The sequence below is a fragment of the Candidatus Dormiibacterota bacterium genome, assembly GCA_035532035.1.
In the GTDB taxonomy this organism is placed as follows: domain Bacteria; phylum Vulcanimicrobiota; class Vulcanimicrobiia; order Vulcanimicrobiales; family Vulcanimicrobiaceae; genus Tyrphobacter.
Genome location: DATKRS010000004.1, coordinates 307501 through 364123 on the forward strand (window position 1 = coordinate 307501; position 56623 = coordinate 364123).

The following is a 56623-nucleotide window of genomic DNA, read 5'->3' on the forward strand; positions in this document are numbered from 1 at the left end:
GGAGATAGCTGGTTCTCCCCGAAATAGTTTGAGGACTAGCGTCGCGTGTTAACCCTCGGGGGTAGAGCACTGACAGGGCTAGGGGTCTTACCAGATTACCGAACCCCATCAAACTCCGAATACCGAGGCGAACTGCGCGGCAGTCAGACCGTGGGGGATAAGCTCCATGGTCAAAAGGGAAACAGCCCAGATCAACAGCTAAGGTCCCGAATCGATGCTCAGTGGTAAAGGAAGTTTCGTCGCATAGACAACTAGGAGGTTGGCTCAGAAGCAGCCACCCTTGAAAGAGTGCGTAATAGCTCACTAGTCGAGTGATGGGGCGCCGAAAATATAACGGGGCTCAAGCATCGAACCGAAGCTTTGGGATCGGCCAATATACCGATGCCTCTGATTTAGGACAGATCGAGGAAGCGAGGGTCGAAGTGCACTTTGGTGCATGAGGTCCGAGCTGACGGCGATCTGGGCTAAACCAGGGGTATCGGAGGCTGATCGGTAGGGGAGCGTTGTGGTGTAGGCTGAAGCACGACCGCGAGGACGTGTGGACGAACCACAAGTGCGAATGCAGGTATAAGTAGCGAGAAATGCGAGTGAGAACCTCGCACGCCGGAAGTCTAAGGTTTCCTGAGCAACGTCAATCGTCTCAGGGTGAGTCGGGAGCTAAGCCGAGGCTGAGAAGCGTAGGCGATGCACAAGCAGTTCATATTCTGCTACCACCGACGACCGTTTAGACTTTGACGGACAGTGTTGAACGACCGTCGTTCCTAAAGCGCTGACTCGTTCAGCGCGAAGGATTTTCGTTCGGAACAAGGAGCGAGGAGCGAAGCGATCTCTACGATCGTGAGCGCCGAGTGACGATGTATCGGACGAAAAGACGAGCGCCTTCAGCATCGTCTGTCAAGGTCTATGAATTGATGGGGTGACGCAGGAGGATAGGTCAGCGCGCCGATGGATGTGCGCGTCTAAGCTGGTAGGCGGTATCGTAGGAAAATCCGCGATGCTAACGCCGAGAAGTGAATGCGAGGCTCTTCGGAGCCGAAGTGACTGACTCCACGCTGCCAAGAAAAGCCTCTAAATAGGATCGTAGGTGCCCGTACCGTACACCGACACAGGTAGACTGGCAGAGCATGCTAAGGCGACGGGAGAATCCCTGTTAAGGAACTCGGCAAATTGACCCCGTAACTTTGGGAGAAGGGGTGCCTCCTTCGGTCTAGGATTTACTCCGAAAGCTGAGGGGGGTGGCACAAAATAGGCCCAAGCGACTGTTTAACAAAAACACAGGTCTCTGCGAATGCGAAAGCAGACGTATAGGGGCTGACTCCTGCCCGGTGCTGGAAGGTTAAAGGGACGGGTTAGCGCAAGCGAAGCTCGGAACTGAAGCCCCAGTAAACGGCGGCGGTAACTATAACCGTCCTAAGGTAGCGAAATTCCTTGTCGGGTAAGTTCCGACCTGCACGAATGGAGTAACGACTTGGGCACTGTCTCAATGGGGATCCCGGCGAAATTGCAGTACCAGTGAAGATGCTGGTTACCCGCAGCAGGACGGAAAGACCCCGTGAAGCTTTACTGTATCCTGATCTTGGGTTTTGAGATTGTCTGTACAGGATAGGTGGGAGCCTATGAACCGAGGGCGTTAGCTCTCGGGGAGGCAACGTTGGGATACCACCCTGATGATCTTGGGATTCTAACTATCCGCCGTTATCCGGCGGGAGGACATGGTCAGGTGGGCAGTTTGACTGGGGCGGTCGCCTCCTAAAGAGTAACGGAGGCGCCCAAAGGTTCCCTCAGACTGGTTGGCAATCAGTCGTCGAGTGCAATGGCAAAAGGGAGCTTGACTGCGAGACCTACAAGTCGAGCAGGTGCGAAAGCAGGGCATAGTGATCCGGCGGTTGCGTGTGGAAGCGCCGTCGCTCAACGGATAAAAGGTACGCCGGGGATAACAGGCTCATCTTCCCCAAGAGTCCATATCGACGGGAAGGTTTGGCACCTCAATTTTGGGGTGTGGCGGCAGAAATGTCGTCAAAGCATCGGCTTATAACGGTGAAACCCAAAGCTGTCACAGGTCATCTGTACAGTGGGCAATACCGTGGGAAGTCTTTCGGAGGAGCAGCACTCCATCGTGATCGGCACCTTGCTAGGTGACGGCGCGATGCGCTGCAAGGCAAACGCTCTTCTCGAGGTTAATCACTCCGTCCATCAACGGACATATGTCGACTGGAAGTATCGCCATCTGGCGGATTTCGTATCGACAGCGCCAAGGCAGCGGCAGAGCAATGGGAGTAGGTTCGCGTATCGGTTTGTGACGCGGAGCCTCCCAGAGTTCACTCCCTACTACCGGTTGTTTTACCCCGACCGGCAGAAGGTGGCTCCAGTTGTGGAGCTAACGCCGTTGGCCTTGGCTGTCTGGTTTATGGACGACGGTTCCAGATCTCGAAGAGCCGTGTATCTGAATACCCAGCAGTTCGATGTGACGTGTCAGGAATTGCTGCTGTACCTCCTAGAGGATCAGTGGGGAATCCAGGGCACTCTAAATCGGGACAAGTGCTATCACCGAATTAGATTGTCGGTGATTGGAACGACCCGTTTTGTGGAGCTGATTGCTCCTCATGTCTTACCTGACTTCAGATACAAGCTTCCGTAATGACCCCGTAACGACTGAGGCCTTGTGCCGAGGTAGCGGTCACTTGGCGCCAAAGCGCCAAAATCTACGGCCGCTACAACACGCCGACCCCTCGCCCAGTTTGCCGGGCAGGGTGGAGATATAGTCTGCGCCACTGGAAACGGTGGATTACGCGCGATGTCGGCTCGTCGCATCCTGGGGCTGAAGCCGGTCCCAAGGGTTGGGCTGTTCGCCCATTAAAGCGGTACGCGAGCTGGGTTTAGAACGTCGTGAGACAGTTCGGTCCCTATCCGATGCAGCCGTAGGAGATCTGAGAAAGGCTGTCCCTAGTACGAGAGGACCGGGACGGACGTAGCTCTCGTGTGCCAGTTGTCCTGCCAAGGGCACGGCTGGTTTGCGACCTACGGGTGGGATAAGCGCTGAAGGCATCTAAGTGCGAAGCCCGTTTCGAGATGAGATCTCCCACAGGGTTAACCTGGTAAGGCCCGTGGCCAGACGACCACGTTGATAGGCCGGAGGTGTAAGCACAGCAATGTGTTCAGCCGACCGGTACTAATCGGCCGAGGGCTTGGAGACTTGCTCGTGCTCGCTCTGGAACGCTCGAGGGTTGCGGAAGGCCGCGCCCGACGTTCCGTTGTCAGGCGACCCTCCTGGGTCGCGGGACGGCGGACGAGCGCCAAGGTTTCCGGTGGCCATGGCGGCGGGGAAACACCCGTTCCCATTCCGAACACGGCAGTTAAGCCCGCCAGCGCCGATGGTACTTGGGGGGAGGCCCCCTGGGAGAGTAGGACGCCGCCGGGATTTCTCATGACGAAGGCCACCGCCTTGCGCGGTGGCCTTCGTCGCGTTCGGGGTCCGGGTGGCCGGGGAGCCAATGGCCTGGTCAGCGGGGTAGGTCGGTACTGCGTCGGTGCAACGTAGACTCTGCCGTGGACCAGAACCAGAGAGACCCCGATCAGCCCCCGCGGGAGAAGGTTGGCGATTCTCGGGGCGGTGGAGGGGTTCGCTCCGGGTCGGGGCGGCCTACCGGATCTCGGAGTGGTCGCCCTGGTGCTGGGTCCAACGGATCGCGGAGCGGTGGGCCTCGGGGAGGGTCAACGGGGAGCGGCGCCGGGCGCCGGAGTGCCGGAGCGGGGGCGGGCGACAGCAGCCGCGGCGGCTCGTGGCGGGAGGGATCGAGGGCTACGACGGGCGGGAGCCGCGGAGCGCCCGGCGAGTGGAAGAGGGACGACGGCCGCGGCGGCGGTGCCCCTCGGGGGCCAGCTCGACGTCCTGGGGACCCCGGCAGGCGGTCCGAGCCGAGCGAGAGGCGTTGGGAGCGGGACGGTGAGCGGCGGCCGGCTCAGGGAAGAGGCGAGCAGGGCGAGGGGGGTCGGTCGTTCGGGCGCCCGGGTTCGCCAGGTCGGCTGGACAGCCCTGCTCGGAGGGCCGGCAGAGCGGCAGAGCGCCCGTCGCCGGCATCACGCCAGGGTGGTCCGAGGAGCTCGGACCGCCCGAGGCGTGACGAGCGCGGTGGCGACCGGGCGTGGTCGTCGGACCGCCCGAGGACTTCGGACCGCCCCAGGACTTCGGACAGGCCCAGGACTTCGGACAGGCCCAGGACGTCGGACCGCCCGAGGACGTCGGACAGGCCCAGGACTTCGGACAGGCCCAGGACTTCGGACAGGACGTCGGACCGCCCGAGGCGTGACGACCGCGTTGGCCGGGGAGATCGTTCGGAGGGACCGGCCGGCCCGCGTCGGGGGCAGGGGGCACCCTCGGCCACCCGCCGGCCGCCGGCCGGCAAATGGCCGAGCCGGAGCGGGTCGGGTACAGATGATCCTCGCGCCGGTGCTCGCACCGGCGGGCGGGCACCGGCGCGTGGGCAACGCTCATCGGGCGCGTCCGGGGGCCGGTGGGAGGCGGGGGGCGACCGCGGGCCGTCGCGGGCCGACAGGGAGCACGGCGGTGGCTTCGGGGCCACCCGGGCTCCGGGCGGCCCTCGACGATCGGTGGGGGACCGCCCTCGCTTCGTGGAGCGGCCCTTGCCCGAGGCGGCCCAGCACTGGGGCGGTGTAGCCCGTCGGGGAGCACGACTGGTCCAAGCCGACGACCGGGACCAGAGCCGCGAGCGACCGGGTCCGTCGGCGCCGCCGCCGGCCCCCGACCGTTGGGTCAGGGCAGACGGTCACACCTCCGAATGGGCCGACCCGGTCCGTCGGCAGAAGGTGTCGGCCCGCCCCTCGCCGGGTGGCCGGGCGTCGCGGACGCAGCCGCTCCCCGCCGACGTGGCAGCCCAGGTTCGCAACGCGGCCGACGTGGCCACGGCACGCCATCGTGAGGTGTTGGTCGGCAAGATGGAGGACGCCGTCGCCGCCTACGACCGGGGGCGCTATCCCGAAGCGGCCCGGCTGGCCAAGCAGGTCGCGGACGAGGTGCCGACAGTGGCGGCGGTCCGCGAGCTGGCCGGGCTCTCGGCGTACCGGTCGGGCAGGTGGCGAGAGGCGATCCGTCACCTGACCGCCTTCGGGGCGATGAGCGACTCGGTGACCCATGTCCCGGCGCTGATGGACTGCCACCGAGCCGTTGGGCAACCCAGGCGCGTGGCGGACCTTTGGGCCGCCCTGCGCCACCAGTCGCCGGAGCCCGAGGTGCTGGCCGAGGCCCGGATCGTCGCCGCCGGAGCGCAGGCCGACCGGGGTGACCTTCTCGGAGCGATTGCCGTGCTGGCCACCGCCGGCGCCGCCAAATCACTTCGCAACCCTGCGGATCGGCACGTTCGGCAGTGGTACGCGCTCGGTGATCTGTACGAGCGCGCCGGCGATCTTCCCCGGGCCCGTGAGCTGTTCACCAGGGTGTTGCGGGTCGAGCCCGACGCCTACGACGTGGCCGATCGGCTCGAGGGCCTCGGACCCGACAGGCCCCGACGGAAGCGACGCGGAGGCCCTCCCGTGCCCAGATCGCTGAAGGACGCCGCTCCCGGGTCGACCGGTCCGACGGCGTCCCATCCGGCGTCCTCGCCCCCCGTCCCGGAGCCGCCCCCCGTCCCGGAGCCGCCCCACGCCACGGGTACCTCGCGTAACCCGGACGAGGCGTCCGGCCTGGCGTCACCGCCCTGTGAGGCGGTATCGGCGCCCAAGATCGCCGACCCGCTTGCAGCGTCCTAGGCTTGCGAGGATGGACCTTCAGCAACTTCTCGGGGACGAGGCGGACTCCCTGCTCGGTCACCAGAGCAAGGCGTTCCCGGCCGAGGGCCTCGTGCTCCCCGGGCCCGATCACATCGACCGCGTGCTCCGCGACTCAGATCGGACGCCGACGGTCCTCAGGAACTTCGGGTCGGTGTTCGCATCCGGGCGGCTGGGCGGAACGGGCTACCTGTCGATCCTCCCCGTGGACCAGGGGATCGAGCATTCGGCCGCGGCCAGCTTCTCCAAGAACCCGGCCTACTTCGATCCCGCGAATCTGGTCGAACTGGCGCTGGCGGGGGAGTGCAGCGCCATCGCCACCACCCTCGGGACCCTGGGAGCGGTTTCCCGCCGCTACGCCCACCGGATCCCGTTCATCGTGAAGCTCAACCACAACGACTTCCTGCACTATCCGAGCACCTACGACCAGATCCTCTTCGCATCGGCGCAACAGGCGGCCGATCTCGGGGCGGTGGGGGTCGGGGCGACCGTCTACTTCGGTTCCGAGCACTCCGACCGGCAGCTCCAGGAGGTGTCGCGGGCCTTCCGCGAAGCCCATCGGCTGGGCATGTTCACGGTGCTGTGGTGCTACCTGCGGAACCCGGCTTTCGTTGTTGACGGCACCGACTACCACGTCTCCGCGGATCTGACCGGGCAGGCGAACCACCTGGGGGTCACCATCGAGGCCGACCTGATCAAGCAGAAGCAGCCCGAGAACAACGGTGGGTACCCGGCGCTCCGGTTCGGGAAGACCGACCCCCTCGTGTACGACGAGCTCACCACCGACCACCCGATCGACCTCGCCAGGTGGCAGGTGGTCAACTGCTACGCGGGCCGGATCGGTCTCATCAACTCCGGGGGGGAGTCGAGGGGCGACAGCGACCTGGCCCAGGCCGTCCGGACCGCGGTGATCAACAAGCGGGCCGGGGGAACCGGCCTGATCGTCGGCCGCAAGGCCTTCCAGCGGCCGATGGACGAGGGTGCCGCCCTGATCCGTGCCGTCCAGGACGTCTTCCTCGACCCGACCGTCACCATCGCCTGACCCCGACACGGCCGCGGCACCTTGTGGGCCCCCCTTTTCCGGGGGGGAGCCGGTGGCAACTATGCTCGACGTCGAGCCGGAACAACCGGGCTCGGCGAACGGCCGAACGCGACGGTCCCGCTCGCCAGGGCAAGGCCTCGGGGGCGAACGACGTGGTATCGGTGTCCGTGTCCCCGGATGGCCGCGAGCACGAGATGAGGAAGCCCGTGACGACCGGGACGGAACCGAAGTCCGAGCAGCTCGATCGGGTGGTGATCCGGTTTGCCGGTGACTCCGGCGACGGGATGCAGCTGACCGGAGACCGGTTCACGGCGTCGAGCGCGCTGTTCGGCAACGACCTGTCGACCTTTCCCGACTTTCCCGCCGAGATCCGGGCGCCGGCCGGGACGCTCGCCGGCGTGTCGGCGTTTCAGGTGCACATCTCGGACCACGACATCCTGACTCCCGGCGACGCACCGAACGTGCTCGTCGCCATGAACCCGGCCGCTCTCCGTGCCAACGTCGATTCGTTGCCCACCGGGGCCATCCTCATCGTGAACAGCGACGCCTTCGAGGAACGGAACCTGGCCAAGGCCGGCTACGAGAAGGACCCTCTGAGCGACGGGTCGCTGAGCGCCTACAGCGTGTACGAGGTACCGATGACCACCATCACGCAACAGGTGTGCAAGGAGGCCGGGGTCAAGCCCCGGGACGCGGAGCGCTCCAAGAACTTCTTCGCTCTGGGTCTGGTCAGCTGGCTCTACACCCGCCCGGTGGAGCTGACGATCGAGTGGATCGCCAAACGGTTCGCCGATCGGCCCCAGGTGTCGGAGGCCAACACCCGGGCCTTTCGCGCCGGCTACGACTTCGGCGAGACGGCGGAGCTCTTCGAGTCGAGCTACGAGGTGCGACCCGCGACGTTCGAGAAGGGCGAGTATGTACAGGTCACGGGCAATTCGGCCCTGGCCTGGGGGCTGATCGCCGGGGCCCAGCAGGCCAGTCTCCCGCTGTTCCTCGGGAGCTACCCGATCACGCCGGCGTCCGACATCCTTCACGAGCTCTCGCGCCGCAAGGAGTTCGGCATACGAACCTTTCAGGCCGAGGACGAGATCGCCGGTGTCGGCGCGGCGCTCGGGGCCTCCTTCGGGGGGTCGCTCGGCGTGACGACGACCAGCGGGCCCGGGCTCGACCTCAAGTCCGAGACCATCGGCCTGGCCCTCAATCTCGAGTTGCCGTTGGTCATCGTCGACGTCCAACGGGGCGGGCCTTCGACGGGGCTTCCGACCAAGACCGAGCAGGCAGACCTGCTCTCCGCCATGTACGGTCGGCACGGCGAGGCGCCCGTGCCCATCATCGCTCCCAGGACGCCGTCGCAGTGCTTCGAAGCGGCGATCGAGGCGGTGCGCATCGCGGTGAAGTACCGGACGCCGGTGATCGTCCTCTCGGACGGGTACCTCGCCAACGGGGCGGAGCCTTGGCGGCTCCCGGACCTCGATTCGCTGCCGGTGATCGAGCCCGACTTCGCTTCCGAGCCGAACCACACCGACGACGACGGCTCGCCGGTCTTCTGGCCCTATGTCCGTGATCCCGAGACCCTGGCCCGTCCATGGGCCCCCCCGGGGGTCCCCGGGCTCGAGCACCGCATCGGCGGTCTGGAGAAGGCCGACGGTTCGGGCAACGTGTCCTACGACCCGGTCAATCACGAGCGGATGGTCCACCTGAGGGCGGCCAAGGTCGCCGGCATCGCCCGCGACATCCCTCCGATCGAGGTCGACGACCCCGACGGGAACGCCGAGGTGCTCGTGCTCGGGTGGGGGTCGACCTACGGGGCGATCGCCGCGGGCGCCCGACGGGTCCGGGCGCGTGGGCTCGACGTGGCCCACGCACACCTCTTCCATCTCAACCCGTTTCCCGCCGACCTGGGCGAGGTCCTGCGCCGGTACCCCAAGGTCCTGGTGCCGGAGGTGAACCTCGGCCAGCTCAGCCGGCTGGTTCGTGCGGAGTTCCTCGTCGACGCCCGGTCCCTGAACAAGATGCAGGGAGTGCCGTTCAGGGCGGCCGAGATCGAGACGGCGATCGTGACCCTGCTGCAAGGAGCCTGATGACCACCACCGCCATACCCGTGACCTCCCGCAAGGACTGGACCAGCGACCAAGAGGTCCGCTGGTGCCCAGGCTGCGGCGACTACTCGATCCTCGCCGCCGTGCAGATGCTCCTGCCCGATCTGGGCATCCGGCGGGAGAACACCGTGTTCCTCTCGGGGATCGGGTGTGCCGCCCGCTTCCCGTACTACATGAACACCTACGGGATGCACTCGATCCACGGGAGGGCACCGGCCATCGCCACCGGTCTGGCCGCCTCCCGCCCCGATCTCGACATCTGGGTGGTCACGGGCGACGGGGACGCGCTGTCGATCGGCGGCAACCACCTCATCCACGCCTTGCGCCGGAACATCCGCCTCAACATCCTGATGTTCAACAACCAGATCTACGGGCTGACGAAGGGCCAGTACTCGCCGACCTCCGAGGTGGCCAAGGTCACGAAGTCCACACCGTTCGGGTCCCTCGACGCCCCCTTCAACCCGGTGAGCCTGGCCCTGGGGGCCGAGGCGAGCTTCGTGGCGAGGACCCACGACATGGACCGCAAGCACATGCAGGAGGTCTTCCGCCGTGCCCACGAGCATGACGGCGCCGCCTTTGTGGAGGTGTACCAGAACTGCAACGTGTTCAATGACGGCGCGTTCGAGAAGATCACCGCCAGGGACGCGCGGGCCTCCATGTTGATCCCCCTCGCCCACGGGCAGCCGATCAGGTTCGGGGCCGAGGGCGAGCGCGGCGTCGTGCAGCGCTCGGACGGCCGGCTGGAGATCGTGGACGTTGCCGAGGTCGGCGAGGACGTGCTGCTGGTTCACGACGAGGCCCGGGACGATCCCGGGCTGGCCTTTGCGCTCTCGAGGCTGTCCCGGGGCCCCTACGAGCCGACGCCCGTCGGCGTGTTCCGGGCGGTGCCGCGGCTCGAGTACGGCTCGGAGATGTCGAGGCAGATCACGAGGGCCCAGGAGGCCCGGGGGGACGGGGACCTGGCCGCCCTGTTGCGGTCCGGGTCGAGCTGGATCGTCGACTGACGCGGCGCCGGACCGGCGCCCTGTTGAACCGGCGCCGCGGGTCGGTCAATCGTCGAGCGGGCGGAACACCATTCCCGTCCTGGGCTTCGGACTGAAGTAGGTCGTCTTCGGCGGCATCCGGCGCCGGGCGGCCGCCCACTCGGCAATCTGGGCCACGGTCACGGGGCGGAGGAAGACGGCAGCCTGGGCCTGCCCCTCGGTGACGGCGGCCACGGCCTCGTCCCAGGTGTGGCGGTGGGTGACCTCGGGCCCGGGCAGCTCGGGGAGCACGAGCTGCACCAGGCTCGAGTCGAGGTCACTGCCGGCGGCCTCGAAGGCCTCGGCCCTGGGCAGGAGCAGGTAGGCGTCGGTCGCGGTGACGAGGGCCATCGACTCGGCCAGGGTCAGGGCGCCCAGCGTCCGTTCGGTGGTCGGGCCGGCCCGGATGACGTCGAACCACTTCCCGAAGGCCGCCGGGATGTCGACCCCCTCACCCATGCCGCCGATCGTCCGGTGGATCGGGCCCACGGTCAACTGGTCCTCGGCGAGCTCGATCACCAGGGCCATCACCGCGTCGGAGCCGGCAGCTGCAGCATCGCCGGCCTCCTTCAGCTGGCGGCGGTACGCGAGGGCCGTCTCGTAGCGGTGATGGCCGTCGGCGATCACGACCGGGGCGCCCGAGAACGAAGAGCGCACCGCTTCGATCCGGTCCGGGTCGTCCATGACCCACAGCTGGTGGCGCACCCCGTCGTCGTCGAAGGCATCGCCCTGGGGCGCGCCCTCGGGTTGCAGGGTCGCCGAGAGCCCGGTGGCCATCGACAGGCCCCAGATCGGCGACAGGTTGGTCCGGGTGGCGCGGAGGAGATCGAGGCGATCGCTCCTCGGCTTGCTCATCGTCTCCTCGTGGGGGAGCACGTCGCCCGTTCCCGGCTCGGCCAGTCCGAGCGCACCGATCACGCCGATGGAGCTTCGGCCGTCCGGCGAGGTCATCCGGTACGGGTACAACGACGGTCTCCGGTCGGCCACCAGAAGCCCTGATCCTCGCCAGCGGCTCAGGAGGGTGCGCGCCACCTCGTAGCGGTCGAGGCGGGCGGCCAGGTCCGGCTCCGGGAGCTCCACCAGCACCGAGTTGGCCGGGTTGCGGCTGGCCAACCTCGTCCGCTCGGCCGACCCGATGACGTCGTAAGGGGGAGCGATGACCTCATTGAGACGGACCAACCGCGGGTCGTACCGCAGGCCCCTGAACGGATCGAGCACGGGCATGGGCCCACACTGGCACAACGCCGCCCCCACCGGACGGGAACCGTGAGACCAGCAGGTGCTCCGGCCCGCCCGTATGCTTGCCTCGTGCCCGACGGACGCCGGATCGACTCGGAGATGGTCGAACAGGACGGGCTCGACCGGTGGCTAACCGTGCCCAACGCGGTGACGGCGGTTCGATTGTTGTGTATCCCGCTGTTCCTCTGGCTGCTCTTCGGGGCCGGCCGCCAAACCATCGCAGCCATCGTGTTGGCGGTACTCGGGGTCACGGACTGGGTGGACGGCTTCATCGCCCGCCGCTTCCATCAGGTGTCGACGGTCGGCAAGGTGTTCGATCCCGCAGCCGACCGCATCCTGGTCGCCACCGGGGTCATCGCCGTGATGGTCCATGGCGCGGTTCCGGTGTGGTTCGGAGTCGCGACCCTGGCCCGGGAGGTGTTGGTGGGCGGGGCCGTCCTGCTGCTGGCGACGTTGGGGGCTTCGCGGATCGACGTGCTCTGGGTGGGCAAGGCCGGCACGTTCGGACTGATGTTCGCCTACCCGGCGTTCCTGTTGGCGGATGGGACGGCGGGCTGGCAGGCCCCGATCCACGTCGTCGCCTGGGTGACCGGGGGGATCGGTCTGGTGCTCGCCTGGGTGGCTCTGATCTCCTACATGGGACCGGCCCGGCGGGCTCTGGCAACCGGTCGAACCGGTCGAACCGGCTCCCGGGTCCCCGACAAGGCCGCTCCCCGGGTCCCCGACAACGCCGACAAGGCCGACAACGTGGCCGAGGTCGGCGCGTGAAGGCGGTCATCATGGCCGGAGGTGAGGGGACCCGGCTCCGGCCGCTCACGTCCAATCAGCCCAAGCCCATGCTGGCGATGGCCAATCGCCCGATGATGGAGCACGTCGTCCTGCTGCTCCGAGAGCACGGAATGACCGAGATCGTGGTGACGGTCGCCTTCATGGCGAACGCCATCCGCACCTACTTCGGGGATGGGTCCGAGCTGGGGGTCCGGATGGTCTACGCGACCGAGGAGACGCCACTCGGCACGGCCGGATCGGTCTTGAACGCCCGCGAGCAGCTCGACGAGAGGTTCATGGTGATCTCGGGCGATGTGCTGACCGACATCGACCTGAGCGCCGTCGTGGACTTCCACCAACGGAAGGGGGCGCTCGCCACCCTGGCCCTGTGCTCGGTGGAGAACCCGCTCGAGTTCGGGATCGTGATCACCCGGGAGGACGGGTCGATCGAGCGGTTCCTGGAGAAGCCGACTTGGGGCCAGGTGTTCAGCGACACGATCAACACCGGGATATATGTGCTGGAGCCGGAGATCTTCGACTACATCCCCGAGGGCCGGCCTGTCGACTTCTCGAGCGAGGTCTTCCCGGCCGTGCTCGAGGCCGGGCAGCCGATTTACGGCTACGTCGCCGACGGGTACTGGGAGGACGTCGGCACCACCGAGGCGTACCGAAAGGCTCACCAGGACATCCTCGATCAACGGGTGCGGGTGACGATCGAGGGCTTCGCCCTCCGGCCCGGCGTATGGCTCGGCAAGGGATCGACGGTCGAGCCGACCGCGGTCATCGACGGGCCGGCGGTCATCGGCGCCAACTGCTCCATCGGTCCCGGAGTGGTCCTCGGTGAGTACACGACCTTGGGTTCGAACGTGCGCGTCGGAGAGCGGGCGGAGGTGCGTCGCTCGGTGATCAGCGACAACGGCCATCTGGGACCCGGGGTTCGGGTGGAGGGTTCGGTGGTCGGGCGGTCCTGCGATCTCCGGTCCGGGGCCCGGTGCGAGCCCGGCGCGGTGCTGGGCGAAGGGTGCCTGATCGGCGCGCACGCCGAGATCAGGGCGGGCGTGAAGGTCTATCCGTTCAAGACGGTCGAGACCGGAGCGACGGTCAACTCCTCCATCGTGTGGGAGTCGATGGGATCGAGGCTGCTGTTCGGGCGCGAAGGGGTCCGAGGGATCGCCAACGTCGACATCAGCCCCGAGCTCGCCGTCCGCCTGTCGATGGCGTGGGCTTCGACGCTCGAGAAGAACGCGACGGTCACCGTGTCGCGAGACAGCAGCCGGACTGCCCGGATGCTCAAGAGGGCGATCATGGTCGGGTGCAATGCCGCCGGCGTCAACGTGGACGACCTCGAGATGGCGACGGTGCCGGTCACCCGCCACCAGGTGAGGAGCTCGCAGGCACCGGGGGGCGTGACGGTCCGGTTGGCTCCCGACGACCCCCAGTCGGTGATGATCCGGTTCTTCGACAGCGGTGGCCTCGACCTCCCCGAGACGGCCCAGCGCAAGATCGAACGCCTCTACCACCGCGAGGAGTTCCGGCGGGTCCTGGCCCGCGAGATCGGGGACATCTACTTCCCCGCGCGTGCGGTGGAGCACTACACGGCGGACCTGATCGCGGCGGTCGATCTCTCGAGGGCGCGGACCGCGGGCCTCAAGCTGGTCCTCGATCTCTCCTACGGCTCGGCCAGCTTCGTCATGCCGCAACTGCTGTCCAAGCTCGAGGCGGACGTGCTCGTGGTCAACCCCTACGCCCACACGCCGGGCATGATGGCCGTCGACCGGGCGGTGAACGCCGCCCGCGTGGCCGACATCGTGCGCGCCTCGGGCGCCCACCTGGGAGCGGTGGTCGACGCGGACTCCGAGTACCTCACGATCATCGACGACGAGGGGACGATCCTGTCGGACGACCAGTCGCTGCTGGTGCTCCTCCGCCTCGTCGTCGAGACGCAGAAGGATCCCAGGGTGGCCCTGCCGGTCGCCGTCTCACGAAGGGCCGAGCAGATCTGCGCCGAGGCGGGGGTGCCGGTCACCTTCACCAAGCTGTCCTCCTCCCACCTGATGGAGGTCGCAGCGAAGGGCGGGATCACGTTCGCCGCCAGCCAGTCGGGTGGCTTCCTCTTCCCGGAGTTCCTCCCGGCCTACGACGCGGCAGCGACGCTGGTGGAGCTGGTGGCGATGCTGTCGGCAACCGGGCAGACGCTCTCCGATCTGGTCAGGGCCCTCCCGCCGATGTACTTCGCCCACGAGTCCGTGCTCACCCCTTGGGAGCAGAAGGGGATGATCATGCGCACCCTGGTGGAGCAGCTCGGCGACCGCGACCTGGTGCTGGTCGACGGCGTGAAGGTGCCCGAGGAGGAGGGCTGGGCGCTCGTCGTCCCCGATCCCGAGGAACCCCTCACTCACATCTGGGCCGAGGGTCCGAGCGAAGCCGGGGCCCGGTCCCTGGCGCAGCAGTACGCGGTCCGCTTGCGCCAGCTCCTGCGCTGAGGCACCCGACGGCATGGAGCCGGGCATCCCGGCACCCGACGGCATGGAGCCGGGCGTCCCGGCACCCGACGGCATGGAGCCGGGCGTCCCGGTCGGATATCGTCCCAGGGCATGAACGTTCCCGACGGCCTGCGCTATTCGACGGATCACGAATGGGCCCGGCTCGACGGCGGCCGGGTCCGGGTCGGCATCACCGACTACGCACAGGACGCGCTGGGCGACGTCGTGTTCGTCGACCTGCCCTCGGTGGGGACCCAGGTCGCCCCCGGTGAGCCCCTCGGTGAGGTCGAGTCCACCAAGTCGGTGTCGGAGATCTACGCACCGGTCGCCGGCCGGGTGGTCAGCGTGAACTCGGACCTGTCGGGTTCCCCCGAGCACATGAACAGCGATCCCTACGGGGAGGGCTGGATCTGCGAGATCGAGCTCGACGACCCTGACGGCCTGCGCTCGCTCCTCGGCCCCGAGGCATACCGGGCGCTGACCGAGACCTGAGCACGGGCGGATCCGAGCTGCGGGCGGAAGGAAGGTGAGCGCCCGGAGCGGTATGTCGAAAGACCCGGCACGGCGGCAAAGGGCCCGGTCGGGCCCGTTCCCGGTCGCCGGACGCCCCCTTCGGGCGCGATCAGGGGAGACGGGCCAGACGGACGGACTACCGTGAAGGGAGTGTTCTGCCATAACTGCGGGCATCGGAATCCTGCCGGGGTCAACTTCTGCTCCTCCTGTGGCGCCGCCCTCGCGGTGGGGGGCCCCGACTCGACCATCACGTTGCAGGCGGTCGACGACCACGGCGAGACGGCCGACGAGGAGGCGTCCGTCCCTCTGGCCGGGCTGCCCCTCGGTACCGGGGTCCTGCTGGTGAAGCGAGGCCCGAACGTCGGCGCCCGATACGTGCTCGACGGTGATGTCACCCAGGCCGGCCGCCACCCGGAGAGCGATATCTTCCTCGACGACGTGACCGTGTCGCGCCGGCATGCAGAGCTTCACCGGCGCATGGACGGGAAGGTGGAGATCCGGGACGTGGGCTCGCTCAATGGCACCTATGTGAACCGCGAGCGCACAGAGGTGGCCGTGCTCGCCGCCGGCGACGAGGTGCAGATCGGCAAGTTCAAGTTGGTCTTCCTCGTCGCGGAAGACCGGTGAGGGCCGGACCTGGCAGACTGGGCGTTCACAACCGGCGGCATGCGGTGGCGATCGGTTCGGGTGAGGGTCGGGGCGAGGGAGATCGATGGTGAGCAGCCGCACACATCTGTCGATCGGTGACGTGCTCACGCTGTTGCGTGAGGAGTTCCCCGACGTCACCATCTCGAAGATCCGCTTCCTCGAGAGCCAGGGCCTGGTCAACCCCGAGCGGTCCCCTTCGGGGTACCGGAAGTTCTTCGAGCGCGATGTCGAGCGCCTCCGCTGGGTTCTTCGCCAGCAACGAGAGCACTTCCTTCCGCTGAAGGTCATCCGGGACCGGCTGATCGAGAGCGGCGGCGGCGTGCCGGCGGACGAGGACAGTGCAGAAGCCCTTCCGGCAGCGGAGCCGGCGGTGCCCGAGGAGGGCCGGAGCATCACGGCGGGGGTCTTGGCCAACGGGGCGACCGAGCACCTGGCGACGGGCCTCAGGGTGCCCGAGCCGGCGCTGCTCCTCTCGCAGGGAGTCGGGCACCACCCCGGCGGGGCAGGAGCGGGCGAGCGATCGGCGACCGGGCGACCGGGCAGCCGGGCGGCAGGGGGGCAGGAACCGATCTCGGCCAGGGGGGAGGACGGTCGCCAGGAGGCGGCGTTGATCCGGGAGGCGGTCCGCGACGCGCTCCCGGGGCTTTCGCCGCCGAGCTCGCCGCCGGGGCCGGGGGGTGAACCGCGCGCACCGCAAACGCCGGTGGCGAAGCGGGCTCCCGTTTCGGCCGCCGCCCCGGTGGAGGTCGTCGGTGGGGAGACCTCCGGTTCCGGGAAACGATCGCAAGCGGTCGCCGCCTCCCGCCCGGGAGCGGGTAGGGCGGTCGATGCGGGGCCGCGGGGTGGTCAGCCGGTGGCCCACGGCACCGGCCCGGACGCCGGGGGAACCGCCACGGGTGCGGGCGGCCCGGCGGCGGGGGAGCCCGACCTGCCTTCGGCTCCCGATCCCCGTACCGCACCATCCTCCCGGCAGGGTCGTCCCGCCGCCGGTCAGGGATGGTCGGTCGAGGCCGGGTCGTCCTCGGAGGATCCCTCAGGGGAGGAGCCCGGTGTCCCCTTCGACCTGTCGTCGGGAGTGAGCGGGGCGAGCCTCACGATGGAGGAGCTCTGCGCCGCCACCGATCTGACCGCCTCCGACATCGCCTCCTTGGAGGCCTTCGGCCTGATCGAGACGATGACCGTCGCCGGCACCACCTATTACGACGAGTCCGCCCTGGCGGTGGCGAACCTCGTCTCAGGGTTCGGTCGGTACGGGATCGAGCCCCGGCACCTCCGCCTCTACCGGAACGCCGTCGAGCGGGAGTCGGGCCTGATCGAGCAGGTCGTGGCCCCGCTGCTCCGCCAGCGGAACCCGGAGTCGCGTCAGCGGGCGGCGGAAGCGGCCGCCGACCTGGGCAAGCTCGGGCAGAGCCTGAGGTCGGCCCTGCTCCGCAAGGAGCTCCGGCGGCTGATCGGTTGACGGACGGTTCGGCCCGCCGGCCGGCGGGCCGGGTCCGGAGCGATCCGTGGGTGGGCCGTTCGGGCTGGTCCCGTGCCTGGTTCGGGCACCGGTAGGCGCACACGAAGTCGGCAGCGCTACATTTCTTCCATGGTCGAAGTCCGGCTCCGGGCTGTCCGGGTAGACCTCCAGTCCAATACCCCGGTGCTGCTCCTGCAGGAGACCGAGGGCGAGGGCCGGACGCTTCCCATCTTCATCGGCACCGCCGAGGCGACGGCGATCGCCTATGCGCTTCAGGGGGTGGACATGCCGAGGCCGATGACCCACGATCTCCTGAGGGACGTGTTCGGCGCGCTCGACGTGGAGGTCGAGCGGGTGGTGATCACCGAGTTGCGGGCGGCGACGTACTACGCCGAGCTGCACCTGCGGCGCGAGGCGCAGCGGTCGGTGGTGTCGAGCCGGCCGTCGGACGCGGTGGCGGTCGCCGTCCGGACCGGCAGCCCGCTCTACGTCTCGGACGAATTGATGGATGCCGAGGGCATCCTGCTGGCCCTCGAGAACGGCGAGGACGAGGAAGACGCCAGTCCCGAGGAGCTGGTGGGACAATTCCGCCAATTCCTCGACTCGATCAAGCCAGAAGACTTCGGCCTGTGAGCTCGCCGCGGCGAGCGGCGCCCCCGGGCAGTCGCCGGCCGGGCAGCCGCCGGATCGCGATGGGGTTCATGTTGGCGGCGGTCGGGGTGGCCCTGACCGCTTGCTCTTCCCCGTCGGCGAGCCCGTCGGGGACCACGAGCACCAGACCGCCGGGTCCGACCACCACCGCGCCGTCCGGCACGACGAGCACCACGGGAGCCGGCACGACCACCACGGGCTCGTCGACCTGCCAGGTGGCGCAGCTCCACATGGTCCCCCAGCAGGGGAGCGGGGCCGCCGGCACCATCGAGATGTCCGTCAACCTGACCAACCAGGCCGGCACCACCTGCACCCTCTTCGGCTATCCGGGGATGCAGCTGTTGGACGGGTCGGGCAACAACCTCCCGACGAACGTCGTCAGGGGTGGCGGGCCGCAGTTCGGGGTGCCCGGGGCCGACCAGGCCCCGACCACCGTGGTGCTGGCTCCCCAGCAGACGGCGGCGTTCAGTCTCAGCTACTCGGACGTCCCCGTAGGGACGGAGACCACCTGTCCCACGTCGACGAACGCCCTGATCACGCCCCCCGGTGATTTCGTTCCGGCCACGGTGGCCCTGGCGGTCGCCCCTTGCGGCGGGGGGACGATCCACGTCTCGCCGGTTTACGCCACTTCATAGTGGGGGCGGTGCGTCGCGTGGCCACGGTCGCGCCGTTCGGGAGGTGGGATTCGCCCTTGGGCGCCGAAGAGGCAGCCGCGGGCCGGGCCCGGCGCGCCGGTTTGGCCAGCGACGGGACGTTCCTCTACTGGCTCGAGAGCCGGCCGGCGGAGGGAGGCAGGACCGCGTGCGACCGGGCGAGACCCGGTGAGCGACCCGAGGAGGTCTCCCCCCGCGGTGCCGACGTCCGCAGCCGGGTGCACGAGTACGGGGGAGGGGCGTTCTGCCTCGTCCCTCCGAGCGGGGGGCGGCCCCCGGCGATCGGGTACGTCGACCTCGGCGACCAGCGGGTCCGATTGCACCGGATCGACGGCCCCGGGGACCGGGACCCGATGGGTCCCGGCGGTGAGGCCCTGACCGCCGAAGCGCCCTCCGGAGAGCGGTGGAGCCATGGCGATCTGAGGGCCACCGATGATGGCAGCCTCGTCCTGGCGGTCCGCGAGCGCCTCGCTGCCGGCGGCAGGGCCAGGCGCGCCATCGTGGGGCTCCACCCGGGCGAGCCGGGACGTGTCTCGGTCCTCGTGGAGGTCCCTGACTTCGTGGCGGCGCCCCGACCCGACGCAGGTGGCCACCGGCTGGCCTGGGTCCGCTGGGCCCATCCGGACATGCCGTGGACGTCCTCGGAGCTGTGGGTCGGGGATCTCGTCCGAGGAGCGGACGGTCCCGAGATCGGGTCGGCACGCAAGCTGGCCGGGGGAGCCGGGGTATCGGTGGGACAGCCGACCTGGGCGGCGGACGGGTTCCTCGTGTTCGCCAGTGACGCAGGGGGGTGGTGGCAGCCCTGGGGCTGGCGCCCGGGGACGCTTCCCGCCCGCCTGTGCGGGGAGCCTGCCGAGTTCCACGCCCCGGACTGGGCGTTGGGCCAGTCGACGATGGTTCCGTTGGAGGATGGTCGGATCCTGTGCCGGTGGCGCTCCCTGGGAACCGATCGGATCGGACTGCTCGACCCGGCCAGCGGTCGGCTCGAGACCGTCACCCAGCCGGCGGTGTCGATCGGCGCCGTGTGCGCACACGGCGCCGGCGCCGCATGGCTGGGTGATTCCCCGTTCGCCCCCGCGTCGATCTGGTGGTGCCCCGATCCTTCCGGACGGGCCCGTCGCGCCGATTCCCGTCGCGCCGATTCCCGTCGGGTCGACTCGCCTGTGGCCGTCGCCAGGGTGACGGCGGCTCCCGCCGCACCCTTGGAACGGCGGGACGTCTCGGTGGGGGAGCCGTTCTCCTTCCGCAACCGCTCCGGTGAGCTCGTGCACGGGCTCTTCCACCCGCCGCTCCTGCACGGGGTGGAGGGACCGGAGGGAGAGCTCCCGCCCCTCGTCGTGCGGTGCCACGGAGGCCCGACCGGGTCCGCCGAGGCGGGGTTCGACGTGGTGGTGCAGTTCCTCACCACCCGGGGGTTCGCCGTCGCGGACGTGGACTACGGCGGAAGCACCGGCTACGGGCGCGCCTACCGCGAGCGGCTGCACCGCCGGTGGGGCGTGGTCGACGTTGACGACTGCACCGACGCGGCGGTCCACCTGGCCGGGAAGGGCCTGGTGGACGGCCGGCGCATGGCAATCCGGGGGAGCAGCGCCGGTGGTCTGACCGCCCTGATGGCCCTGGCGCGCTCGGACTGCTTCGCCGCCGCGGTGAGCTGGTACGGGGTAACCGATCTGCGGGCTCTGGCCGCCTCGACCCATGACTTCGAGTCGCGCTACACCGACTGGCTCGTCGGCTCGCTGCCCGCAGCGGGTGAGGAGTACGACCAACGCTCCCCGCGGTATCAGGTGGAGCGGATGAGCGGGGCCGTCCTGTTGTTGCAGGGGACGGAGGATCCGATCGTCCCACTCGACCAGGCCGCGTCCATGGCGGAGGCCCTCCGGCGCCGGGGGGCCCGTTGCGAGCTGCTCACCTTCGCCGGCGAGGGGCACGGTTTCCGGCGGGCGGAGACGGTTGCCCGGTGCCTCCGGGCGGAGCACGAGTTCTACCTGAAGGAATTGGTCGGTCCCGCTCGTTGAGTGGGCGGTAGGATGCTCCGCGGCGAGGATGTCCGCTTGCAGCCAGCCGGGCTCGACCGTGAAGAAGCCGTGGAGAGCAGCGAGGTGCGAGAGCTGACCAGCAGGGTGGGAGGTTCGGGCACCAGGGTCCAGGGGCTCCGGGACCGGATCGTCACCCGGGTCTCCCTCTGGCGCCCCGAAGCGGGTGACGCGGTGCTGTACGCCGGTTCGGCCCTGTTCGCCGAGTTCACCGCCCGGTTCTCCTCCATCTCCCTCTACCGGCAATGGGGCGAGCTGGCACTCGGCCCGTACCTGCTGGCTGCCCTGATCTCCGCTCTGTCGGCCCGGGCTCACCGCAACCGTGCCGGGGCGGAACGGGATGCCCGGCTCGCCGGGGAGCCCGTTCCGCCCCGGACTCCGGGCGCTACCGCGGGAACCCGCCAGTGGGGTCCCGTCCGGATCTGGGTCTTCGTCTTCGCGTTGGTCGGGGCCACCGTCCTCCCGCTCTCGCTGGAGGTGGCGTGGCGGGCTCAGGGGAACCCCACGGCGCACGTGCAGCCCGAGGCCGTCGTCGTCGAGCAGGCGGCCCATCGCGCCGCGAACGGCCACGACCCCTACCGGCTGATCACCAGCCACGGCCGGGTGGTGGTTCCCACCCCACCCGGTCAGCCGACGTCCGAGAGCTTCTTCCCGTACCTGCCGCTCATGACCCTGTTCGGCTTGCCGAGCAGCACCAAGGAGCCGATCGCCCTCACCGACTCCCGCATCTTCTTCAGCATGGTGACGATGCTCGTGGTCGTCGGGGCCCTGGTCATGTCCCGCGGTCCGAACGAGCCCAAGGTGCGAACCCTGCAAGTGCTGACGGTGCTCCCGACGGCGGCGCTGCCCCTCGCCACCGGGGGCGACGACATGCCGGTCGTCGCCTTCCTCCTGCTGGCCATGGTGCTCGCCCAGAGGCGACGACCGGGGTGGTCGGGGTTCGTGCTCGGCGTTGCCTCCTCGATGAAGTTCACCGCCTGGCCGCTCGCCGCGCTGGCGTTGTTCGCCGCCCGCGACGCCCAAGGTCGGCGAGCCCCCGGACGCATGGCCCTGGGAATGCTCGTCGTCGCCGGCCCCGTGGTGGCCCCCTTCGTGCTGCGGAACCCCCAGGCATTCGTGGAGAACGTCATCCTGTTCCCGCTCGGTCTGTCCGGGGTGAGCTCTCCGGCCGCCAGCGCGTTGCCGGGCCACGTCCTGGTCGGCATCTTCCCGTCCCTCCACCGGATCCTGCCCGTCGCCGTGGGCGTTGTGGGCAGTTCCGTGCTCGTCGCACGCCTCCTGCGCCGGACGCCGTCCACGGCGGCTCAGGTGACGGCGCTGGCCGGCTGGGTGATGCTCGTCGCCTTCTTGCTGGCCCCCGCCACACGGGTCGGGTACCTGCTCTACCCGCTCAACTTCTTCGTCTGGAGCCACCTGCTGCGCGAGCCCGAGCGCGAGCCCGAGCCGGAGCGGTCCCTGCTCGCAGCGGTTGCCGTTCCGGTCACCTCGTCGGCCTGAGCCCGGCCGGTCGGGCCCCGTCGGCCTGAGCCCGGCCGGTCGGGCCCCGACGGCATGGGCCCCGACGGCATGGGCCCCGACGGCATGGGCCCCGACGGCATGGGCCCCGACGGCATGGGCCCCGACGGCATGGGCCCCGACGGCATGGGCCCCGCGATCCGATCACCGGCGCGTGCCGAGACCTCGTCCCGTTCTCACTGCTGGTCGGAGATCTGAAAGAGGCGGATGGTGAACCGGGTCGTGTTCGCGGCCCCGGACGGGCCCGCCGACGACGTGGTTCCTGCCGTGCCGAAGGTGGTCGGTGCGACGAGGGCCCCGATCTCCCAGTACCAACCGTCGTCGCCGGCCTGCTTGGCCAGCACCTCCACGGTCCCGGGCTTGTTGACGGCCGGGCCCGTGCTGAACACGCCCCAGTTCTGCGCCGGCAGCTCGGCGCGGAAGAAACCGATCACCGCCGATTGGGACGCGTCGACCGCCAGCACGACCTCCTCGTCGTACTGGCCGCTCCCGGCCGCGCCGCGCCCGGAGGCAACGAGGACGGTCCCGGCGGGAACGTACAAGGATCGCACGATGTTGGTGGGGGGCGACCCCGGGCTCACGATGCCGGCCAGCAGGTGCCCGGCTGGGACGGCAAGCAGCGAGGACCCCTTCACCCTGGTCGGCGATGCCGACACGGCCGGACCTTTCCGGGCGGTGCTCCCGCTGCCGGTGACCACCGCGATGACGGCGAACAGGACCAGGATCAGGGCACCGAGCCCGAGCACCACCATGGCGGGGCGCAGGCCCGGCCCCGATCGCGGCGGAGGCTGGGGGACCGGTCGGGCCGACGGTCCCTCCTGCGGTGAAATTGTCGTGTCGACCAGGTCCATCTGCTGCAAGCCTAGGGCCGGGCCGCACCGGGTCCGGATCGGTCCGCCGACCAGCCGAAGTGGTCGATGGGGCCGTGTCCCGAGCCGAGATGCCAGCCCGCGGCACCGGCCAGGGCTGCCGCGACGTAGTCCTTGGCGGCACGGATGGCGGCGATGTGCCCGTCGCCGAGGGCGAGCCCGGCGGCGATGGCGGCCGACAACGAGCAGCCGGTGCCGTGGTCGTTGGCGGTCGCCACGCGACCACCCTCGAGCACGACCACCCCGTCGGGACCGGCGATCACGTCGGGCGAGGCCGGCCCGGCCGCACGGCGGTCCCTCCCGTCGGGCCCGGGGACCCGGGCCGCTTGTGCCGCGGCGAGGTGGCCGCCCTTCACGACGACCGTGGTCGCGCCGAGTGCCCGGATCTCCTCGGCAGCATCGATCATCGCCTCGACGGTCGCGAGCTCGGAGACCGGTCGTCCGGTCAGCACCGCCGCCTCCCGGAGATTCGGGGTCGCCACCTCGGCGCAGGGCAGGAGCAGCTCGCGGAAGGCGGTGACACCGCCCTCGTCTGTCAGGAGGTGACCGGTCGAGGAGACGAGTACCGGATCGACGGTCAGGTTCGGGAGCCGCCCGGCGGCGGCCATCGCGGCGATCGCAGCGACGATCTCCGACGTGGCCAGCATGCCGGTCTTCACGCCGGCGACCGGTAGGTCCGCCAGCACGGCGTCGATCTGGGCCACGACGAAGGCCGGCTCGAGTGCCACCACGCCGGTGACGGCGGTCGTGTTCTGGGCGGTGACTGCGGTAACGGCGCTCGCCCCGTGGACCCGGTGGGCGGCGAAGGTCTTGAGGTCCGCTTGGAGGCCGGCGCCACCGCTCGAGTCGGACCCGGCGATGGTGAGCACGACGACAGGGGTCACCGCGGAAGCCTATCGACGCGCCGGGGGTTCCGGGCACGCCCCGGTTAGGCTTGGATCGATGACGGCACCCCGATCCCCAGGGTTCCCGGGGGCGCCGGAAGGACGGACGAGGTGAACGCCGAACCGGCGGGTGCCGAACCGACGGGTGCGGAACCGACTGCCGGGGACCGGTCCGTCGACGAGCTGGCCATCGCCGGCCGGCGGCTCGGGTCGCGCCTGGTGATGGGGACGGGAGGAATGGTCAGCCTCGCGGTCCTCCAGGAGGCGCTGGTCGCGTCGGGAACGGCGATGGCGACCGTCGCGGTACGGCGCGTCGACCCGGGCGCCCGCGGCTCGCTGCTCGATCTGTTCGAGCGCCTGGCCATCAGCGTCCTGCCGAACACCGCCGGCTGTCGCACCGCGTCCGAGGCGGTGCTGACCGCGAAGCTGGCCCGTGAGGCGTTCGGCACCGACTGGGTGAAGCTGGAGGTCATCGGGGACGACCGGACGCTGCTGCCCGACCCCGTCGAGCTGTTGGTCGCGGCCGAGCAGCTGGCCGAGGACGGCTTCGTCGTCCTGCCGTACACCAGCGACGATCCTGTACTGGCTCGGAGGCTCGAGCAAGCGGGCTGTGCCGCCGTGATGCCCCTCGGCTCGCCGATAGGGAGCGGGCTCGGCATCCGGAACCCCCACAATCTGGCGCTCCTGCGCGAGTCGGTCGACGTGCCGGTGATCCTCGACGCCGGCGTGGGGGTCCCTTCCGACGTGGCCCAGGCCATGGAGCTCGGGTGCGACGGGGTCCTGGTGGCCTCCGCGGTCAACCGGGCCCATGATCCCGCCACCATGGCCGCTGCCATGTGTCTGGCGGTGCGGGCAGGACGACTGGCGCGGTTGGCGGGCCGGATCCCGATGCGGTTCCACGCCGAGCCGTCCAGCCCGGCCGAGGGGCGGCCCGACTTCGGCGCGGGCGCACCGGCAACCGGGCGAACCGGCTGACCCGTCCGTCTCGCTCGGTCGACCAGAAGAATCTTTGGCTAGCCTAAGTCCTGATGAATGACGGACCTTTGGTGGGGCGGGACATCGGCAGCCGACCGGCGACCGGTGCAGGGGCCCGGTAGCAGCGCGGCTGCCGGGGGTCGAGCGTGTCGGCGACGATCGTGGATCAGGGCCAGGCGCCCGTGCCCGGCTCCGGCGAGGGACCGCCCCTCTCCGCGCGCCCCAGGTCGCTGCGACGGCCCTGGGTGCTCACCTGCCTCTCCGTCGGGGTCGCCGCGGGGCTCGTCCTGCCTCTCGTCTTCCTGCTCATGCAGGCGAGACAGATCGGGTGGTCGACTCTTCGCCCGCTGTTGTTCCGCCAGCTGACCGTCCATCTCTTGTGGAACACCGTCAGCCTGACCGTGGTGGTGACCTTGCTCTGCGCCGTGGTCGGGACGTTGGCGGCCTGGTTCGTCGAGCGGACCGACCTCCCGGGCAGGAGGGCCTGGGCGGTCCTGGTGGTGGTCCCCCTGGGGATCCCCGACTTCGTCACCAGTTTCGGTTGGCGGTCGATCTTTCAGTCCCTGGGCGGGTTCAGTGGTGCGACCCTGGTGATGACCGTCGCCGTGTACCCCCTCGTCTACCTTCCCGTCGCCGCCAGCTTCCGGAACGCCGACCCGGCACAGGAGGAGGTCGCCCGCAGTCTCGGGCTCGGACGCGCCCGGACCTTCTGGCGGGTCACCCTGGGGCAGGCCCGGCCGGCGATCATCGGAGGGAGCCTGCTGGTGGCGTTGATCCTCCTGGCCGAGTACGGCGCCTTCGAGATCCTCGGGTTCCGGACGTTCACGACGGAGATCTTCACCGAGTCCCACGTCGCGTTCGGCGTTGCCGCGTCCTGCGCCCTGTCGCTGGTGCTGGTGCTCATCGGGGCGCTGGTGCTCGTGGGTGAAGGAGCGACGCGCGGGCGGGGGCGTTCGGCCCGCCTGGGGCCTCTGGCCCCGCGGCCGGCCCGGCCCCACCGGCTGGGGCGCGCCACTCTGCCGGTTCTCGGGGGTTTCGCCCTGCTGGTGGCTCTGGCCCTCGGGGTGCCGTTGGGGGCGATCGTCTACTGGCTGGTTCAGGGCGGACGATCCACCCTTCCCGCTGCATCCATCGGGTCGGCGGTGTGGCACACGGCGTTGTACGGGGGGGCCGCAGGCGTCCTGGCGACGGGCCTGGCCCTGCCGGTGGCCCTGCTCTCGGTCCGGCACCCGAGCCGCCTCGCCGGGATGCTCGAGCGCAGCACCTACGTGGTGCTGGCCATCCCCGGGCTCGTGGTCGCCCTGTCGCTCACGTACTTCTCCGAGCGGTATGCGGCGGGGTTCCTCTACCAGAGCACCGTGTTGCTGATCGTCGCGTACGCGGTGATGTTCTTCCCCCTGGCGCTGGTGGCGGTGCGCACGTCGGTGCTCCAGTCGCCCACCGGTCTCGAGGAGATGGCTCGTTCGCTCGGCTCCACCCGGTTGGCCGTCCTGTGGCGCGTCACCGTCCCGCTCATCGGCCCCGGCCTGGCGGCGGCGTTCTGTCTCGTCTTCCTCGAGACGGTGACCGAGCTGACCGCAACCCTGGTCCTGATCCCGACGGGGGCCCAGACCCTCTCCACCCAGTTCTGGGCCTTCTCGTCGAACATCTCCTACAGCCAGGCGGCACCCTACGCGGCGCTCATGGTCCTGGTCGCCGCCTTGCCGAGCTACGTGCTCGGACGCTGGTTCGATCGGCTCCCGGCCCGCTCGGCGGCGGCCGCATGACCGACCTGCGCATGACCGACCTGCGCATGACCGACCTGCGCATCACCGACCTGCACAAGGCGTTCGGATCCCACCCGGTGCTGCGGGGTGTCGACCTCACCGTCGAGGCAGGATCGCTCACGGCCATCCTCGGGCCCTCGGGAAGCGGCAAGACCACGTTGCTGCGGATCGTCGGCGGGTTCGAGCACGCCGACCGGGGCCTCGTGGAGATCGGCGGGACCGTTGTCGACGGCGTGGGCCGGTTCGTGTCCTCCGAGCACCGCAGGATCGGCTACGTACCCCAGGAGGGCTCGCTGTTCCCGCATCTGACGGTGGAGGCGAACGTCGGCTTCGGGCTGGGGCGGCGCCGGCGGCGCGGAGCGCGGGTCTCCGAGCTGTTGGAGATGGTCGGCCTGGGGTCGATGGGACCGCGCTACCCCCATCAGCTCTCGGGCGGCCAGCAGCAACGGGTGGCCCTGGCCCGGGCGCTCGCGGTCGATCCCCAGATCGTCCTTCTCGACGAGCCGTTCTCGTCCCTCGACGCCAGCCTCCGGGCGAGTGTCCGCAGTGACGTCCAAGCGGTGCTCCGCAGCGCCGGCACGACCGCGGTGCTGGTGACCCACGACCAGGACGAAGCGTTGTCGATCGCCGATCACGTCGCCGTCATCCGTGAAGGCCGCATCGGGCAGGCCGGCACCCCGCAAGCTCTTTACGGTCTTCCCGCCGATCCCGATCTGGCCCGGTTCTTCGGCGAGATCAACCTCGTCCGGGGAACGACGGTGGGTGGCTCGGTGCAGACCCCTTTGGGGCTTCTCCCGCTCGAGCACGGCGTCGGGCCGGCGGGGCCCGACGGCTCCGATGTCGTCGTGATGGTGCGCCCCGAGCAGATCGAGCTCACGAGGGAGCCTGGGGAAGGCGCGCTCACCGGTCAGGTGCTCAGCTTCGACTACTACGGACACGACGCCGTGGTCCGGGTCCGGCCCGATCGAGACCTGGGCGACCACGCCCTCGTCGTGCGGGTGGGCGGCGGGGTTCGTTGGGAGCCGGCGTCCCGGGTGGGTGTGACCACCCGAGGAGCGGTGGTCGCCTGGCCGGCGATGGCGGGGGACGGAGCAGGGGACCCCTGACCAGGGATGATCCCGTCCGGGGCGGCAGACCGGTCGAACGGCCACCGGGCGGCGGGACGGGCCTGCTCACGGTGGCGTCCCTCTGGAGCACGCCGGCGTAACTACCGGCGTGTGGTCCGCACCGGCTAAGGTGCGGGAGAGTCCGAGGAGCGGAGGAGGTCCGATGGACAGCCCAGCTGAGCCCGAGGTCGATGGCTTCGGGGGTCCCCAGGTCTGCACGCTGGTCGGGATCTCGTACCGGCAGCTCGACTACTGGGCCCGCACCGGGCTCCTGCGGCCTTCGCTGGCCGAGGCTCGGGGCAGCGGGACCAAGCGGCGGTATTCGTACCGGGACGTCCTCGAGGTGAAGGTCATCAAGCAGCTGCTCGACGCGGGGGTCTCCCTCCATTCGGCCCGGCGTGCGGTGGACTGCCTGCGCGAGAACCTCGGTGTCGACGTGGCCTCGGCCAACTTGGTGCTGACCGGCACCCATTCGGTGCTGGCCCGATCGAACGGGGAGGTGGTGGACCTGCTGGCCGGCGGTCAGGGCGTGTTCAACATCGTTCCCCTCTCGGGCGTGGTGGACGAGCTCGACGCGGACATCGTCCGCATCGAACGGGGCGAGCCGGTGCGTCACGACCGTCCCACGGACCGACCGGCGGCCGCCGGCACCCGCACTGCGGGTCGAGCGGCCGGGGAGTGACGAGACCCGGCTACCCCCGTCGCTGCGGGTCCGGGCACCCGTCCGGCATCCCGGCGGCCACGGTCCGGTTCGCCCATCCGTCGGAGCGGGTGTTCGCCGCCCTGCTCGACGTTCACGGTGTTCGCTGGGAGTACGAGCCGGTCGAGTTCACCCTGCGCTGGAGGGCCGACGGATCACCGGCCGCCGGCTTCCGACCCGACTTCTGGCTTCCCGAGCATCGGTGCTTCGTGGAGCTGACCACGGCCGACCAACGGCTGGTCACCCGGAAGAACGCCAAGATCCGGCGCATGCGGGAGCTCTACCCCGAGCTGGAGGTGGAGGTTGTCTACCAGCGTGACTTCCGCGCGCTGCTCGAGCGTCACGGCTTGCAGATGCCGGACACCAGCGCCGCCTAGGCTGAGCCCGTGGAAGCAGGGGCGCCGGCCGTCGCCGACGAGCAGGGTATGTTCGCCGGCGGTGGCGGGGAGCTCCGGCGCTCCCCCTTGCACGCCGCCCACGTGGGGTTCGGGGCCAAGCTCGTACCGTTCGGCGGTTGGGAGATGCCGTTGGCGTACCCGTCCGGGACGGTCGCCGAGCATCGGGCGTGCCGCACCGGCGCAGTGATCTTTGACGTCAGCCATCTGGGCACGGTCCGGGTGGAGGGGCAGGGTGCGTTCGAGCGTCTGCAGGCGGCGTTGACCAACGATCTGCGAAAGATCGGACCGGGGAGGGCGCAATACACCCACCTGCTCGGCGAGGACGGGTCGGTCGTCGACGACCTCATCGTCTGGTGGGTCGGGGACCAGCGGTTCGACGTGATGCCCAACGCATCGAACACCCACCGGGTCCGGGACGCGATCGGCGGCACCGACACGACCGCGGACCGGGCGGTTCTCGCCGTGCAGGGTCCCGAGGCCCGACGGCGCCTCGCCGCCGTGGCACCCGAGGCGGCGGCCGTGGAGCGTTTCGCGGTGGAGAGGTTCGAGTGGCGGGGGGCCCGGTGCGTGGCTGCGGGTACCGGGTACACCGGTGAGGACGGGGTGGAGTGCGCCGTCCCGGCCGCTGCGGCCGGAGACCTCTGGGCGGCGATCGTCGGGGCCGGGGTGGTTCCGGCGGGCTTGGGGGCGCGCGACACGCTCCGGCTCGAGGCCGGGCTCCCGCTCCACGGCCATGAGCTGGGTCCCGGGATCACCCCGCTGCAGGCCGGGCTGGGTTGGGTCGTGGGCTGGGACAAGGGACCCTTCCCCGGGCGCGCGGCGCTCGAGCGGGAGCGGGCCGACGGCCCGGCCCGGAGCCTCCGGGGGCTCCTGGCCGACGGCAGGCAACCGCCGCGCGAGGGCGCGGTCGTGACGGTCGCGGGGCAGCCCGTCGGAACGGTGACCAGCGGCAATTTCTCCCCGATGCTCCAGAGGGGGATCGCGCTGGCCCTCGTGGAGGCGGCGGCGCTGCACGAGGGCGACGACGTCACGGTGGAACAGCGCGGACGGTCCCTCGGTGCCTCCGTCGTGCGGTTGCCGTTCTGGCGGCGCGGGGCGGGCTGATGGGCGACTACCTTCCCCACACCGAGGCGGAGATCGCCTCGATGCTCGGCTTCATCGGGCTGGACTCGCTCGACGAGCTCTTCGCCGCGGTACCCGAGGCCCTCCGGATCAGCGGCGGCCTGGCCTTGGCCGACGGCGTTCCCGAGCCCGATGTGCTCGACCGGGTCCAGCGGTTGGCCGAGGCCAACATCGCCCGGTCCGACCACCTGGTCTGCTTCGCCGGTGGCGGCGCGTACGACCACGAGGTGCCGCCGGTGGTGAAGGCACTGGCCGGGCGCTCGGAGTTCGTGACCTCCTACACCCCGTACCAGCCCGAGGTGGCCCAGGGCGTGCTGCAGGCGGTCTTCGAGTACCAGACGATGGTCGCCCGCCTGGCCGGCCTGCCCGTGGCCAACGCCTCGCTCTACGACGGGGCGAGCGCCCTGGTGGAAGGGGTCAACCTCGGCGTGGGCGTGACCGGGCGCGAGGGGGTCTGGCTGTCGGCGGGGGTGCACCCGCACTGGCGTGCCGTGCTGGCCACCTTCGCCGCGGGGACGGGTCACCAGGTAGAGGTGGTACCCCTCGTCGACGGCCGCACGGCGTGGCCGCCCCTCACCGGCGGGTCCGGGGCCGAGGTCGACCGTCCGGGGGTCGTGGTCGTGGGCTACCCGAACTACCTCGGGTGTATCGAGGACCTGGCCGAGGTCCGCCGGCTGTGCGACGCGCTCGGCGCGGTGATGGTGGTGGTGGCCGACCCGGTATCGGCCGGGATCCTCCGTTCGCCCGGCGAGCAGGGGGCCGACGTGGTGGTCGGGGAGGGACAGGCCTTCGGCACCCCGCTCGGTTTCGGTGGCCCGTACCTCGGGCTGTTCGCCTGCACGCTCGAGCACGTCCGCCGGCTCCCCGGGCGCCTGGTCGGCGAGACGGTCGACTCGGAGGGCACCCGCGCCTACGTCACCACGCTGCGTGCCCGCGAGCAGGACATCCGGCGCGAGAAGGCCACCTCCAACGTGTGCACGAACCAGACGCTGATGGCGGTCACGGCGGCGGTCCAGCTGGGCTGGCTCGGCACCTCGGGGCTGGCCGAGGTGGCGCTGCGCAGTGCCCGCGGCACCCGCTACTGCCGCGAGGCGTTGGCCGGGGTCGACGGGGTGACGCCGCTCACTGCCGCCACGCCGGTGGTGCGCGAGTTCGCCGTGCTGACCCCGACGCCGGCCCGCACGGTGGTCCGGCGGCTGGCCGAGGACGGGTTCCTCGCCGGGCTGGCACTGGCCGACCTGGTCGGGGAGGGCGGCGACGGCTCGGTGGGGCCCGAGCAGGCCGAGCACGGACTGCTCGTTGCCGTCACCGAACGCCGGACCGCCGCGGAGATCGACGCGTTCGTGGCGGCCCTCGACAAGGCGGTGAGATCGTGAGTGCCCCGATGAGCGAGCCGGGGACAGCGGCGGCCGGCGGCCGGGCGGCAAGTGCTCCACTGCTCGGCAACATGGCCGAGCCCACGATCTTCGAGCTGTCGCAACCGGGCCGGTCGAGCTGGCAGCTGCGGACCACGGGCATCCCGGAGTGGAGCGTGGAGGAACTGGTGCCGGCGGAGCATCGGCGGAGCGATCCGGTCCCCTTGGCCGAGGTGTCCGAGCGGGACCTGGTGGGGCACTTCACCCGGCTCAGCCACCGGCAGTTCTCCGTCGACCTCGGCGCGTACCCGCTCGGCTCGTGCACGATGAAGTACAACCCGAAGACCTGCGACACCGTGGCCGGGCTCCCGGGGCTGTCCAACGTCCACCCGGGGGCGCCTGCCGCCCTGACCCAGGGATGGCTCGAGCTCCTCGTCGATCTCGAGGAGATGCTGTGCGAGATCACCGGGATGGCCGCCGCCACCCTGCAACCGGCGGCCGGTGCCGCGGGCGAGCTCACCGGCCTGCTCCTGATGCGGGCGTGGCACGACGCCCAGGGCGAGCAGCGCCGCCGGGTGGTCATCCCCGATTCGGCACACGGCACCAACCCCGCGTCGGTGACGTTGGGCGGCTACGAAGTGACCACCGTCCCGAGCGACGAGCGCGGCTGTGTCGACATGGCGGCGCTGCGCAGCGTGCTCGACACCGACGTTGCCGGCATCATGCTGACCAATCCGAACACGCTCGGGCTCTTCGAAGAGGACATCGTCCCGATCGCCGAGGCGGTGCACGAGGTGGGGGGGCTCCTCTACTACGACGGCGCCAACCTGAACGCCATCCTCGGGGTGGTGCGGCCCGGGGACATGGGGTTCGACATCGTGCACATGAACCTGCACAAGACCTTCGCCACTCCACACGGCGGGGGAGGGCCCGGCGCCGGCCCCGTCGCCGTCTCGCCCCGGTTGGTCGACTTCCTCCCCGGCCCCCGGCCGGTCCGGATCGCCGGCGGAGCCACGAGTGGCGCCGGGCCGGCCGACCCCGGGGTCCGGGCGACCGCGGACCCGGAGAGCGGGACGGGCGACCTTCGGTTCGGCTGGTCGGTGCCGCCGCACTCGGTCGGTCGGGTCCACAGCTGGCACGGCAACGCGCTGGTGCTCGCCCGAGCGCTCGCGTACATCACGGTGCACGGCGGTGACGGGTTACGGCGGGTGGCCGAGCGAGCCGTGCTCAACGCCAACTGGGTCCGCACGCGCCTGTCGGGCGTGTACGACGTGCCGTTCGACCGGACGTGCATGCACGAGGTCGTCCTCGCCGCCTCGACTCTCCGCAAGCAGCACGGGCTCAGGGCGCTCGACGTCGCCAAGCGCCTTCTCGAGGAAGGCTTCCACTCGCCGACCGTGTACTTCCCGCTGGTCGTCGACGAGGCGCTCATGATCGAGCCGACCGAGACCGAGAGCCTCCAGACGCTCGAGGCATTGGCCGACGCGCTCGAACGGATCGCCGCCGGCGCGGCGGTCGACGACAGCTTCAAGGCTGCGCCGCGCACCACGCCGGTGCGGCGGGTGGACGAGGCCCGCGCGGCCCGCACCTTGGTCCCCACGTTCGACGCCCGCGGCTGAACTGTCTGCCGCGGGCGTCCGGCCGGCCGGAGCCGGGCGCGGGCCCGGATCGGGTCAGAGTGCCCCGCCGAGAGCGATGCCGGCCACCGCTCCGAGCACTGCCAGCGTCATGCCCCCCAGGGCGTACAGGACGGCCAGGCCGATCCGGCCGAGGGTGGCGAGCTGCACCGTCTCCCAGCTGGCCGTGGACCAGGTCGTCAGGCCCCCGCAGAGGCCGGTGCCGACGATCGACCGCCATCGCCCGGGCAGGTCGTGGTACCAGAACGCGCCGGTGACCGCGCCCATGACGAACGAACCGACCACGTTGACCACGAGCGTCCCGTAGGGCACGCTCGCCGAGCCGGGATGGATGCGGGAGGGGCGTTCCTGCAGGGCGCCGTCCACGAGGTGTCGCAGCAGGGCCCCGAGGCCTCCGGCCACCCCGACGACGATCGCCGTCAGCACCACTGCTCCCCGGCGGGCACGGCTGAGGTCACTCGAGCGGGTCCGACGTGAGCGCTGCGGCGGTGCGGCGGAGACCGAACGGACCCAACGAGATCCCGAGGGCGACGGCGGCGATCCCGGCGGCGAGGGTGGCGGCGAGGTAGGCGGCGGCCAGGCCGAGCTGGCCCCCCTTACCCAGTGTGGTCGCCTCCACTACCAGGGTAGAATAGGTCGTCCAACCGCCGAGGATGCCGGTCCCTATGAAGGGCCTGGCGTACGGGCTTGGCCGCCGGCTCCCGCCCAGCAGGGCCAGGAGGAACCCGAGCAGGAAGGCGCCGCTGGTGTTGATGGTGAAGGTGACGAGCGGGAAGTGCCCTGCCGGGGTGGGCCAGGCCAGCTCGAGCTCGTAGCGGCCCAGGGTCCCGAGCAGGCCGCCGGCGATGATGCACGTGAGAAACCGCGGGTGGGCCCAATGGAGACCGGTCGGCACGGGCTCGGTCGTCACGGGCTCGGTCGTCACGGGCTCGGCGTCGGGCATGGTCCTCCTCCTTCCGGAACAGGAACCATCAGCCGTCACCGAGCGCTTCAGGGGCCCCGAGCTGCAGACCACCCCCGGCGGGATCCATCGCCGGGCGGGAAGCTCCCCGCGTCGGGCATCGTAGCGGGGAGCCCGGCCGTCGCGAAACTCGCCAACGGGTCCGAACGGACCCACCACCCGAAATTCGCCGGGCCTCGGTCGGGCGCAGACGCGAGGCGGGCCCCCGGTCGGCCGAGGGGGCCGGTCCGGGGGTCCGCCTCGCACGTCGGGCTCGCGCCGCTGTGCGTCCCTCCGGATCGGGAGGGCGATGGCGCTGGGGAACTAGGCGCCGGCCTTCTTGGCCGTGGGGACCGCCGGTGCGGGGCGGGTGGCCAACGCCGCCATCTCGGAAGCGAAGGCGCGCTGGGTGGCCAGGATCCGCTCGACGAAGCCGAAACCGGCGTCGACGGCTTGCTGCGGCGAAGGCAGACGGTCGACGAGGGGGAGCTTGGGGGCGTCGGGGATCATCCCGTCAAAGGTGTCGGCTGTCTTCCGCGCGGCGCCGAGGGTCCATCGCTGGCTGGTCTCGACCGCTTTGACGACGCCGTTCTGGACGGAGTTGGTGATCTCGAGGGCGGTAGGCATGGGAACCTCACTTGGGATGATTGGTGGTTTGCTTACTATATCAAGCATTCCGGGCGTGCGTCAAGGCCCCGGTGGTGATCAGCCGGCTTCGGCGGCCTGAACCGGGCCCGGGGGATCGGCGGGGTCAGGCGCCGAAATTGGCGCGCAGGACCTTCTTGTCGAACTTGCCCACGCTGGTCTTGGGGACGGCGTCGATGATCTCGAGCCTTGTCGGGAGCTGCCAGTGGGCGAAGCCGCTCGCCGTCAGGTGCGTGTGGACTTCTTGGAGCGTGACCTCGCCGCCGCCCCGGAGCACCACACAGGCGAGGGGCCGCTCCTGCCACTTCGGGTCCGGGACGGCCACCACGGCCGCCTCGAGCACGGCGGGCATCGCCATGATCGCGGACTCCATCTCCACCGAGGAGATCCACTCCCCCCCGGACTTGATGAGGTCCTTCGTCCGGTCGGCGATGACGAAGTAGCCGCCCGGTGACCCGATCGCCACGTCACCGGTGCGGAACCATCCGTCGGTGGCGAAGTTCTCGTCGCCCTCGTCCTTCAGGTACCCGTCGATCACCCAGGGACCCCGGACGTACAGGTTGCCCATCGTCTCGCCGTCGAAGGGCAACGCGCGTCCTTCCTCGTCGCGGATGCTGACGTCCACGCCGGGGAGTGGGATCCCGGCCTGGATCCTCGCGGCGTCGGTCACCCGCTCCTCGTCCCATCCGCGCATTCGTTCCTGCGGCCAGGCGACCGAGGCCAGGGGGGAGGTCTCGGTCATGCCCCAGGCCTGGACGATCCGGAGGCCGAAGTCCTCCCAGTACCGGGTGATGAGGGCGCGGGGAGGCTGGCTGCCGCCCACGATGATGTGGCGCATGTCCGGCAAGCCGCCGCGTGCGCCCACCTCGTCGGCCACGGTGAGCCAGATGGTGGGAACGCCGGCGCTGACCGTGACCCGCTCGGTCACCAGGAGGTCGACGAACGGTCCGGCGAGGAGCGGACCGGCGAAGTAGACCTGCTTCGCTCCCGCGAGGGTCGAGCCGTACGGCATCCCCCAGGCATTGGCGTGGAACATCGGTACCTGGCTCAGGACGGAATCGCCCGGACCGATGGCCATGGCCGTGGCCGAGGTCACGGCGAACGCATGAAGGAAGGTGGAGCGGTGCGTGTACTGAGCGCCTTTGGGCCGGCCCGTGGTTCCCGACGTGTAACAGAGCCCGAGCGGGGTCCGTTCGGGAATGTCGATGGGGGAGTACGAGCTCGCCCGGTCGGCGATCAGGTCCTCGTAGGCGATCACCCCGTCGAGCGAGGTGTCGGGGACGCGGTCGTCGAGCACGATGACGTGGCGGAGACCGGGGACCCGGCCGCGGATCTCCTCGATCAACGGGAGGAAGTCGGGATCGACGAGCACCGCCCGGTCGTCCGCGTGGCCGATGATGTAGGCGAGGTCCTCGGGCGACAGGCGGGCGTTGAGCGTGTGCAGGACGCGACCGGTGCAGGGGATGGCGAAGTACGACTCGAGATGGCGGTAGCTGTTCCAGGCCAGGGTGGCGACCCGCTCGCCCCGTTGGACGCCCAGCCCGTCGAGGGCGTGCATCAGCTGTTGGGCGCGTCCGGCGAAATCCCCGTACGTGTAGCGGTGCAGTTCCCCGGAGGGGAGGCGACTGACCACCTCGGCGTCCGGCGCGTACTTCGGGGCGTGCTCGAACATCAGCCACGAGTTCAGCTCGACGTCCATCATGACGGGGTCTCCGGGTGGTCGATGCAGGGAGGATAGTCCCGCCCGGGGGCTCGGGAAGGCCCGGGGGCACCGCTTCGCGAGCGGGGTCCCTACCGCTCCATCACGTAAAGGCCCGGTGCGGGCTCGATGGGCGGGTGCTCTTTGCTGCCGAGCCCGGTGGCCGGTGCCCGTTGGTCGCCGGACCGCGGGGCCAGCCACCCGGCCCATCGTTCCCACCACGATCCCTGGTGTTGGACTGCACCGGCCAACCATTTGTCGGGGCCGGTGCCGGTGGCCGGGCCGCTGGCGTAGGTCATCTTCGGGTTGCCGGGGGGGTTGACCAGGCTCTGGATATGGCCGGACGAGGAGAGGGTGAACTCGCTCGGCCCCCCGAGGAGCCTTGTGGTGGAGTAGCACGCCCGCCATGCGGTCAGGTGGTCGTTGCTGGCAGCCACGACGAAGTTGTCGCATTTGACCTGGGCCAGCTCCACCGTGGTCCCGAGGGTCTTCAGCGTGCCGGCGGAGAAGGAGTCGTTGCGGAAGATGTCGAGGAAGTCGGCGTGGAGCGAGGCCGGGAGGCGCGTGCTGTCGGCGTTCCAGGCCAGGACGTCAAAGGTCGGGGGGTCCTCGCCGAGCAGGTTGTTGCTCACCCAGTAGTTCCAGAGCAGTTCGTTGGGCCTGAGGAGGGCGAAGAGGAGCCGGGTGGCGTTGCCGTCGAGCACGCCTGCCCGCTCCGAGGAACGGATGGCGTTGCGGACGACGGAGGCGGATCCGAACATGCCGATCATGGTGGGCTCGGAGAAGTCGAGCAGGGTGACGGCGAAGGTCGCAGAGTGCACCAGCGGGTCGCCGATGGCGGCGAGATGACCGATGACCGCCGCGGTCGTGATGCCTCCGGCGCAGAGCGCGATGGTATTGACCCGGTCGCTGCCCGTGATCTCCTGGGCGGCCCGCAGGGCTTCGATCGCCGCGCCGGCGTACTTGTCGAGATCCCAGTCGTGGTGCTCGGCGGTCGGGTTCCGCCAGCTGACGACGAACACCTGAAATCCCTGGCGCACCGCGTACTCGACGAGGCTTCGCCCGGGCGCCATGTCCATGAAATAGAACTTGTTGATCTGCGGGGGGATCAGGACCACGGGGAGCGAGTACACGGCCGGCGTCTGGGGGCTGTACTGGATGAGCTCGCATACCTCGTTGCGGTACACGACCGCTCCGGGTGTCACCGCCAGGTTCTTGCCCACGGTGAACGCACCGGGCTTCACCGATCGGGGCACGCCGGAGTTGTGGCGGATGTCGCGGCCGATGTTCCGGAGACCTCGCAAGAGGCTCTTGCCCCCCGTCTCCCATGCGCGCTCGAGGGCATCGGGGTTGAGGGGGAGGAAATTGGTGGGGGACAGCGCCGAGGTCATCAACCGGGTGGCGAATTGGGCCCGTTCGGTGGTACGCCAGTCGAGATCGGCGTCCGCGACGATCCGGTCGACGACCTGGGCCCAAGCCAGGTACCCCTGGGCGAGCCGGCGAAATGCCGGGTTCTCGCTCCACGCCCGGTTGGCGAAGCGCCAATCCTTGGGCTCGGGTCGGACGCCGGACCTCCCGACCGTGATCTTCCCGAGCTCGACCCCGAGGTCGGCCATGCGCCGGGGGGCATTGCGCGAGCGGACGGCGACCTTGGCGAGCGCCCCGAGGAGACCGAGCGAGTCGGCGCGCGCGAGAACCTCGCCGCTCTCGACGGCCTCCTCGAAGTCCTGCGGTGAGAACACCTTCGACATCGCACCCACCCCACGGCTTCCGTACGACGGTCCTGCTCTGATTAGAGCCTCGTTCGACGTCGGCGTCAACGCGCGCCATGAGCGATCGGCGACCAGGAACGGTTCCGGGTCCCGGGTGGCGTAGCCGAACTGCCGGGAAGGTCGCCGCCGTCCGTGGTGGTGCGTGGCTACGATCGGCACGGTGGACAAGGTGCGGACCGGATGCGACTCGGCCTGCGCGTGGCGAGCACGGCCGCCCGGCGGGCCTGTTCGCGCTCCGTGCCCAGGAGCGGGGGAACCGGTGGGCCGGGCCGTGGCCCGTCCCGGGTGAGCGCCGGTCCGGGCTCGGAGTCCCCGGGCAACTGGGGAGTCTTCGGCTCCTATCTTCGGACTCAGCGGAAGCTGGCCCAGCTCAGCCTCCGCCAACTGGCCGAGCTCACCCGGGTGTCGAACCCCTACCTGAGCCAGATCGAGCGCGGGCTCCACCAACCCTCGGTGGCGGTGATCAAGTCACTGGCCAGGGCGCTCAACCTCTCCGTCGAGGACCTGCTCGCTCAGGCCGCCGGCGTCGACGACGAGGTCTCTGCGCCCTCCACCGAGGTGGCCATCCGACTCGACCCGCGGCTGACGGTCGGCCAGAAGGGCGCCCTGCTGGCCGTGTACCACTCGATGCTCGACGAGGCCGGAGCGGGCTCTCGGGGCGGGCCGGTTCCCTCGACCGGTTCGGGAGGGACGGGAGCAGACGGGTCCCGGACCGCGGACACCGATCCCGATCCCGATCCCGACACCGACCGCGACCCCGACCCCGGCGAGGGGTCCGGCGGGCGAGCGGGTACCGGGTAGTCGAGGACCGGGTAGTCGGGTACCGGGTAGTCGGGTACCGGGGCCGGGCCGGGTTGTGTCCCGGTCGACGGGGTCGCCGACCCGGCGGCGCCGCCGGCTGTGGCGGGGGGGCTCCACGGCATGAGGCGCCGACGTTGCTACCGTGAGCACCCATGGACAGCGGCCATCTCTCCGGTGGCGGCTCCCGTGGCGGTCCCGGCGACGGATCTGGCACTCCCGACGTCCGTGGCAGCTCGCGGGGCCCACGGAGGGGACGTCACGGGTCGGTGCCCAACGAGGCGGCGCTCCGGGCCCTGGGCTCCTCGGGGGAGGCCGATCCGGGGCCGGTGGCCAACGAGGACGGTCTGCGATCGCTCGGGCTGGAGGTCGAGAGGGCGGGCCGCACGCAGCCCCGGCGGGGCGGGCGTCCCCACCCGCACCGGCGCCGACGTCGGCGGGTCAAATGGGCGCTCGGGATCGTGGGGGCGGTCGTGCTGCTGGTGGTGGTGGCCGTGCTGGGCGACGCCTGGTACCTCAACCACCGGATCCACCGGATTTCGGTCGCCGGTCTCGCGGATCAGCCGAAGAGGGGAGCGGACGTCGGCACGGTGAACATCCTGATGGTCGGCTCGACCTCACGGTGCGCCCTGAAGGTCCAGAGCCTCGCCTACGGGCTCTGCTCGCAGGGAGTCACCGGCGTCAACAGTGACGTCATCATGATCCTGCACCTCAACCCGGTGACCCACGCGGTGTCGATCCTGTCCATCCCCCGCGACCTCTTCGTGCCCAATGCCCGCGCCGAAGGTGCGAACAAGATCGACGCCGCATTGGCAGAAGGACCGACACAGCTGGTCCGTGCCGTCGAGCAGGACTTCGGCATTCCCATTCAGCACTACGTCGAGCTCAACTTCGACTCCTTCGCCGGCGTGGTCGACGCGCTCGGCGGCATCTCGATGTACTTCCCCGAGCCCGTGTACGACGCGTACTCGGGGTTGAACATCCGGACGACGGGCTGTGTCCACCTGAACGGGACCCAGGCGCTGCAGGTGGTGCGGGCCCGCCACCTGCAGTACAAGGGACCGACGGTCACCACCAACTACGCGCCGGACTGGCCGATGGAGGCGCAGAGCGATCTCGCCCGGATCCGCCGTGACCACGAGTTCCTCCGGGTCCTGGCCTCGGCCGTCCAGAAGAGGGGACTGGGGAACCCGGTCGCCGACCAGCAGCTCGTCTCGAGCGTGGTCGGTCAGCTCCAGGCCGACTCCTCCTTCTCGGCCAGCGAGATGCTCTCGTTGGTCCTCGCCTTCCATTCCGTGAACGTCGGGCAGGCGCCCCAGGTCACCCTGCCCGTGGCGGTCGACCAGTTCGGGAACTACTACTACAAGGGTGGCGACTACGGCGACATCGAGTTCCCCTCCCAGCCCCTGGACGCCCAGGTGGTCGACCAGTTCCTCGGCCTGAAGTCGTCCGACGACACGTTCAACGGCGGCCCCCTGCCCCCCCCGTCCTCGGTACCGGTGTCGGTGCTCAACGGCACGGGAGCGACGAACCAGGCCACCGACACCGCGCAGGCCCTCACCGCGCTCGGGTTCCACGTGGGCACGATCGGCGACACCCCCTCCGTCGCGACGCAGTCCGAGACCGTCGTCTACTACTCGGCTCGGACCCCCAAGCTCGAGGCGGCGGCCCAGACCGTCGCGCACGCCCTCTCGGGGGCGGTGATCATGGCGGTGAACCCGGCGATGGTCAGCACCGGTGCTCAGGTCACGGTGGTGACGGGGACCGACTTCGCGGTCAACAGCCCGGCTCCTCCGGCGACCACCCCAGCGGGGGGCGCCGGCTCCAAGTCCACGACGACCGTCCCGCCGACCACGCCGACCACGACCTCCACCACCGCCGGCAACGGGGCGTTCAGCCCTCCGAGCCCCGCCGTGGAGTCCCTGAGGCCCTGGGACCCCCGCTCCTGCACGCCCTCGGGGGGCGAAGGTCCCTGAGGGAACCCTCGACCTGAACCTCAACCTGAGGGTGCTCGCGGGTGCGGGCCCGGGCCCGGGCCAGAGCCCGAGGGGACAGGAGCCCCGCTGCCGGACCGGAGGGTCACACCCCGACGGGAAGCCCTCCCGGCTCGCCCTGGGCGTTGCCCGCTTCGATCGCCGGCCAGCCACCGCTCGGGTTCCCCTCGGGAGGACGGGAGCGCCCGATCTCCACTTCGGCGTCTGCCGCCAGGCCGAGGGGGACCAGGGCCACGCCGACCAGGCCGATGAGCAGCAAGAGGTCGGCGGGCACGCCGGTGTGCCATAGGGCGTTGGCGATGCCCTCGACGGAGCTGGTCCCGATGAAGGTCCAGGCGATCGTGATGACGATGACCGTGCGGCGGAGCCAGCCGGTGGCCACGACGGACAGCACGATCAGGCCCCACGTGAGGTACCACGCCCAGAGGATCGGGCTGAGGATCGACACGACCAGCAGCATCAGCCCGAGGGACCGGAGCGGGCCGAGGCGGGGCGATCGGACGAGCAGCCATCCGCAGATACCGGCAGCGCAGACGATCCCGATGGCGTCGAGCACCGTCCGGGCCGACGCGAAGGAGAGGGGGATGCCGACCAGACCGGCGGTGCCCGCGATCGAGTGGGCCACCGCCGAGAGCGGGGTGACCCCGGTGGAGATCTGGTTCGCGGTCCCCAGATTGCGGGTCCAGCCCCAACCCACCCCGGTGAGGGCCGACACGACGGCCAGCGTCGCCGCGCCGATGCCCAGCGCACCGAGGGCGCGGATCGCCCGCCGGACGGCCGACGCACCTGCCGGGCCCCAATTCCACCCGATCATGACGATCGCCAGGGCGGCGGGGGCCTTCACGCCCGCGGCGAGGGCGCAGACCACGATCCCCGGGACGGGCCCGACCCTTTTGGCCACGGCGAGCCCGGCCACCATGAGACCGACCATCAGCGCGTCGTTGTGGCCCCCCCCGACGAGAACGGTCAGGGCGAGCGGGCTTCCGGCGCCGAGCAGCACCACCTCGGCCGGATCACGGCCCCACCCCCTGGCCAGCGTCGGCAGCCCGCCGACCACCAGCGCCAGCCCGCCGAGCTCGAGCAGCCGGAGGAGCACCAGGTCGGCAAGTTCGTGGTGGCCGACCACATCGGCGATCGCACCGTCAGCCGCCAGGAAGACCGGACCGTAGGGGGAGGGCGAGTTGCTCCACAGGGGCCCGGGGAGCGAGCTGAACGGGGTGGAGCCGAGCACCCCGGTGCCGTACTGGTAGGGATCGATGTGGTGGCTCACCATCTCGCCCTGCCCGGCGTAGCTGTAGAGGTCGCGGCTGAACAGCGGGGGAGCGATGACGAGGGGGATGATCCACAGGGCGAGCACGCCGACCACCCGCCGGACCGGCACTCCGGGCCGCCGGCGGAGCACCCTGAGCAGCCCGAGCCAGGTCCGGGTGAGCAGGATCAGCCCCCCGAAGACCAGCAGGAGCGCCACTGCGGGGGGAGTGTGCCCCTGGGCGGCGAAAGAGCCCAGAGGGCCTCCGGCGGAGCCGAAGAACCAAGCGCCGGGAAGCACCGAGACGAAGGTCCTCCCGCCGACGACCGCGCCGCCCACCACGACCATCGTCGCCACCATGCCGAGGAACGCCGGGCGCCGGAGGGAGATGCCCGTCGGGCCACCCGACGTCCCCGCCGCCGGCGATCCGAATTCCTCGGGTCGCGTCGAAGCGGGTCGACCCGACGCCCGGACCGCCCGATCCCGGCCGCCGGATCCGGTACCCGGATCGGGGCGCCAGAGGCCAGATGCGGAGAAACCGCTGGTCATCCCCTCACGATATCTGCACCGCTCCGATCGGCACCGTCACCCCGTCCCGTCCCGGCCCGCCCCGGGAGCGGTCCGGGAGCCGCCGCGCACGGTGATCTCCGTTCACGCCATGACGGGCGTGCGGTGGACCGCCACCGGCGGGGCCGGGGTCCGATGGCCGTTGCCCCAGAGGCGGTGTCGTCCGTCGAATGTCCAGGTCGACTGGGACGTTCGGCCCTGCCGGCGCCTCGGCTGCGACCGTAGGCTTCGCGTGGTCTCGCAGCACGGCAACAGCCGGAGGAGGTGACAGTGGCGTCGTTGGCAGAGCTACTGCGCCGCTTTCGGTCCCAGGGCGTGCCCGGTGCGCCCGCCTCGGCCGGCGTCCCGGTGGACCGTGCCGCGGCGCTGGCGGCCGAGTTGCTGCCCGTCCTCGGCGCGCTGCGGGACACCGGGTCCCGTGCCGCGCAGCTCGAGGACTCGGCGGCGCTGCGGGCGTCGGAGCGCCGGACGGCGAGCGACGAGGAGGCACGGCGCCTGCTGGCGGACGCCCGGCGCCGCGCCCCGGCCGAACGGGTCGAGGCGGCCACGGAGCGCCTCCGTCGGGCGGCTGACGAGCAACGGGCGTTGCTGGCGGGTGCTCAGTTGGAGGCCGACCGGATCGCCGCCGTGGCGGCACGCCGCTCCGGGGCCCTCGTCGAGGACGTCGTGCGGCGCGCCCTGGCCGTCGGCGGCCCCACCGCGGGACCACCGACGGGTCCACCGGCGACCCGGGGGCGACGATGAGCATGGGATGGGTGGCCGCAGGTACCCGGGGACGCGGCCTGCTGCGCCGACGGCTGGGGAGCGACGGCGCCCGCCGGCTGGCGTCGAGCGGCTCCCTCTCCGAGACGGTGGGCGTGCTGGCGCACACCCCGTACGGCCACGACGTACGGCCCGGCATGGACCTGCCCACGGCCCAGCACGCGGTGTCGGCCACGCTCTTGTGGCATCTCCGGGTCCTGGCCGGCTGGGGACCACCGTTGAGTGCCACCTATCTCCGGGTCCTGGCCGGCGGCTTCGAGATCGCGAACGTCACCATGCACCTCGCAGGCCTGGCCGGGTCGGCGTCGGGGCGCCCGCCCGGGTTCCCCGACGGTCCGCCCTACGTGCTCGGCGCGCTCGCCACCGCGTGGCCCCAGGTGTCCCCGGCACGCACCCCGGCCGACGTCCGGCATGCGCTCGCCGCCTCCGCGTGGGGTGACCCGGAGGCCACCGACCCGGCCTCGGTCCGCCTGGCCCTGCAGATCGCCTGGGCCCGGCGGGTCGCAGAAGCGGTCCCGGACGCAGCCGAGTCGGCGACGTCGTATGCGGCACTGGTCTTCGCCCGGGTCCTCGCCGCCGGAGCCCTCCCCGCGTTGGGTCCGTCGGCGGTGCGCGGCGTCCGACTTCTCCTCGGTACCCGGTGCGCGGCGGCGACGTCCGTGGGGGAGCTGTCCCGGTGCCTTCCCCGTCGCACCGCGCGCGTCCTTCGCGACGTGGGGAGTGTGGACGACCTGTGGCGTGCCGAGGCTCGATGGCGGACCCTGCTCGAGGTCGACGGCAGCGCGGCGGCGGGTTCGGCACACCCCGGGGTCGGGTCCGTCGTCGGGGTGGTCAAGCTGCTTGCCGTCGACGCGTGGCGAGTTCGGGGTGCGCTGGAGTTCGCCGCCCGCGGCGGTCGGCAGGTGGCGGAGGTCGCCGATGTCGTGGCGTGACGCGTTGGAGCCGACACGCATGGACCGCATCGCGGTGGTGGCCCCCGCCGACCGGCTGCGGGACGCGCTGGTCACGGTCGCCGACCTGGGCCTCACCGAGCCGGAGCGGCTCCTCGACCCGGTGCCCGCTCCAGCCGCGTCGACGCTGGAACAGGTCCGTCGGACCGCATCGCCCGGCCAGGTCCCAGGGCCGGTGGCGGTGCTCCACCGGCGACCGCCCGACCTGGCCGACCTGGCGCGGCGAGGACGCCTCGACGAGCTCGCAGGCGAGGCCGAGCTGGAGCAGGTGGCCGCCGCCGCCGTGCTCGACGGACGTGTTGCCGGGATCGCCGCCTGGAGCCCGACGAGAGCGGTCGAGGTACTGGCCGACCGCTTGCGCCCCGTGGGCGCAGCCGTGGTTCGACTCCCCCCTCCGGCCGGTGTCGACCCACCGACGCTCCTCGCCGGCGTCGGAGCCGCCGGTGCCTTCCAGCCGCTCGTCGACACCTATGTCACCGTCCCGTACGCGGACGTGAATCCCTCGGTGTTCGCCGGGGTCGCCTACGTCGCCATGTTCGGGATGATGTTCGGCGACGTCGGCCACGGGTTGCTGCTCACCGCCGCCGGCCTGCTCGTCTGGGCGGGGCGCCCCGTCTCCCTCGCCCGGTTCCGGTGGGTGGCCCCCTTCGTCATCGGCGCCGGGCTGGCGAGCGCCGCGTTCGGGCTCCTCTTCGGCGAAGCGTTCGGCCCCACCGGGCTGGTCCCGACCCTGTGGCTGGCCCCGCTGGACCGGCCTGCGAGCCTGCTCGCCGCCGCGGTGGCCATCGGCGCCGTCCTCCTCGCCGTGGCCTACGGCCTCGGAACAGCCAACCGCTGGCGGGAAGGGGGGGCGGCCAGGGCGCTGCTCGCCCTGGCCGGGCTGGCCGGCTCGGCCCTGTACGTCGGCCTCGCCCTGGCCGGCTTGGGCTGGTACCTGCACCTGGTCGGGCTGACCGTGGCAGGCGGGGTGCTCGCCGGCGCCGGGCTGCTGTTCGGCTTTGCCGGCTTGTACGGCGAATCGGGCCACGGAGTGGCCGGGGTGGCCCAGGCCGGGGTGGAGTTGTTCGACACGGTGGTTCGGCTGGGCACGAACACCGTGTCCTTCGCCCGGCTCGCCGCCTTCGGGCTCACGCACGCCGCCCTCGGCCAGGTCGTGTGGGACGGGACCACCGCGTTGTGGCACCGAGGCCCCCTCCTCTGGCTCCCCGCCGCCGTCGTGCTGGTGGCCGGGAACGCACTGGCGTTCACGCTGGAAGCGCTCGTGGCCGGCGTGCAGGCGCTGCGCCTCGAGTACTACGAGCTGTTCTCCCGTATCTTCACCAGCCAGGGCCGGGCATTCCGGCCGTGGCACGTCCCGACCCTCGTCCCCAAGGAGAGACCATGATCGCCTGGTTGATCGGCCTGCCCGTGCTCGCCACCGTGTTCGCACTGGTCGCAGTCCAGCTCCGCTACCGGCCGCGCCGCGGACTCCGCATCGTGAAGGCACTGAACGTGGCGTTCCTGCTCGGCGCCGGGGTGCTCGTGCTCCTCGCGATGTCGGCGGCTCCGAGCGGTGCCGCGGGCACTTCCTCGGGAACCGTGTCCTACGGTGGCCAAGCCCTCATCGGTGCCGCCATCGCCGTCGCCGGGTCCTCCATCGGTGCGGCCGTGGCCGTGGCCTATACCGGGTCCGCCGCCCTGGCGGCGATGAGCGAGCGCCCCGAGATGTTCGGCCGGGCCATGGTGGTCGTCGGCCTCGCCGAGGGCATCGCCATTTACGGCCTGGTCGTCGCCATCATCCTGATCGGGAAGGCATAGCGGCATGGGCCAGGTGGTCGCCCTGGGCGAGGCGGTGCGGGTCGCCGGGTTCGCTCTGGCGGGCGCGGGCGTCGTCGTCGCCGACGGCCCGGCCGCCGTGCGTGACGCGTGGCGGGCGCTTCCTGGTGACGTGGTCGTGGTCGTGCTCACCCCGGCGGCCGCCGCGTCCCTGGGCGGAGCGGTCGAGGACCGTGGCGAAGTCCTGACCGTGGTCATGCCGGGATGACCCCCACGCTGCGACTCCTTCGGTCGTTCCGGCCGGCGAAGTCCCGGCCGGCGAAGTCCCGGCCGTCGTCGTCGTCGGACGCGCCGGAGCCGCTGGCGGCGGTGCGGGACGCGCTGATCGAGGACGCCCGGCGCCGGGCCCGGGCGCTGATCGAGGACGCGGACGACGAGGCCCGCGACACCCTCGGGAGAGCGCAGGCCGAGGCGCACCGGATCCTGGCCGAGGCGAGCGCGGACGGGGAGGCCGCCGCCGAGCGCGTCGCGGCCCGGGACCTCACCCGGGCCCGGGCCGACGCGCAGGCACTGGTACTGGCGGCCCGCCGCCGTGCCTACGAGGACGTCCGCAGGCGGTCGGTCGACGGGCTGGTCCGCCGACGGTCCACGCCGGAGCTGGCGGGGCTCGCCGACCGTCTCGGTGAGTTGGCCGGTGCCCGGGTGGGTCGAGGTGGGGGAGCCGGCCGGAGGGCTCCCGGCGAGATCGCCGTCGCCGAACTGGGCGGCGAGCGGGCCGTGGTGCGCGCCGACGCACTCGTCGACCACGTGCTGGCCGACGCGGCGGACGAGGTCCGGAGCTTGTGGGCATGACCGACGGGCGCGTCGCGCGGGTGAACGGCCCGCTGGTCGAGGTCGAAGGCTTGGACCGCGTGGCCATGGCGGACGTGGTCCTCGTCGGCACCGGGCGCGTCCCGGCGGAGGTGGTGTCCGTCCGGGCCGGCCTCGTCACGGCACAGGCTTACGAGTACACGGGTGGCGTGCGGGTCGGCGACCCGGTCGTCGGGCTCGGCCGTCCGCTGTCGGCCCGGCTCGGACCGGGGTTGCTGGGCGGCGTCTTCGACGGGCTGCTCCGGCCTCTCACCGGCCGGTCGGCCTGGTTGACACCGGGCTCGCTCGATGTCGCCGCCGAAGACGTCCGGTGGCACTTCGTCCCCTCGTTGCGGGCCGGCGACGCCGCCACGCCCGGCACGGTGGCCGGGGTGGTGCCCACGGCAGGCGGTACGGAGCATCGCGTGCTGGTCCCCGTTGGTGTCTGGGGGACGGCGGAGTGGGTCGCCGCCGAAGGCGAGGTGGGCGAGGAGGAACCCGTGGCGGTGGTCGCCGGGAGGGAGATCTCCGTCACCGAATTGTGCTCGGTGCGCGTCGCCCGACCCTCGGCGGCCAGGCTGGACACGGCTGCCCCCCTGCTCACCGGCCAGCGGGTCGTGGACCTGTTGTTCCCTGTGGCAAAGGGCGGCACCGTCGCCGTCCCCGGCGGGTTCGGCACCGGCAAGACCGTGCTGCTGCAGCAGCTGTTGAAATGGTGCGATGCAGACGTCATCGTGTTCGTGGGGTGCGGGGAGCGGGGCAACGAGCTGGCCGACGCCCTCGCCGACCTCGAGCAGATCAGCGACCCGTCCACCGGTCGGAGCCTGCTCGAGCGCACGGTGACCATCGGCAACACCTCAAATATGCCGGTCATGGCTCGGGAGGCGAGCATCTACACCGGTCTCACGGTTGCCGAGCTCTACCGGGACATGGGGTACGACACCGTCCTGCTCGCCGACTCGACGTCGCGCTGGGCCGAGGCCCTGCGGGAATTCTCCTCGCGCAGCGGGGAGCTCCCGGCGGAGGAGGGCTATCCGGCCGGGCTGGCCTCTGCGCTCGCCGCCTTTTACGAGCGCGCCGGGAGGTTCCGCACCCTCGGCGGGGAGCATGGAACGGTGACGGTGATCGGCGCGGTGTCGCCCCCCGGCGGGGACATGACCGAGCCGGTCACCGCCCATACCGAGCGCTTCGTCCGGTGCCTGTGGTCCCTCGACCGCGACCTCGCCTACGCCCGGCACTACCCGGCGATCACCTGGGCCCGGTCGTTCTCGCGCGACGTCGAACCGGTCGGTGCATGGCACGCCTCGGCGGGCCGGCCCGGCTGGGTCCGTGATCGGGCGCGGGCCGTGGCCCTCCTCGCCGAGGCCGACCGTCTGTCGTCGGTGGTGGAGCTGGTCGGGTTGGGGGCTCTCCCGGCGCGTGAGCGCATGGTGCTCCTCGCCGGCCGGCTGCTCCGGGAGGCGGTGCTCCAGCAGAGCGCGCTCAGCGATCGCGACGCCTATTGCGCCCCGGCCAAGCAGGCGGCGTTGCTCGAGATGGTCCTCGCCGTCCACGATCGGTGCCTGGCCCAGGTGGACGGAGGCCTCCCGGCCTCGGTGGTCGAGGAGCTGGACCTCTCGGGCGTCACCCGCGTACGCGACGAGGTGGGCCCCGCCGACGCGCAGGGGGTGTCCCGCCGGCGCGACGAGATCCTCGAGATGCTGGACGGGCTGGGAGGACCGGCATGAGCGAGCCGCTGCCGATCCCCGTCGAGCACCGGGGGGCCCGGGACGTCGAAGGTCCACTGCTGGTGGTCGACGCCGTCGGGAACGTGGGCTGGGACGAGTTCGTCACCGTGCGTCTGCCCTCGGGCGAGGTCCGGCGCGGCCTCGTCCTCGAGGTGGATCGAGCCCTCGCGGTGGTGCAGGTCCTCGAGGGGACGTCGGGTATCGACCCCGACGAGGTGATCGTGGCCTTCGTGGGCCAGCCCTTCGGGATCCCGGTGGGCGACGGCTGGCTGGGCCGGGTCTGGAACGGCATGGGTGACCCTCTCGACGGCGGCCCGCCCATGCTCGGGCCGCAGACCCGCCCGGTGGCAGGCGCTCCGTTGAACCCGACGGTGCGGGACGTGCCACGGGATCCGATCCTGACCGGGATCTCCGCCATCGACGCGCTGACCACCCTGGTGCGGGGGCAGAAGCTCCCGGTCTTCTCCTCGGCCGGGCTCCCTCACTTCGAGCTGGCCGCCCAGATCGCCGCCCAGGCCCACGCCGGTGGCCAGCCGTTCAAGGTGGTGGTGGCGGCCATGGGCGTCACCCACGCCGACGCCGCCGCCATCCGGGATGTGCTCGAGACCCGCAGCGAGGCGGGAGACCTGGCGCTTTTCCTCGACACCGCGGACGATCCCGTGGTGCAGCGCATCCTCACGCCGCGGGTGGCGCTCACCGTGGCCGAGCACCTCGCCTTCGACCTCGGCCAGCACGTGCTCGTCGTCCTGGCCGACATGACGAGCTACTGCGAGGCGGTGCGCGAGGTGTCGGCCGCCCGCGGCGAGATCCCCGGTCGGCGCGCCTACCCCGGCTACCTCTACAGCGATCTCGCCTCCATTTACGAGCGGTGCGGTCGACGGCGCGACCGCCCGGGCTCGGTCACGCTCGTCCCGGTCCTGACCATGCCGGCGGGCGACATCACCCATCCGGTCCCCGATCTCACCGGCTACATCACCGAGGGTCAGGTGGTCCTGTCCCCGGTTGTCCACGGCGAGGGTGTCTACCCTCCGGTGGACGTCCTGGGGTCACTGTCCCGGCTGATGCGCAAGGGAACCGGCGAAGGACGGACCCGGGCCGACCATCCGGCCATCGCCGCCCAGATCATCGCCGCGCTGGCCCGGGCCCGCCAGGCTCGGGACCTCGCCGACCTCATCGGTGCAGCGGCACTGACCGAGACCGACCGCCGGTACCTGGCCTTCGCCGACGAGTGCAGCAGCGTGCTCCTGAACCAGCGGCCTGACGAGCTCCGCACCCTGGAGGACACCCTGGAGCGGGCGTGGCGGGCGGCGTCGGTGCTCCCGCGCCGCGAGCTGACCATGGTGTCGGCCGCCGAGGTCGAGGCCCACTACACCGGTGGCGAGCTCGGGACCGACGAACCCAAGGGTCCGGGGGCGCCGCGGCGAGAGCCCGGCGAGGAGGAGCCCGGCGGTGCCTGACCGCATCCCTCCGGGTCGGGCGGGTCGGCTGTGGCTGGTCGATCGCCTGGCCGCCGCCCGGCGGGGCGTCGAATTGCTCGATCGCAAACGGCAGCTGTTGCGGCGCGAGGAGAGCAGGCTGGCGCTGCTCCGCGACGAGACGGCCCGTCGCTGGGCGGCGACCTGTGGCGAGGCCGAGCGCTGGGACATGCGCAGCGGCGAGCTGGGTGGCGCGGCCGACCTGGCCGTCGCCGCCAGGACCGTGACCGCTCGGGCGCAGGTGGAGGTGACGTGGCGGAACACCATGGGCGTCCGCCATCCCGACGAGCCCCGGACCACGTTGCCCACCCTGGCCCCGGCGGAGCTGGCGGCGGGGAACGCGGCGCTGCGTCCCGCCGCCGCCGCGTACCGGCGGGCGCTCGAAGCCGCCGTCACCCACGCGGTGACCGACGCGGCCCACGGGCGGGTCGCCGCCGAGCTCCGTGCCACGCAACGGCGGCTGCGGGGGATCGAGCGGCATCGGGTCCCGACGCTCGAGGAGGCGCTGCGCCGACTCCAGCTCCGCCTTGACGAGCTCGAGCGGGAGGAGCGCGTCGTCACCCGCTGGGCGCAACGTCGGCAGCCGGCGCGCGGCCGTCGGAAGGGAGGCCGGCGATGATCGACCGGGTACTGGTGGCGGTCGACGACTCCCGGGAGAGCCTCGGGGCAGCACGGGTGGCGGCGCGCCTGGCGGCCGGCTGGAACGCCAGTGTGCGGGTCCTGACCGTCGTGGAGGACAGCCTGATCGGGGAGGCGGTGGCGAGCGTTGCCGGACCCGGGGTGGAGGAACGCATGCGCAGGGACGCCGAACGGGTGCTGGCCCAGGTCGGCCGGGACATGGCGGCGGCAGGCGTCCCGGCGGCTTCGGTGGAGACCATGGTGCGCAGCGGGGTTCCGTTCCGCCGCATTCTCGAGGAAGCCCGGTCCTGGCCGGCCGACCTGGTGGTCATGGCCGTATCGGATCGGCGGGGGGTGCAGTCCGCTTACGTGGGGAGCGAGACCGAGCACGTGCTGGAGTTCGCGCAGTGTCCGGTCCTGGTTGTCCCGCCGCCGGTGGCCGGTAGCTGACCGGGGGTGCGAGGGTGGTTGCCGTGACCTACGCTCGGATCATGGCGAGCGTGCGGGCGTTGCAGAGTGTCGAGCTCAGCGATTTCTGGGCCGAGTTCGAAGCGGTGATGGGCGGTACCGACGGCCTCATGACGTACCGGTACCTCGGCACCCACGCCCACGCGCTGGACCGCCACCACGCCACCGGGAGCCTGCGCCTCCGGTCGGACCTCCGAGGTGAGCATGGCCTGATGGCGGCGCCGCTGACCATCCTGGTGGCCGACGTGATCGGCATCCTCGACGACGCCATAGCCGTTCCGGCGCCGACGCAGATCGCCCTCGAGATCGTCGACGACGGCGCCGGGGTCGACGAGGTCTACTGCGTGGGGGAGATGTTCCACGAGGGCCGGTCCCAGCTGTTCAGCCGGGCCCGCCTGGTCGACGCGTCCGACCACGACCGGGTCCTGGCGGTCTGCCGGGACGCCGGCGCGGTGATGGCGCCCGCCCCCGAGGGCTACCACTACGTCGACCCGGGACCGGGCGTGCCCGACTCCCCGTCGCTGCCGCCGCTCTGGCAGGCCTTCGGAGCGGTCCGACGGCCCGACGGCGGGTTGGAGATCCCCGAGCTGACGGGCAGGATCGGCTCCACCTCGGGCTCCCTCCACCACGGCCCGACACAGATCGTCCTGGAGACTGCGGCGACGGAGGCCGCCGTCGGCGCGGCAGGGACCGACGCGCTCCGGCTCCGCCACTGGCACGTCACGTTCTCGGCGCGCGGCACCATCGGGCCCTTCGTGACGACCACCGAGGTGGTCGGCGCGAGGGGTGACGCCGTGGTCGTCGAGGCCGAGCTGCGCGACGAGGGCGTCGGAAGGCTCATCGCGGCAGCGTCCGCGGTGTTCGAGCGGATCTGACGGGCTACGCGCGCCATACTGACCGGATGCCTCTCACCGGAACCTATGAGCCCAGCACCCAGAAGTGGGTTCGCGACCAGGTCGATCTCTTCGAGAGCTCGGGGGGAACCGACGGCACCACCATGCGGGGGATGCCGGTCATCGTCCTCACCACGGTCGGGGCCAAGTCCGGCAAGATCCGCAAGACCCCCCTCATGCGGGTCGTGCACGAGGGCCGCTATGCGGTGGTTGCCTCGCTCGGCGGTGCTCCCAAGCACCCCGTCTGGTACTTCAACCTCGTCGCCGACCCCCGCGTCGAGCTTCAGGACGGCCCGGTCAAGCAGGACATGGTTGCCCGAGAGGTCACCGGAGACGAGAAGGCCGTCTGGTGGGAGCGTGCGGTGGCGGCATACCCCGACTACGCGGACTACCAGCAGAAGACCGAGCGGGTGATCCCGGTCTTCGTCCTCGAGCCGGTGGCGTCGGACGGTGGCCATTCCGGGTAGTCCGGCCGGACCCAGCTCCGGCGATACGCCGCCGGGACGGCCCGCACGACCGGAGGGCTCAGGCCTCACCAGGGGAGCGGGCCTCCCCGGCGAGCCTCGACAAACGGTCGGCATGCTCATCGGGCGAAGGCATGCCATCCGAGCCACGCCCATCCCAGCAGCAGCAGGGCTCGCCCCGTCCCGCTCGTGCCGAGGCGTCGGAGGACAGCCCCGACGCCGGGGAACCGGCCCCTCGAGACGGCCGCCACGAGCTGGCAGGCCACGAGGCCGCCGCCCACCAGCCACCACCCGAGGAGCGTGGCGTCCCGAGCGGTCACGGTCGTGCCACGAACCATCCGAGCACAAGCCACAAGGCGAACGCCACGGCCTTGCCCGGTCGGGACGAGTCGAGCATGTCGAGCAGGGAGCTGAAGGTGGGGAAGTGGGATCGTGGCTGACCGCTGTAGCAGTACAGCTCCCATCCGACTGCGGCGACCAGCGCGGCCACCGGCCCCGACCAGCGCCAGCCGCGTGCGTCGACCGCACCGCCGGCTCCGCCCGAACCGCCGTCCCGCCGGACCGTCCCGCCGGCGGCCGCCGGGCCCCGCAGGGCCAGCGTCAGGGCGAGGGCCGACACTCCGGCGAGGACGACCCCGGTCGCCAGGTCGGCGGCCAACGTGAACGGCCGGGTGAAGGACGCCAAGACCGCAAGGACCACACCAGCGAGAACCGCCGCGATGATCGACGCGTTCGACCGGAGCTGTCGAAGTCGCCGCAAGCACGCCGTCCCGTGGTAGCTGACGGGTCGCCGGGTGGCCACCCTCCTCCATTGAAACCGAGATCGGTTCCGGCGGCTGGTCGCATGGGACGCAGGAGGGGAGCATCGACGACGCCCCGAAGACACCCCCGATCCGAGGCCTTCCTTACAACTTTACATAATGTACATTATCGGCGGTTTAGCCCCAGGGCGAGATGGCCTGACCGACGGGGAAATTGGCGGCCTCGCCCCCGCCAGGCACTCCCGGGACGCCCCCTTCCACTTCTTTCGGGGGTCCTTGCCAGCCGCCGACCACGGACCCCCCGAGTCGTGTCACTTGCCGACGAGGTCTGAACCTGCCTTTCCGGACCGGCCGGCGCGCCGACGAACGCCACGCGTGTAGTTCTCGGGCGAACCGCTGTCAGAGGTGGGTCCGACGAGCCTGCTTCGCCAGCGCCTTCCACGACCGGTGCCAGTTGTGGCGGAGCTCCACCTGGCGCTGCTGCTCGCGAACCACGAGCTGACCGGCGGCGAAGGCTTGCGAGGGGGTCCCCGCCGTGGCGGCGTCGCGCAGCCAGGCTTCGGCGGCGAGGGCATCGTGAAGATCACCGAGCACGGTCTGGAGCTCGCTCGCCCGTTCGCCCAGGCGCCGGGCGGGGGTGCCCATGACCGGGACGGCGGCCTCGGCCGCATAGCGGAGCTGCTTGGATCGGATGCGTATCCGGTGCAGTTGCTCATCGGTCGGGTGCGCCCCCGCCGTACGGACGGCCTGTCGGAGCTGGCGCCACGGGCGCCTCAGGAGATCGTGCAGGACCAGGGCAGCCGGGGCGGAGGGTTCGATTCCCGGCCGGTGCGGACCGTCCCGTCCTTCTTCCTCGCGATCTCCGTCTTCCTCGTCCTGCTCGCCCAATGGTCCGGCCCGGTCGGGTGCGGGGGCCCGGACCGGAGGGTTGGCCACTGCCGCGGCGAGGTCGTCGAGGAGATCGAAGTAGCGCTCGGTCTCGATCGCCCCGAGGAGGTCGGACCGTGCTCGCTGTCGTTGCCGGTGGAGCTCGGCGTGCAGGGCGGCGAAGGCCGGGGCGTCGTTCGGAGCCGACCCGGCCGCCTGCAGGGTGAGGTTCTCGTCGAGCACGTCGGCGTCGCGTACCGCCCCGAGGACGGCCCCGAGCCACTTCAGGTCGTCGCGGATCCGGATGGTCCACGTCGGGTCGAGGAGCTTGGCGAAGGTCCTGAGATCCGACCGGAGGCGCCGGGTGGCCACCCGCGCCTGGTGGACGTACTCGATGTCGCTCCCCCCGACCCGGAGTCCGGGATCGTGGTCGAGCAACCGGTCCACCCCGGTGGCGATCTCGAACCGGAGGAGGTCCTCCACCGACGAGTCCGGGCCCACCTCGTCGACGTCGAAGGTGCGCCGCCGGCCCAGACTCATCGCCCGGTCGAGCTTCGGGAGCTTGTCCCCCAGGGTTGCCCCCGCCTCGCACAAGAGCGTCACCAGGGACCTGGCGATGTCGTCCCCCGTCTCCCCCAGCTCGATCTCGATCTCGCGGAAGCGCAGTCCCTGGCGTACCCCGCTCATGACCGAGACGACGTCGTCGTCCACCTCCGCCAGGCGCTCACCGTCTCCGTCGACCACTTCGGCCCGACGTCGGGTGGTCAGGAGCTTGGCCACGATCACGATGTCCGAGTGGCGCACCAGGCCGTGCACGAGGAACCGGGCCTCTTCGGGGATCTCGGGGAGCTCGCCCGACCACGAGTGCTCGTTCCGGGCCAGGTGCGCATGCGGGGTGCCCGCCGGCAACTTGAGCGTCCAGAGGTTCTCGCTGCCGGCCAGCCGGTCCTCGCGGCGCCGGAGGGTGATACCTCGCCGCAGTAGCTGCAGATCGGGCGTGTCGTAGTAGGTGGCCGCCAGGCGGAGGACGGGTCGCGGCACCACTTTCAGTCCGGTTGCCGCCGCGGTGAGGTCCGGCATCTGGAAGCGGAGATCCACGCCGAGCTTGATCTCCCGCTCGAGCGATTCCATCGCCATAGTGACCGCCGCCTTTGCTCGATCTGGAGGTCCGGTGAGTCCTGCCTGTCCGGCCTCTGCCCCACCCTACGCAACGAAAGTTGCTTTTCGGACCCCGGTCTCGTCGGCGCACCCCGCGAGCGCCCCCTCCGGAGTGGCAGGCTCAGGGCGTGAGCCGTGCGGCGCGGGCGCTCCCGTGTGCGCCGGACGGGTCGCCGTAGGTCCGCACGAGCCCGTTATCGGGAGGAGAGCGAGGTGGGCAATGGCCGACGGGACGGTCGACCTTGGGGCCGACGGGGCGGATGGGATCGTCGACATCATCGTGGAGATCCCCGCCGGAGGCCGGAACAAGTACGAGTACGACCATGATCTTCATGTCATCCGACTGGACCGTCGGCTGTTCACCGCGACCGCGTACCCGACCGACTACGGGTTCGTCCCCGAGACCCTGGCACTCGACGGCGATCCGCTCGATGCCATGGTGCTGCTGGCCGATCCCACGTTCCCGGGTTGCATGGTGCGGATGAGGACCCTCGGGGTCTTCTGGATGCGCGACGAGAAGGGACCCGACGCCAAACTGCTCGGCGTGCTCGAGCACGACCCGAACTGGGACCACGTCGTCGACCTCGGGGGTCTGCCCGGCCACCTCTTGTCGGAGATCGAGCACTTCTTCACCATCTACAAGGATCTCGAGCCGGGCAAGACCAGCTACATCGGGGGCTTCGACGGCAAGGCGGAGGCGCTGCAGGAGCTGCACGAGTGCAAGGAGCGGTATCACCGCGAACTGCCGGACGCCTCCGGCGGGCACCCGGACGTGCCGGCCTGAGGTCCGAGGCCGGGGACGGTCCCATGCGGTCCGCTCTCCCGGCGCGCCGGATCGGGGGCGGCTCCCCCGGCGGGCGGCCGGCCACCGGGGGCGGCGATCGGGTCAGCCCGCTCGGGAGGCGACGCGACGCAGCGGCGGGAGCGTGGGCGGTGGTTGCCGGCGGGGCGGAAGCTCGGCCAGCAGGTCGACGGTTGCCTCCGCGATCCGGCGGACGGCCCGCTCGAGTGGTTCGGCGTTGCCCCGGGTCGCCGCCTGCACGCCGCTGATCTTGCGTACGAACTGGCGGGCGGCCGCCTCGATCTCCTCGGCGGTCGCCTCGGGCTGGAGGCCCCGGAGGGTCGTGATGTTCCGGCACATGCGCGTCACACTACGCGGGGCCGGTACCGCCGGGGCGCGTGCGACCCCGTCCCGGTGCCGCCGGGCGCCTGCGACAATGACCCGGTGCGGGTGGCCATGGTCTGTCTGGGGAACATCTGCCGGTCGCCGATGGCGGCGGTCGTGGCCGGGGCGATGGTGGAGCAGGCGGGGCTCTCGGGCCTGGTGGTGGTCGAGTCGTTCGGGACGGCGAACTACCACGCGGGCGAACTGGCCGATCCGGGCGCGCTGGGCGCGCTGCGCCGTCGGGGCTGGCCCGCGGGCGGGCACCGGGCCCGCCAACTCCTGCCCGAGCACGTGGTGGCCGCGGACCTCGTGCTGTGCGCCGACCGCTC

50 protein-coding genes, 2 rRNA genes and 1 pseudogene (1 of these 53 cut by a window edge) are annotated in these 56623 nt (G+C 71.1%); 40 read left to right on the top strand and 13 right to left on the bottom strand.

Annotated elements, in window-relative coordinates; translation table 11 throughout:
* The 7 genes from VMV82_02160 to VMV82_02190 form a co-directional block, all read left to right on the top strand.
* Nucleotides 1–3190 (top strand): 23S ribosomal RNA (locus tag VMV82_02160) (it extends 888 nt beyond the left edge of the window).
* A gap of 111 nt (nucleotides 3191–3301) precedes the next feature.
* Nucleotides 3302–3418 (top strand): 5S ribosomal RNA (gene rrf, locus VMV82_02165).
* 724 nt (nucleotides 3419–4142) lie between these two features.
* Entirely contained in the window at nucleotides 4143–4307 is a 165-nt protein-coding gene (locus VMV82_02170) for a hypothetical protein (GenBank protein HUY40356.1), read from the top strand.
* Between the two features lie 577 nt (nucleotides 4308–4884).
* Nucleotides 4885–5763, top strand: coding sequence for a tetratricopeptide repeat protein (locus tag VMV82_02175; GenBank protein ID HUY40357.1), 879 nt, complete (start codon nucleotides 4885–4887; stop codon nucleotides 5761–5763).
* 10 nt (nucleotides 5764–5773) lie between these two features.
* The gene (locus tag VMV82_02180) at nucleotides 5774–6823 is read left to right on the top strand and encodes a class I fructose-bisphosphate aldolase (GenBank protein HUY40358.1); all 1050 of its coding nucleotides are present in this window, start codon (nucleotides 5774–5776) and stop codon (nucleotides 6821–6823) included.
* Nucleotides 6824–7029: 206 nt separating this feature from the next.
* Complete coding sequence (locus VMV82_02185) at nucleotides 7030–8904, top strand: 2-oxoacid:acceptor oxidoreductase subunit alpha (GenBank protein HUY40359.1); 1875 nt, start codon at nucleotides 7030–7032, stop codon at nucleotides 8902–8904.
* Nucleotides 8904–9926 carry a 2-oxoacid:ferredoxin oxidoreductase subunit beta gene (locus tag VMV82_02190; GenBank protein ID HUY40360.1) on the top strand — a complete coding sequence of 341 codons (1023 nt, stop codon included), beginning with the start codon at nucleotides 8904–8906 and terminating at the stop codon, nucleotides 9924–9926. The genes VMV82_02185 and VMV82_02190 overlap by 1 nt, the downstream gene beginning before the upstream one ends.
* Before the next feature lie 45 nt (nucleotides 9927–9971).
* Here VMV82_02190 and VMV82_02195 read toward each other — a convergent pair whose 3' ends face one another.
* On the bottom strand, nucleotides 9972–11168 hold the full coding sequence (locus VMV82_02195) for a DUF1015 domain-containing protein (protein ID HUY40361.1): 1197 nt from the start codon (nucleotides 11166–11168) through the stop codon (nucleotides 9972–9974).
* An 84-nt stretch (nucleotides 11169–11252) separates the two neighbouring features.
* Here VMV82_02195 and VMV82_02200 point away from each other — a divergent pair, with 84 nt between their 5' ends.
* From VMV82_02200 to VMV82_02225, 6 genes and pseudogenes are all read left to right on the top strand, one after another.
* Nucleotides 11253–11951, top strand: a complete 699-nt coding sequence (locus VMV82_02200; GenBank protein HUY40362.1) for a CDP-alcohol phosphatidyltransferase family protein — start codon at nucleotides 11253–11255, stop codon at nucleotides 11949–11951.
* Nucleotides 11948–14434 carry a sugar phosphate nucleotidyltransferase gene (locus tag VMV82_02205; protein HUY40363.1) on the top strand — a complete coding sequence of 829 codons (2487 nt, stop codon included), beginning with the start codon at nucleotides 11948–11950 and terminating at the stop codon, nucleotides 14432–14434. Before VMV82_02200 ends, VMV82_02205 begins: the two co-directional genes overlap by 4 nt.
* A 111-nt stretch (nucleotides 14435–14545) precedes the next feature.
* A complete protein-coding gene (gene gcvH / locus VMV82_02210; GenBank protein HUY40364.1) occupies nucleotides 14546–14926 on the top strand; it encodes a glycine cleavage system protein GcvH in 381 nt (126 codons plus the stop codon).
* A 162-nt stretch (nucleotides 14927–15088) separates the two neighbouring features.
* On the top strand, nucleotides 15089–15574 hold the full coding sequence (locus tag VMV82_02215; GenBank protein ID HUY40365.1) for an FHA domain-containing protein: 486 nt from the start codon (nucleotides 15089–15091) through the stop codon (nucleotides 15572–15574).
* Nucleotides 15575–15659: 85 nt separating this feature from the next.
* Nucleotides 15660–15896: pseudogene (locus tag VMV82_02220) on the top strand (MerR family transcriptional regulator).
* 1287 nt (nucleotides 15897–17183) lie between these two features.
* A complete protein-coding gene (locus VMV82_02225; protein HUY40366.1) occupies nucleotides 17184–17687 on the top strand; it encodes a bifunctional nuclease family protein in 504 nt (167 codons plus the stop codon).
* Here the strand turns inward: VMV82_02225 and VMV82_02230 are convergent.
* Nucleotides 17662–17937 carry a hypothetical protein gene (locus VMV82_02230; GenBank protein ID HUY40367.1) on the bottom strand — a complete coding sequence of 92 codons (276 nt, stop codon included), beginning with the start codon at nucleotides 17935–17937 and terminating at the stop codon, nucleotides 17662–17664. The genes VMV82_02225 and VMV82_02230 overlap by 26 nt on opposite strands.
* Between VMV82_02230 and VMV82_02235 the strand changes: the two genes are divergently transcribed.
* From VMV82_02235 to VMV82_02245, 3 genes are all read left to right on the top strand, one after another.
* Nucleotides 17936–18340, top strand: a complete 405-nt coding sequence (locus VMV82_02235; protein ID HUY40368.1) for a DUF4232 domain-containing protein — start codon at nucleotides 17936–17938, stop codon at nucleotides 18338–18340. The two genes, VMV82_02230 and VMV82_02235, sit on opposite strands and share 2 nt — an antisense overlap.
* Nucleotides 18341–18675: 335 nt before the next feature.
* Complete coding sequence (locus VMV82_02240; GenBank protein ID HUY40369.1) at nucleotides 18676–20373, top strand: prolyl oligopeptidase family serine peptidase; 1698 nt, start codon at nucleotides 18676–18678, stop codon at nucleotides 20371–20373.
* Nucleotides 20374–20385: 12 nt separating this feature from the next.
* The gene (locus VMV82_02245) at nucleotides 20386–21888 is read left to right on the top strand and encodes a glycosyltransferase 87 family protein (protein HUY40370.1); all 1503 of its coding nucleotides are present in this window, start codon (nucleotides 20386–20388) and stop codon (nucleotides 21886–21888) included.
* 194 nt (nucleotides 21889–22082) lie between these two features.
* Here the strand turns inward: VMV82_02245 and VMV82_02250 are convergent, their stop codons facing one another.
* Both VMV82_02250 and thiD read right to left on the bottom strand, forming a co-directional pair.
* Nucleotides 22083–22757 carry a hypothetical protein gene (locus VMV82_02250; GenBank protein HUY40371.1) on the bottom strand — a complete coding sequence of 225 codons (675 nt, stop codon included), beginning with the start codon at nucleotides 22755–22757 and terminating at the stop codon, nucleotides 22083–22085.
* A gap of 11 nt (nucleotides 22758–22768) precedes the next feature.
* Complete coding sequence (gene thiD / locus VMV82_02255; protein ID HUY40372.1) at nucleotides 22769–23659, bottom strand: bifunctional hydroxymethylpyrimidine kinase/phosphomethylpyrimidine kinase; 891 nt, start codon at nucleotides 23657–23659, stop codon at nucleotides 22769–22771.
* A gap of 183 nt (nucleotides 23660–23842) precedes the next feature.
* On the opposite strand from thiD, the gene VMV82_02260 reads away from it, so the two are divergent.
* From VMV82_02260 to gcvPB, 8 genes are all read left to right on the top strand, one after another.
* The gene (locus VMV82_02260; GenBank protein ID HUY40373.1) at nucleotides 23843–24634 is read left to right on the top strand and encodes a thiazole synthase; all 792 of its coding nucleotides are present in this window, start codon (nucleotides 23843–23845) and stop codon (nucleotides 24632–24634) included.
* A 245-nt stretch (nucleotides 24635–24879) separates the two neighbouring features.
* Nucleotides 24880–26400, top strand: a complete 1521-nt coding sequence (locus VMV82_02265) for an iron ABC transporter permease (GenBank protein ID HUY40374.1) — start codon at nucleotides 24880–24882, stop codon at nucleotides 26398–26400.
* Entirely contained in the window at nucleotides 26397–27506 is a 1110-nt protein-coding gene (locus VMV82_02270; GenBank protein HUY40375.1) for an ABC transporter ATP-binding protein, read from the top strand. The genes VMV82_02265 and VMV82_02270 overlap by 4 nt, the downstream gene beginning before the upstream one ends.
* A gap of 163 nt (nucleotides 27507–27669) precedes the next feature.
* The gene (locus VMV82_02275; GenBank protein ID HUY40376.1) at nucleotides 27670–28188 is read left to right on the top strand and encodes a MerR family transcriptional regulator; all 519 of its coding nucleotides are present in this window, start codon (nucleotides 27670–27672) and stop codon (nucleotides 28186–28188) included.
* Nucleotides 28185–28583 (top strand): hypothetical protein, encoded by a 399-nt coding sequence (locus VMV82_02280; GenBank protein HUY40377.1) that lies wholly within the window; start codon nucleotides 28185–28187, stop codon nucleotides 28581–28583. The genes VMV82_02275 and VMV82_02280 overlap by 4 nt, the downstream gene beginning before the upstream one ends.
* A 9-nt stretch (nucleotides 28584–28592) precedes the next feature.
* A complete protein-coding gene (gene gcvT, locus VMV82_02285) occupies nucleotides 28593–29708 on the top strand; it encodes a glycine cleavage system aminomethyltransferase GcvT (GenBank protein HUY40378.1) in 1116 nt (371 codons plus the stop codon).
* Nucleotides 29708–31102, top strand: a complete 1395-nt coding sequence (gcvPA, locus tag VMV82_02290) for an aminomethyl-transferring glycine dehydrogenase subunit GcvPA (protein ID HUY40379.1) — start codon at nucleotides 29708–29710, stop codon at nucleotides 31100–31102. Before gcvT ends, gcvPA begins: the two co-directional genes overlap by 1 nt.
* 71 nt (nucleotides 31103–31173) lie before the next feature.
* On the top strand, nucleotides 31174–32700 hold the full coding sequence (gcvPB, locus tag VMV82_02295; protein ID HUY40380.1) for an aminomethyl-transferring glycine dehydrogenase subunit GcvPB: 1527 nt from the start codon (nucleotides 31174–31176) through the stop codon (nucleotides 32698–32700).
* A gap of 54 nt (nucleotides 32701–32754) precedes the next feature.
* On the opposite strand, the gene VMV82_02300 is transcribed toward gcvPB, so the two are convergent.
* The 5 genes from VMV82_02300 to VMV82_02320 form a co-directional block, all read right to left on the bottom strand.
* Nucleotides 32755–33144, bottom strand: a complete 390-nt coding sequence (locus VMV82_02300) for a CrcB family protein (protein ID HUY40381.1) — start codon at nucleotides 33142–33144, stop codon at nucleotides 32755–32757.
* Nucleotides 33145–33172: 28 nt separating this feature from the next.
* Nucleotides 33173–33661 (bottom strand): CrcB family protein, encoded by a 489-nt coding sequence (locus tag VMV82_02305; protein HUY40382.1) that lies wholly within the window; start codon nucleotides 33659–33661, stop codon nucleotides 33173–33175.
* A 321-nt stretch (nucleotides 33662–33982) separates the two neighbouring features.
* Nucleotides 33983–34285, bottom strand: a complete 303-nt coding sequence (locus tag VMV82_02310; GenBank protein ID HUY40383.1) for a hypothetical protein — start codon at nucleotides 34283–34285, stop codon at nucleotides 33983–33985.
* 124 nt (nucleotides 34286–34409) lie between these two features.
* Nucleotides 34410–36005: a long-chain fatty acid--CoA ligase gene (locus tag VMV82_02315; protein ID HUY40384.1), complete on the bottom strand. Its 1596-nt coding sequence runs from the start codon at nucleotides 36003–36005 to the stop codon at nucleotides 34410–34412.
* An 89-nt stretch (nucleotides 36006–36094) separates the two neighbouring features.
* Nucleotides 36095–37753 carry an alpha/beta fold hydrolase gene (locus VMV82_02320; GenBank protein HUY40385.1) on the bottom strand — a complete coding sequence of 553 codons (1659 nt, stop codon included), beginning with the start codon at nucleotides 37751–37753 and terminating at the stop codon, nucleotides 36095–36097.
* Between the two features lie 306 nt (nucleotides 37754–38059).
* Between VMV82_02320 and VMV82_02325 the strand changes: the two genes are divergently transcribed.
* Complete coding sequence (locus tag VMV82_02325) at nucleotides 38060–38575, top strand: helix-turn-helix transcriptional regulator (GenBank protein ID HUY40386.1); 516 nt, start codon at nucleotides 38060–38062, stop codon at nucleotides 38573–38575.
* A 266-nt stretch (nucleotides 38576–38841) separates the two neighbouring features.
* Complete coding sequence (locus VMV82_02330) at nucleotides 38842–40548, top strand: LCP family protein (GenBank protein ID HUY40387.1); 1707 nt, start codon at nucleotides 38842–38844, stop codon at nucleotides 40546–40548.
* Nucleotides 40549–40651: 103 nt separating this feature from the next.
* Here the strand turns inward: VMV82_02330 and mptB are convergent, their stop codons facing one another.
* On the bottom strand, nucleotides 40652–42364 hold the full coding sequence (gene mptB / locus VMV82_02335; GenBank protein ID HUY40388.1) for a polyprenol phosphomannose-dependent alpha 1,6 mannosyltransferase MptB: 1713 nt from the start codon (nucleotides 42362–42364) through the stop codon (nucleotides 40652–40654).
* A 288-nt stretch (nucleotides 42365–42652) separates the two neighbouring features.
* Here mptB and VMV82_02340 point away from each other — a divergent pair, with 288 nt between their 5' ends.
* The 12 genes from VMV82_02340 to VMV82_02395 are packed head-to-tail and all read left to right on the top strand — an operon-like array spanning nucleotide 42653 to nucleotide 52346.
* Nucleotides 42653–43126, top strand: a complete 474-nt coding sequence (locus tag VMV82_02340) for a hypothetical protein (protein ID HUY40389.1) — start codon at nucleotides 42653–42655, stop codon at nucleotides 43124–43126.
* Between the two features lie 11 nt (nucleotides 43127–43137).
* Complete coding sequence (locus tag VMV82_02345) at nucleotides 43138–44076, top strand: hypothetical protein (protein ID HUY40390.1); 939 nt, start codon at nucleotides 43138–43140, stop codon at nucleotides 44074–44076.
* Nucleotides 44077–44095: 19 nt separating this feature from the next.
* Nucleotides 44096–45478: a V-type ATPase 116kDa subunit family protein gene (locus tag VMV82_02350; GenBank protein HUY40391.1), complete on the top strand. Its 1383-nt coding sequence runs from the start codon at nucleotides 44096–44098 to the stop codon at nucleotides 45476–45478.
* Nucleotides 45475–45891 carry an ATP synthase subunit C gene (locus VMV82_02355; GenBank protein HUY40392.1) on the top strand — a complete coding sequence of 139 codons (417 nt, stop codon included), beginning with the start codon at nucleotides 45475–45477 and terminating at the stop codon, nucleotides 45889–45891. Before VMV82_02350 ends, VMV82_02355 begins: the two co-directional genes overlap by 4 nt.
* Nucleotides 45892–45895: 4 nt before the next feature.
* Nucleotides 45896–46117, top strand: coding sequence for a hypothetical protein (locus VMV82_02360; GenBank protein HUY40393.1), 222 nt, complete (start codon nucleotides 45896–45898; stop codon nucleotides 46115–46117).
* Nucleotides 46114–46701, top strand: a complete 588-nt coding sequence (locus VMV82_02365) for a hypothetical protein (GenBank protein ID HUY40394.1) — start codon at nucleotides 46114–46116, stop codon at nucleotides 46699–46701. Before VMV82_02360 ends, VMV82_02365 begins: the two co-directional genes overlap by 4 nt.
* Nucleotides 46698–48425, top strand: coding sequence for a V-type ATP synthase subunit A (locus VMV82_02370; protein HUY40395.1), 1728 nt, complete (start codon nucleotides 46698–46700; stop codon nucleotides 48423–48425). The genes VMV82_02365 and VMV82_02370 overlap by 4 nt, the downstream gene beginning before the upstream one ends.
* Nucleotides 48422–49882, top strand: coding sequence for a V-type ATP synthase subunit B (locus VMV82_02375; GenBank protein HUY40396.1), 1461 nt, complete (start codon nucleotides 48422–48424; stop codon nucleotides 49880–49882). Before VMV82_02370 ends, VMV82_02375 begins: the two co-directional genes overlap by 4 nt.
* Nucleotides 49875–50519, top strand: a complete 645-nt coding sequence (locus VMV82_02380) for a V-type ATP synthase subunit D (GenBank protein ID HUY40397.1) — start codon at nucleotides 49875–49877, stop codon at nucleotides 50517–50519. Before VMV82_02375 ends, VMV82_02380 begins: the two co-directional genes overlap by 8 nt.
* A complete protein-coding gene (locus VMV82_02385) occupies nucleotides 50516–50968 on the top strand; it encodes a universal stress protein (protein HUY40398.1) in 453 nt (150 codons plus the stop codon). The genes VMV82_02380 and VMV82_02385 overlap by 4 nt, the downstream gene beginning before the upstream one ends.
* A 23-nt stretch (nucleotides 50969–50991) precedes the next feature.
* A complete protein-coding gene (locus VMV82_02390; GenBank protein HUY40399.1) occupies nucleotides 50992–51861 on the top strand; it encodes a hypothetical protein in 870 nt (289 codons plus the stop codon).
* Nucleotides 51862–51887: 26 nt separating this feature from the next.
* Nucleotides 51888–52346: a nitroreductase family deazaflavin-dependent oxidoreductase gene (locus tag VMV82_02395; protein ID HUY40400.1), complete on the top strand. Its 459-nt coding sequence runs from the start codon at nucleotides 51888–51890 to the stop codon at nucleotides 52344–52346.
* A gap of 313 nt (nucleotides 52347–52659) precedes the next feature.
* Here the strand turns inward: VMV82_02395 and VMV82_02400 are convergent, their stop codons facing one another.
* Nucleotides 52660–53043 (bottom strand): hypothetical protein, encoded by a 384-nt coding sequence (locus VMV82_02400; GenBank protein ID HUY40401.1) that lies wholly within the window; start codon nucleotides 53041–53043, stop codon nucleotides 52660–52662.
* Nucleotides 53044–53503: 460 nt separating this feature from the next.
* Nucleotides 53504–55108 carry a CYTH and CHAD domain-containing protein gene (locus tag VMV82_02405; GenBank protein ID HUY40402.1) on the bottom strand — a complete coding sequence of 535 codons (1605 nt, stop codon included), beginning with the start codon at nucleotides 55106–55108 and terminating at the stop codon, nucleotides 53504–53506.
* A 241-nt stretch (nucleotides 55109–55349) separates the two neighbouring features.
* Here VMV82_02405 and VMV82_02410 point away from each other — a divergent pair, with 241 nt between their 5' ends.
* Nucleotides 55350–55913 (top strand): inorganic diphosphatase, encoded by a 564-nt coding sequence (locus VMV82_02410; GenBank protein HUY40403.1) that lies wholly within the window; start codon nucleotides 55350–55352, stop codon nucleotides 55911–55913.
* A gap of 102 nt (nucleotides 55914–56015) precedes the next feature.
* On the opposite strand, the gene VMV82_02415 is transcribed toward VMV82_02410, so the two are convergent.
* Nucleotides 56016–56270, bottom strand: coding sequence for a DUF2277 family protein (locus VMV82_02415; GenBank protein ID HUY40404.1), 255 nt, complete (start codon nucleotides 56268–56270; stop codon nucleotides 56016–56018).
* 54 nt (nucleotides 56271–56324) lie between these two features.
* Between VMV82_02415 and VMV82_02420 the strand changes: the two genes are divergently transcribed.
* Nucleotides 56325–56623, top strand: a 299-nt coding sequence (locus VMV82_02420) for a low molecular weight phosphotyrosine protein phosphatase (GenBank protein HUY40405.1), incomplete at its 3' end; no start/stop codon positions are given.

What these genes read in the sequence shown, in the direction of transcription:
- VMV82_02180 (HUY40358.1), top strand. Translation starts at nt 5,774, where the DNA reads ATGGACCTTCAGCAACTTCTCGGGGACGAGGCGGACTCCCTGCTCGGT.
- VMV82_02190 (HUY40360.1), top strand. Translation starts at nt 8,904, where the DNA reads ATGACCACCACCGCCATACCCGTGACCTCCCGCAAGGACTGGACCAGC.
- VMV82_02195 (HUY40361.1), bottom strand. Translation starts at nt 11,168, where the DNA reads ATGCCCGTGCTCGATCCGTTCAGGGGCCTGCGGTACGACCCGCGGTTG.
- gcvH (HUY40364.1), top strand. Translation starts at nt 14,546, where the DNA reads ATGAACGTTCCCGACGGCCTGCGCTATTCGACGGATCACGAATGGGCC.
- VMV82_02225 (HUY40366.1), top strand. Translation starts at nt 17,184, where the DNA reads ATGGTCGAAGTCCGGCTCCGGGCTGTCCGGGTAGACCTCCAGTCCAAT.
- VMV82_02235 (HUY40368.1), top strand. Translation starts at nt 17,936, where the DNA reads ATGGTCCCCCAGCAGGGGAGCGGGGCCGCCGGCACCATCGAGATGTCC.
- VMV82_02230 (HUY40367.1), bottom strand. Translation starts at nt 17,937, where the DNA reads ATGTGGAGCTGCGCCACCTGGCAGGTCGACGAGCCCGTGGTGGTCGTG.
- VMV82_02245 (HUY40370.1), top strand. Translation starts at nt 20,386, where the DNA reads ATGCTCCGCGGCGAGGATGTCCGCTTGCAGCCAGCCGGGCTCGACCGT.
- VMV82_02250 (HUY40371.1), bottom strand. Translation starts at nt 22,757, where the DNA reads ATGGACCTGGTCGACACGACAATTTCACCGCAGGAGGGACCGTCGGCC.
- VMV82_02270 (HUY40375.1), top strand. Translation starts at nt 26,397, where the DNA reads ATGACCGACCTGCGCATGACCGACCTGCGCATGACCGACCTGCGCATC.
- VMV82_02275 (HUY40376.1), top strand. Translation starts at nt 27,670, where the DNA reads ATGGACAGCCCAGCTGAGCCCGAGGTCGATGGCTTCGGGGGTCCCCAG.
- gcvPA (HUY40379.1), top strand. Translation starts at nt 29,708, where the DNA reads ATGGGCGACTACCTTCCCCACACCGAGGCGGAGATCGCCTCGATGCTC.
- gcvPB (HUY40380.1), top strand. Translation starts at nt 31,174, where the DNA reads ATGGCCGAGCCCACGATCTTCGAGCTGTCGCAACCGGGCCGGTCGAGC.
- VMV82_02305 (HUY40382.1), bottom strand. Translation starts at nt 33,661, where the DNA reads ATGCCCGACGCCGAGCCCGTGACGACCGAGCCCGTGACGACCGAGCCC.
- VMV82_02310 (HUY40383.1), bottom strand. Translation starts at nt 34,285, where the DNA reads ATGCCTACCGCCCTCGAGATCACCAACTCCGTCCAGAACGGCGTCGTC.
- VMV82_02315 (HUY40384.1), bottom strand. Translation starts at nt 36,005, where the DNA reads ATGATGGACGTCGAGCTGAACTCGTGGCTGATGTTCGAGCACGCCCCG.
- VMV82_02320 (HUY40385.1), bottom strand. Translation starts at nt 37,753, where the DNA reads ATGTCGAAGGTGTTCTCACCGCAGGACTTCGAGGAGGCCGTCGAGAGC.
- mptB (HUY40388.1), bottom strand. Translation starts at nt 42,364, where the DNA reads ATGACCAGCGGTTTCTCCGCATCTGGCCTCTGGCGCCCCGATCCGGGT.
- VMV82_02350 (HUY40391.1), top strand. Translation starts at nt 44,096, where the DNA reads ATGGACCGCATCGCGGTGGTGGCCCCCGCCGACCGGCTGCGGGACGCG.
- VMV82_02355 (HUY40392.1), top strand. Translation starts at nt 45,475, where the DNA reads ATGATCGCCTGGTTGATCGGCCTGCCCGTGCTCGCCACCGTGTTCGCA.
- VMV82_02360 (HUY40393.1), top strand. Translation starts at nt 45,896, where the DNA reads ATGGGCCAGGTGGTCGCCCTGGGCGAGGCGGTGCGGGTCGCCGGGTTC.
- VMV82_02365 (HUY40394.1), top strand. Translation starts at nt 46,114, where the DNA reads ATGACCCCCACGCTGCGACTCCTTCGGTCGTTCCGGCCGGCGAAGTCC.
- VMV82_02370 (HUY40395.1), top strand. Translation starts at nt 46,698, where the DNA reads ATGACCGACGGGCGCGTCGCGCGGGTGAACGGCCCGCTGGTCGAGGTC.
- VMV82_02375 (HUY40396.1), top strand. Translation starts at nt 48,422, where the DNA reads ATGAGCGAGCCGCTGCCGATCCCCGTCGAGCACCGGGGGGCCCGGGAC.
- VMV82_02385 (HUY40398.1), top strand. Translation starts at nt 50,516, where the DNA reads ATGATCGACCGGGTACTGGTGGCGGTCGACGACTCCCGGGAGAGCCTC.
- VMV82_02395 (HUY40400.1), top strand. Translation starts at nt 51,888, where the DNA reads ATGCCTCTCACCGGAACCTATGAGCCCAGCACCCAGAAGTGGGTTCGC.
- VMV82_02405 (HUY40402.1), bottom strand. Translation starts at nt 55,108, where the DNA reads ATGGCGATGGAATCGCTCGAGCGGGAGATCAAGCTCGGCGTGGATCTC.
- VMV82_02410 (HUY40403.1), top strand. Translation starts at nt 55,350, where the DNA reads ATGGCCGACGGGACGGTCGACCTTGGGGCCGACGGGGCGGATGGGATC.
- VMV82_02415 (HUY40404.1), bottom strand. Translation starts at nt 56,270, where the DNA reads ATGTGCCGGAACATCACGACCCTCCGGGGCCTCCAGCCCGAGGCGACC.